At 54.7% G+C, this 57671-nt stretch carries 52 protein-coding genes (2 of these 52 running past the window's edge); 35 read left to right on the top strand and 17 right to left on the bottom strand.

The features are described from left to right. Positions 1-960, top strand: partial view of a xylose ABC transporter permease XylH gene (gene xylH / locus HV127_RS05800; protein ID WP_182235275.1) — the 3' portion only. 222 nt of this gene lie to the left of the window's left edge; the window shows 960 of its 1182 coding nt (coding positions 223-1182); the start codon falls outside the window, past its left edge; the stop codon is at positions 958-960. Between the two features lie 124 nt (positions 961-1084). Beyond that, the gene (gene xylR, locus HV127_RS05805; protein ID WP_182235276.1) at positions 1085-2263 is read left to right on the top strand and encodes a D-xylose utilization transcriptional activator XylR; all 1179 of its coding nucleotides are present in this window, start codon (positions 1085-1087) and stop codon (positions 2261-2263) included. Positions 2264-2321: 58 nt separating this feature from the next. On the opposite strand, the gene HV127_RS05810 is transcribed toward xylR, so the two are convergent. After that, complete coding sequence (locus HV127_RS05810; protein WP_181484483.1) at positions 2322-3149, bottom strand: protein bax; 828 nt, start codon at positions 3147-3149, stop codon at positions 2322-2324. A gap of 315 nt (positions 3150-3464) precedes the next feature. On the opposite strand from HV127_RS05810, the gene HV127_RS05815 reads away from it, so the two are divergent. Then, positions 3465-5498, top strand: coding sequence for an alpha-amylase (locus HV127_RS05815; protein WP_182235277.1), 2034 nt, complete (start codon positions 3465-3467; stop codon positions 5496-5498). A 174-nt stretch (positions 5499-5672) separates the two neighbouring features. After that, positions 5673-6929: a valine--pyruvate transaminase gene (gene avtA / locus HV127_RS05820; protein WP_182235278.1), complete on the top strand. Its 1257-nt coding sequence runs from the start codon at positions 5673-5675 to the stop codon at positions 6927-6929. A 147-nt stretch (positions 6930-7076) separates the two neighbouring features. Here avtA and HV127_RS05825 read toward each other — a convergent pair whose 3' ends face one another. Both HV127_RS05825 and yiaJ read right to left on the bottom strand, forming a co-directional pair. After that, entirely contained in the window at positions 7077-7565 is a 489-nt protein-coding gene (locus tag HV127_RS05825) for a 4Fe-4S binding protein (RefSeq protein ID WP_181484480.1), read from the bottom strand. A gap of 118 nt (positions 7566-7683) precedes the next feature. Continuing rightward, on the bottom strand, positions 7684-8502 hold the full coding sequence (yiaJ, locus tag HV127_RS05830; RefSeq protein ID WP_182235279.1) for an IclR family transcriptional regulator YiaJ: 819 nt from the start codon (positions 8500-8502) through the stop codon (positions 7684-7686). A gap of 218 nt (positions 8503-8720) precedes the next feature. Here yiaJ and yiaK point away from each other — a divergent pair, with 218 nt between their 5' ends. The 8 genes from yiaK to araD all read left to right on the top strand — a co-directional run bounded on the left by yiaK (position 8721) and on the right by araD (position 16289). Next, the gene (gene yiaK / locus HV127_RS05835) at positions 8721-9719 is read left to right on the top strand and encodes a 3-dehydro-L-gulonate 2-dehydrogenase (protein ID WP_142981715.1); all 999 of its coding nucleotides are present in this window, start codon (positions 8721-8723) and stop codon (positions 9717-9719) included. 11 nt (positions 9720-9730) lie between these two features. After that, on the top strand, positions 9731-10195 hold the full coding sequence (locus HV127_RS05840) for a YhcH/YjgK/YiaL family protein (RefSeq protein ID WP_182235280.1): 465 nt from the start codon (positions 9731-9733) through the stop codon (positions 10193-10195). Between the two features lie 11 nt (positions 10196-10206). Further along, positions 10207-11136, top strand: a complete 930-nt coding sequence (locus HV127_RS05845; protein ID WP_182235281.1) for a DUF4862 family protein — start codon at positions 10207-10209, stop codon at positions 11134-11136. Between the two features lie 38 nt (positions 11137-11174). Next, positions 11175-12494 (top strand): MFS transporter, encoded by a 1320-nt coding sequence (locus tag HV127_RS05850; RefSeq protein ID WP_142981710.1) that lies wholly within the window; start codon positions 11175-11177, stop codon positions 12492-12494. Positions 12495-12579: 85 nt separating this feature from the next. After that, positions 12580-14085 (top strand): FGGY-family carbohydrate kinase, encoded by a 1506-nt coding sequence (locus HV127_RS05855; RefSeq protein WP_182235282.1) that lies wholly within the window; start codon positions 12580-12582, stop codon positions 14083-14085. Further along, on the top strand, positions 14082-14744 hold the full coding sequence (gene ulaD / locus HV127_RS05860; protein WP_182235283.1) for a 3-keto-L-gulonate-6-phosphate decarboxylase UlaD: 663 nt from the start codon (positions 14082-14084) through the stop codon (positions 14742-14744). The genes HV127_RS05855 and ulaD overlap by 4 nt, the downstream gene beginning before the upstream one ends. Continuing rightward, positions 14737-15597, top strand: a complete 861-nt coding sequence (locus HV127_RS05865) for an L-ribulose-5-phosphate 3-epimerase (protein WP_023138218.1) — start codon at positions 14737-14739, stop codon at positions 15595-15597. The genes ulaD and HV127_RS05865 overlap by 8 nt, the downstream gene beginning before the upstream one ends. Next, positions 15591-16289, top strand: a complete 699-nt coding sequence (araD, locus tag HV127_RS05870) for an L-ribulose-5-phosphate 4-epimerase (protein WP_182235284.1) — start codon at positions 15591-15593, stop codon at positions 16287-16289. The genes HV127_RS05865 and araD overlap by 7 nt, the downstream gene beginning before the upstream one ends. Positions 16290-16726: 437 nt before the next feature. Here araD and envZ read toward each other — a convergent pair whose 3' ends face one another. Together envZ and ompR are read right to left on the bottom strand one after the other, a co-directional pair. After that, positions 16727-18088, bottom strand: coding sequence for a two-component system sensor histidine kinase EnvZ (envZ, locus tag HV127_RS05875; protein WP_182235285.1), 1362 nt, complete (start codon positions 18086-18088; stop codon positions 16727-16729). Then, positions 18085-18804 (bottom strand): two-component system response regulator OmpR, encoded by a 720-nt coding sequence (gene ompR / locus HV127_RS05880; RefSeq protein ID WP_006177890.1) that lies wholly within the window; start codon positions 18802-18804, stop codon positions 18085-18087. The genes envZ and ompR overlap by 4 nt, the downstream gene beginning before the upstream one ends. A 236-nt stretch (positions 18805-19040) precedes the next feature. Between ompR and greB the strand changes: the two genes are divergently transcribed. The 5 genes from greB (at position 19041) to feoC (ending at position 25182) form a co-directional block, all read left to right on the top strand. Next, positions 19041-19514: a transcription elongation factor GreB gene (gene greB / locus HV127_RS05885; protein ID WP_110276279.1), complete on the top strand. Its 474-nt coding sequence runs from the start codon at positions 19041-19043 to the stop codon at positions 19512-19514. Positions 19515-19615: 101 nt separating this feature from the next. Further along, positions 19616-21952, top strand: a complete 2337-nt coding sequence (locus HV127_RS05890; protein WP_182235286.1) for a Tex family protein — start codon at positions 19616-19618, stop codon at positions 21950-21952. A gap of 410 nt (positions 21953-22362) precedes the next feature. Further along, positions 22363-22590 carry a ferrous iron transporter A gene (feoA, locus tag HV127_RS05895; protein WP_004126281.1) on the top strand — a complete coding sequence of 76 codons (228 nt, stop codon included), beginning with the start codon at positions 22363-22365 and terminating at the stop codon, positions 22588-22590. 27 nt (positions 22591-22617) lie between these two features. After that, positions 22618-24936, top strand: a complete 2319-nt coding sequence (gene feoB, locus HV127_RS05900; protein ID WP_182235287.1) for a Fe(2+) transporter permease subunit FeoB — start codon at positions 22618-22620, stop codon at positions 24934-24936. Positions 24937-24945: 9 nt separating this feature from the next. After that, on the top strand, positions 24946-25182 hold the full coding sequence (feoC, locus tag HV127_RS05905; protein WP_110276282.1) for a [Fe-S]-dependent transcriptional repressor FeoC: 237 nt from the start codon (positions 24946-24948) through the stop codon (positions 25180-25182). A 282-nt stretch (positions 25183-25464) separates the two neighbouring features. Here feoC and HV127_RS05910 read toward each other — a convergent pair whose 3' ends face one another. Then, a complete protein-coding gene (locus HV127_RS05910) occupies positions 25465-26280 on the bottom strand; it encodes a helix-turn-helix domain-containing protein (RefSeq protein ID WP_182235288.1) in 816 nt (271 codons plus the stop codon). Between the two features lie 253 nt (positions 26281-26533). Here HV127_RS05910 and HV127_RS05915 point away from each other — a divergent pair, with 253 nt between their 5' ends. From HV127_RS05915 to trmL, 6 genes are all read left to right on the top strand, one after another. Then, positions 26534-27934, top strand: a complete 1401-nt coding sequence (locus HV127_RS05915) for an MFS transporter (RefSeq protein ID WP_182235289.1) — start codon at positions 26534-26536, stop codon at positions 27932-27934. 10 nt (positions 27935-27944) lie between these two features. Next, positions 27945-29906: a glycoside hydrolase family 127 protein gene (locus HV127_RS05920; protein ID WP_182235290.1), complete on the top strand. Its 1962-nt coding sequence runs from the start codon at positions 27945-27947 to the stop codon at positions 29904-29906. Positions 29907-30226: 320 nt separating this feature from the next. Next, positions 30227-31882 (top strand): L-lactate permease, encoded by a 1656-nt coding sequence (gene lldP, locus HV127_RS05925; RefSeq protein WP_110276991.1) that lies wholly within the window; start codon positions 30227-30229, stop codon positions 31880-31882. Continuing rightward, positions 31879-32652, top strand: coding sequence for a transcriptional regulator LldR (gene lldR, locus HV127_RS05930; RefSeq protein ID WP_110276990.1), 774 nt, complete (start codon positions 31879-31881; stop codon positions 32650-32652). The genes lldP and lldR overlap by 4 nt, the downstream gene beginning before the upstream one ends. Beyond that, positions 32652-33836 (top strand): FMN-dependent L-lactate dehydrogenase LldD, encoded by a 1185-nt coding sequence (gene lldD, locus HV127_RS05935; protein ID WP_112215940.1) that lies wholly within the window; start codon positions 32652-32654, stop codon positions 33834-33836. The genes lldR and lldD overlap by 1 nt, the downstream gene beginning before the upstream one ends. Before the next feature lie 163 nt (positions 33837-33999). Next, complete coding sequence (trmL, locus tag HV127_RS05940; protein WP_182235291.1) at positions 34000-34473, top strand: tRNA (uridine(34)/cytosine(34)/5-carboxymethylaminomethyluridine(34)-2'-O)-methyltransferase TrmL; 474 nt, start codon at positions 34000-34002, stop codon at positions 34471-34473. A gap of 104 nt (positions 34474-34577) precedes the next feature. Here trmL and cysE read toward each other — a convergent pair whose 3' ends face one another. From cysE to HV127_RS05965, 5 genes are all read right to left on the bottom strand, one after another. Further along, a complete protein-coding gene (gene cysE, locus HV127_RS05945) occupies positions 34578-35399 on the bottom strand; it encodes a serine O-acetyltransferase (RefSeq protein WP_110276987.1) in 822 nt (273 codons plus the stop codon). Positions 35400-35479: 80 nt separating this feature from the next. Then, a complete protein-coding gene (gene gpsA, locus HV127_RS05950) occupies positions 35480-36496 on the bottom strand; it encodes an NAD(P)H-dependent glycerol-3-phosphate dehydrogenase (protein ID WP_181484459.1) in 1017 nt (338 codons plus the stop codon). After that, positions 36496-36963: a protein-export chaperone SecB gene (secB, locus tag HV127_RS05955; protein ID WP_110276985.1), complete on the bottom strand. Its 468-nt coding sequence runs from the start codon at positions 36961-36963 to the stop codon at positions 36496-36498. The genes gpsA and secB overlap by 1 nt, the downstream gene beginning before the upstream one ends. A gap of 59 nt (positions 36964-37022) precedes the next feature. Further along, entirely contained in the window at positions 37023-37274 is a 252-nt protein-coding gene (gene grxC, locus HV127_RS05960) for a glutaredoxin 3 (protein WP_110276984.1), read from the bottom strand. A gap of 94 nt (positions 37275-37368) precedes the next feature. Then, entirely contained in the window at positions 37369-37800 is a 432-nt protein-coding gene (locus tag HV127_RS05965) for a rhodanese-like domain-containing protein (RefSeq protein ID WP_110276983.1), read from the bottom strand. A gap of 246 nt (positions 37801-38046) precedes the next feature. Here HV127_RS05965 and gpmM point away from each other — a divergent pair, with 246 nt between their 5' ends. From gpmM to HV127_RS05980, 3 genes are read left to right on the top strand one after another with little or no spacing between them, the layout of a single operon-like run. Further along, the gene (gene gpmM, locus HV127_RS05970) at positions 38047-39591 is read left to right on the top strand and encodes a 2,3-bisphosphoglycerate-independent phosphoglycerate mutase (RefSeq protein ID WP_182235292.1); all 1545 of its coding nucleotides are present in this window, start codon (positions 38047-38049) and stop codon (positions 39589-39591) included. A gap of 9 nt (positions 39592-39600) precedes the next feature. Continuing rightward, positions 39601-40872 (top strand): murein hydrolase activator EnvC, encoded by a 1272-nt coding sequence (gene envC, locus HV127_RS05975; protein ID WP_110276982.1) that lies wholly within the window; start codon positions 39601-39603, stop codon positions 40870-40872. Between the two features lie 3 nt (positions 40873-40875). Then, the gene (locus tag HV127_RS05980) at positions 40876-41811 is read left to right on the top strand and encodes a divergent polysaccharide deacetylase family protein (RefSeq protein WP_182235293.1); all 936 of its coding nucleotides are present in this window, start codon (positions 40876-40878) and stop codon (positions 41809-41811) included. Here HV127_RS05980 and HV127_RS05985 read toward each other — a convergent pair. The 3 genes from HV127_RS05985 to kbl form a co-directional block, all read right to left on the bottom strand. Continuing rightward, the gene (locus HV127_RS05985) at positions 41808-42605 is read right to left on the bottom strand and encodes a glycosyltransferase family 2 protein (RefSeq protein WP_182235294.1); all 798 of its coding nucleotides are present in this window, start codon (positions 42603-42605) and stop codon (positions 41808-41810) included. The genes HV127_RS05980 and HV127_RS05985 overlap by 4 nt on opposite strands. Before the next feature lie 160 nt (positions 42606-42765). After that, a complete protein-coding gene (gene tdh, locus HV127_RS05990; RefSeq protein ID WP_004855475.1) occupies positions 42766-43791 on the bottom strand; it encodes an L-threonine 3-dehydrogenase in 1026 nt (341 codons plus the stop codon). A gap of 9 nt (positions 43792-43800) precedes the next feature. Next, positions 43801-44994 (bottom strand): glycine C-acetyltransferase, encoded by a 1194-nt coding sequence (gene kbl / locus HV127_RS05995; RefSeq protein WP_182235295.1) that lies wholly within the window; start codon positions 44992-44994, stop codon positions 43801-43803. Between the two features lie 214 nt (positions 44995-45208). Between kbl and rfaD the strand changes: the two genes are divergently transcribed. From rfaD to HV127_RS06015, 4 genes are all read left to right on the top strand, one after another. After that, positions 45209-46153: an ADP-glyceromanno-heptose 6-epimerase gene (gene rfaD, locus HV127_RS06000; RefSeq protein ID WP_182235296.1), complete on the top strand. Its 945-nt coding sequence runs from the start codon at positions 45209-45211 to the stop codon at positions 46151-46153. Positions 46154-46269: 116 nt separating this feature from the next. Beyond that, positions 46270-47328, top strand: a complete 1059-nt coding sequence (rfaF, locus tag HV127_RS06005; RefSeq protein WP_182235297.1) for an ADP-heptose--LPS heptosyltransferase RfaF — start codon at positions 46270-46272, stop codon at positions 47326-47328. 3 nt (positions 47329-47331) lie between these two features. After that, on the top strand, positions 47332-48336 hold the full coding sequence (gene rfaC, locus HV127_RS06010) for a lipopolysaccharide heptosyltransferase RfaC (protein WP_182235298.1): 1005 nt from the start codon (positions 47332-47334) through the stop codon (positions 48334-48336). After that, complete coding sequence (locus tag HV127_RS06015) at positions 48336-49412, top strand: glycosyltransferase family 9 protein (protein ID WP_142463767.1); 1077 nt, start codon at positions 48336-48338, stop codon at positions 49410-49412. The genes rfaC and HV127_RS06015 overlap by 1 nt, the downstream gene beginning before the upstream one ends. Positions 49413-49440: 28 nt before the next feature. Here the strand turns inward: HV127_RS06015 and HV127_RS06020 are convergent, their stop codons facing one another. The 3 genes from HV127_RS06020 to HV127_RS06030 form a co-directional block, all read right to left on the bottom strand. After that, positions 49441-50706 (bottom strand): O-antigen ligase family protein, encoded by a 1266-nt coding sequence (locus tag HV127_RS06020; RefSeq protein WP_182235299.1) that lies wholly within the window; start codon positions 50704-50706, stop codon positions 49441-49443. 3 nt (positions 50707-50709) lie between these two features. Beyond that, a complete protein-coding gene (locus tag HV127_RS06025; protein WP_182235300.1) occupies positions 50710-51780 on the bottom strand; it encodes a glycosyltransferase in 1071 nt (356 codons plus the stop codon). Positions 51781-51951: 171 nt separating this feature from the next. After that, positions 51952-52908 (bottom strand): polysaccharide deacetylase family protein, encoded by a 957-nt coding sequence (locus HV127_RS06030; protein WP_182235301.1) that lies wholly within the window; start codon positions 52906-52908, stop codon positions 51952-51954. A gap of 111 nt (positions 52909-53019) precedes the next feature. On the opposite strand from HV127_RS06030, the gene rfaQ reads away from it, so the two are divergent. The 5 genes from rfaQ to waaA form a co-directional block, all read left to right on the top strand. After that, positions 53020-54096: a putative lipopolysaccharide heptosyltransferase III gene (gene rfaQ, locus HV127_RS06035; RefSeq protein WP_182235302.1), complete on the top strand. Its 1077-nt coding sequence runs from the start codon at positions 53020-53022 to the stop codon at positions 54094-54096. Further along, positions 54093-55220, top strand: coding sequence for a glycosyltransferase family 4 protein (locus HV127_RS06040; protein WP_182235303.1), 1128 nt, complete (start codon positions 54093-54095; stop codon positions 55218-55220). Before rfaQ ends, HV127_RS06040 begins: the two co-directional genes overlap by 4 nt. A gap of 2 nt (positions 55221-55222) precedes the next feature. Continuing rightward, the gene (locus HV127_RS06045; RefSeq protein WP_182235304.1) at positions 55223-56317 is read left to right on the top strand and encodes a glycosyltransferase; all 1095 of its coding nucleotides are present in this window, start codon (positions 55223-55225) and stop codon (positions 56315-56317) included. Positions 56318-56347: 30 nt separating this feature from the next. Then, positions 56348-57337, top strand: coding sequence for a glycosyltransferase (locus tag HV127_RS06050; RefSeq protein ID WP_182235305.1), 990 nt, complete (start codon positions 56348-56350; stop codon positions 57335-57337). A gap of 92 nt (positions 57338-57429) precedes the next feature. Then, positions 57430-57671: the beginning of a lipid IV(A) 3-deoxy-D-manno-octulosonic acid transferase gene (gene waaA, locus HV127_RS06055; RefSeq protein ID WP_182235306.1), read on the top strand. It continues 1033 nt past the right edge of the window; the window shows 242 of its 1275 coding nt (coding positions 1-242); the start codon lies at positions 57430-57432; its stop codon lies beyond the right edge, outside the window.

The following is a 57671-nucleotide window of genomic DNA, read 5'->3' on the forward strand; positions in this document are numbered from 1 at the left end:
GTGTTTGTGATTATTTCCGCCGAGATCGATCTCTCTGTCGGTTCAATGATGGGCCTGCTCGGAGGCGCGGCGGCGATTTTCGATGTCTGGCTCGGCTGGCCCCTACCGCTGACGATAGTGGTCACGCTGGCGCTGGGCCTGATACTAGGGGCCTGGAACGGTTGGTGGGTCGCCTATCGCAAAGTCCCCTCGTTTATCGTGACCCTTGCCGGAATGCTGGCGTTTCGCGGCATTCTGATCGGCATCACCAACGGCACCACCGTCTCCCCCACCAGCCCGGCAATGTCGCAAATCGGCCAGAGCTATCTCCCTGATGGCATTGGCTTCGCTATTGGCGTCGTGGGAATGGCGGCGTTTATTATCTGGCAATGGCGTGGGCGGATGCGGCGCCAGGCATTAGGCCTGACGACGCCGGCATCAACCGCAACCGTGGGTCGTCAGACTATTACCGCCGTTATCGTTTTGGGTGCAATCTGGCTGCTAAACGACTACCGCGGCGTACCGACGCCGGTACTTATCCTGGCTGCTCTGCTGCTGGTAGGCATGTTTATGGCCACGCGTACCGCTTTTGGGCGGCGCATCTACGCCATCGGCGGCAATTTGGAAGCCGCGCGCTTGTCGGGCATCAGCGTTGAACGCACCAAGCTGGCGGTATTTGCCATTAATGGCCTGATGGTAGCTATCGCCGGGCTGATCCTCAGCTCACGACTCGGAGCCGGGTCACCTTCTGCCGGTAATATTGCCGAACTGGATGCCATCGCCGCCTGCGTGATCGGCGGTACCAGCCTTGCGGGTGGCGTTGGCAGCGTCGCAGGGGCTGTTATGGGGGCATTTATCATGTCCGCGCTGGATAACGGCATGAGCATGATGGACGTCGCCACCTTCTGGCAGTACATCGTCAAAGGCGTCATTCTATTACTGGCGGTGTGGATGGATTCAGCCACTAAACGTCGAAGCTGATCGCATTACAAATAAATATGCCCGAATTATTTGCGCTACCGCCAAACTTAGGCACAAGTAGCTTGAAATAATTCGGGCATTGGTCGGTATTGTACGACCAGCGAAAGAGACCAGGAACAACACTATGTTTGAAAAGCGTCACCGTATTACGCTGTTATTCAACGCCAACAAAGCCTACGACCGCCAGGTTGTTGAAGGCGTTGGCGAATATTTGCAAGCATCGCAATTGGAATGGGACATCTTCATTGAAGAAGATTTCCGGGCGCGAATTGAAAACATTAAGGAGTGGTTAGGCGACGGCGTCATTGCCGATTACGACGACCCGGAAATTGAAAATCTGCTGATCGGCGTCGATGTTCCTATCGTCGGCGTCGGTGGCTCTTTCCATCGTCCGGAATGCTATCCGCCGGTTCACTACATCGCTACCGATAACGCCGCGCTAGTCGAAAGCGCGTTTCTCCATCTGAAAGAAAAAGGCATCAACCGCTTCGCCTTTTACGGTCTGCCCACTTCCAGCTGTAAAGGCTGGGCCGCTGAGCGCGAGCACGCGTTTTGCCAGCTGGTCGCCAGAGAAAAATATCGCGGCGTGGTGTATCAGGGTCTCGAGACAGCGCCGGAAAACTGGCAGCATGCGCAAAATCGGCTTGCCGACTGGCTACAAACATTGCCGCCGCAAACCGGAATTATCGCTGTCACCGATGCCCGCGCACGCCACGTGTTACAGGCCTGCGAGCGGCTGCATATTCCGGTCCCGGAAAAGCTGTGCGTGATTGGCATTGATAACGAAGAGCTTACCCGCTACCTGTCGCGCGTCGCTCTGTCATCCGTCGCCCAGGGCACCCGCCAGATGGGCTATCAGGCCGCGAAGCTGCTGCATCGTCTGCTGGAAAACGAAGACTTACCGTTGCAGCGGCAATTGATTCCGCCGATGCGCGTAATAGAGCGTCGTTCCACCGACTATCGTTCGCTGTCCGATCCGTCAGTTATTCAGGCAATGCACTATATCCGTAACAACGCCTGTAAAGGGATTAAGGTCGAGCAGGTGCTGGATGCCGTCGGTATCTCCCGCTCGAACCTTGAAAAGCGCTTCAAGGAGGAGGTGGGCGAGACGATTCATACGATGATCCACAGCGAAAAGTTAGAAAAAGCGCGCAGCCTGCTGGTATCGACTACGCTGTCGATTAACGAAATTTCGCAGATGTGCGGCTACCCATCGCTGCAATATTTCTATTCAGTGTTTAAGAAAGAGTACGACGTGACGCCGAAGGAGTACCGCGACCGGCACAGTGAAGTGATGATGTAGAACGCAAAGAAAAATGCCCGGGCTTGCGCACCGGGCATTAGACGACATGTATGAGCAATTACATGTGTGCGGCAATTAACCGCTGGTTATCCTGATACATCGCGAAGAGATAGTTGTTATAGCTCGACCCTTTGGTCGAATAGCCCTTCAGCTTGTGAATCATCGTGCTGGCGGTCAGCTCCTGATCGGCCTGGCGCATTTGCGCACGCGATTTACGGAACGACGAATAGGCCGGATGCGTATTCAGATTTCTCACGTAGGCCTGAACGGACTCCTCTACAGAATCAAACTGAGAGTAGCCCTTCACCGCACCGCGACAGTTTCCACCGCCACACTTCATACCAAACAGATTGTTGTTCACCCGCGCCAGCTTTGACGTTCCCCAGCCGCTTTCCGCAGCCGCCATGGTTGCTACCATGCTATTCGGAATAATGTCGACGCGCTCAAGCAGCGAATTCCATGGAATATGGCGAGTATTGCCAGACCATTTCACTTTATAGCGTGAAGCGATCTCTTTCAGGCGCGCACGCTCGCTCGGTGACCAGCGTGCATCGTACTGCTTGGTTACAAGCCAGTTACGATCGGCGGTAATCACCTGATTCTGTTTCGTAATATAAGGCATTACCGTCCGGAGAAACGCTTTTTTCCTTGGTGTCCCGGAAGGGTATTTTCGCAAATCAGGAAGTGAACTGCTCTTTACACTATTGCGAGAATACTCTTGTTTACTGCTTACCTTGCTTACTTTAACCGTACTTTTCTTCTTAACTTCTGAGGCTTTATGACTCGTTGTTGCTGTGTGTGTTGTTGCCAGCACACTACCTGAAAATAAACAGGTAAGTAACATGAGTATCGCAGCCCCATATCGTCGCATGGGAATCGATATCATTAGGTCTCCTGGTCGGATTTAATCATTCCAACACCTTGTTTTTCGCAAAAAATCGATGGTTGAATCGCGAATAGTATCAAAAATACCCAGATGACGCACCCACAGAAATAGTCCAATTCCGAAAAGCTGTCACCTGAAATCGGTTTCTGCGGCATTACATCCGCTCAAAAATGCGACAACCATCTCATTTTGCGCTCATTTTTTGAGCGCGATCACTCACCCTTATTCATCCTCCCAGGAAAAGCAGAGACGGGATGAGTTCATTGGATAAGCAAACGCGCAAACTGAACAAAACACCGCACACAGGACTCCGGAATGAAACTCGCTGCGCTTGCGTCGCTGCTGTTGCCTGGGATGGCCTTCGCCGCCTGGACCACCGCAGATTTCCCCGCCTTTACCGAAGAAGGCACCGGCAGATTTATCAGTCAAAATGAGGTAGCAAAGGGTACGCGCCCTCTGCGAATTAATTTTGACCAACAGTGCTGGCAGCCCGCTGGCATCATCAAACTCAACCAGATGCTTTCCATGGAGCCCTGTCGCGATCCAGCACCGCAGTGGCGCGTATTCCGCGATGGCCGCTATACCCTGGAAGTCGATACCCGTTCGGGCACGCCAACCCTGATGGTTTCCCTGGAGGAGAAACAGACTGCCGCCGCCACCGCGCCGCAGCTGAAGCAGTGTCCGAAATGGGATGGCAAACCGTTGACCATCGACGTTAGCAAATCCTTCGCCGAAGGCGGTAAAGTTCGCGACTTCTATAGCGGCAATGTCGCCACCGTCAGCGGCGGTAAAATTACCCTCCAGCCCGCGTTTAACAGCAATGGCCTGCTGTTGCTTGAACGTGCAGAGACTCAAGCTGCCGCACCATTTAACTGGCACAACGCCACCGTCTATTTCGTCCTCACCGACCGCTTTGTTAACGGCAACCCGGCCAATGACAATAGCTATGGCCGCCACAAAGACGGTATGCAAGAAATCGGCACCTTCCACGGCGGCGACCTGCAAGGCTTGACCAGTAAACTTGATTATCTCCAGCAACTCGGCGTCAACGCGCTGTGGATCAGCTCGCCGCTGGAGCAAATCCACGGCTGGGTTGGCGGCGGCACTAAGGGCGATTTCCCGCATTACGCCTATCACGGTTATTACACCCAGGACTGGACGAAGCTCGATGCCAATATGGGGACGGAAGACGATCTGCGCCACCTGATTGATGAGGCCCATAAGCGTGGGATCCGCATTCTGTTCGACGTGGTGATGAACCATACCGGCTACGCGACTCTGGCCGATATGCAGGAGTTCCAGTTCGGTTCTTTGTACATCCAGGGCGACGAACTGAAAAAGACTTTAGGCGAGCGCTGGACCGACTGGAAGCCGCGCGCGGGTCAAAGCTGGCACAGCTTTAACGACTACATCAACTTCAGCGATAAAGCAGGATGGGAGAAATGGTGGGGTAAAAAATGGATCCGCACCGATATCGGCGACTACGACAACCCCGGATTTGACGATCTAACCATGTCGCTGGCTTTCCTGCCGGACCTGAAAACCGAATCCACGGAGCCTTCCGGCCTGCCAAACTTCTATCACCATAAACCGGATACCGCGGCCAAAGAGATCCCCGGCTACACGCCGCGTGATTACCTGACCCACTGGCTGAGCCAATGGGTACGTGATTACGGTATTGATGGTTTCCGCGTCGATACCGCCAAACACGTTGAACAAGCCGCCTGGCAGCAGCTAAAAACTCAGGCCACGCAAGCGCTGGCAGAATGGAAGAAAGCGAACCCGGAAAAAGCGCTGGATAACGCGCCGTTCTGGATGACCGGCGAGGCGTGGGGCCACGGCGTAATGCAGAGCGATTACTATCGCCACGGTTTTGACGCGATGCTGAACTTCGATTATCAGGATCAGGCGTCGAAAGCGGCAAGCTGCATGTCCACTATGGATCTGACCTGGCAACAAATGGCAGAGAAACTTCAGGACTTCAACGTATTAAGCTATCTCTCCTCGCACGACACCAGCCTGTTCCGTGAAGGCGGCAGCACGGCGGCGGAACTGCTGCTGCTCGCGCCAGGCGCCGTGCAAATCTTCTACGGTGATGAATCCTCACGGCCGTTTGGCCCAACCGGGTCAGACCCATTGCAAGGCACGCGTTCGGATATGAACTGGCAGGATGTGAGCGGTAAAGCCGCACGCAGCGTCACCCACTGGGAGAAACTGGGCCAGTTCCGCGCCCGCCATCCGGCGATTGGCATGGGCAAACAAACCACGCTATCGATGCCAAAAGGCTACGCTTTTATCCGCGAGAGCGGCGACGATAAGGTGATGGTGGTGTGGGCGGGCCAGCAGTAATCACATAACAGCACGCTCCTCTGATTATCAGGGGAGCATTTTCAGGATAAATATCCAAAAAACACTTCTCTGGCAGCACAAAACCGAAATATCCTTCCAGTCCCTCGATTTGCACCCTGTCTGTGCTGGCGTTATGGTTACCCACTTTCCTGGGATACCGACAGATTAATCGCGATGACATTTTCACTTTTTGGCGACAAATTTACCCGTCATTCGGGCATCACCCGCTTGATGGAAGACCTTAATGACGGCCTGCGCACGCCGGGCGCCATCATGCTGGGCGGCGGTAATCCCGCACAGATTCCGGAAATGAATGATTACTTCCATAGCCTGCTAGCCGACATGCTGAATAGCGGCAAAGCCCTTGATGCGCTTTGTAATTATGACGGCCCGCAGGGTAAAAGCGAGCTGCTGGTCCTGCTGGCAAAAATGCTACGTGATGAACTGGGTTGGGAGATCGAGCCACAGAATATTGCACTAACAAATGGCAGTCAGAGCGCGTTTTTCTACTTGTTTAACCTCTTCGCAGGCCGTCGTGCGGATGGAACTACCCGTAATGTGCTGTTTCCGTTGACGCCTGAGTACATCGGCTATGCCGATTCCGGCCTCGAAGAAGACCTGTTTGTCGCCACACGTCCGAACATTGAGTTGCTGCCGGAAGGCCAGTTTAAATATCACGTGGATTTCGAGCATTTGCAGGTAACGGACGAGACGGGGATGATCTGCGTTTCTCGCCCCACCAACCCGACCGGCAACGTTATTACCGACGACGAGCTGATCAAGCTGGATGCGCTGGCCAATCAGCATGGCATCCCTCTGGTTATTGATAATGCCTACGGCGTTCCGTTCCCGGGGATTATTTTCAGTGACGCCAGGCCGCTGTGGAATCCGAATATCGTCCTGTGCATGAGCCTCTCCAAGCTCGGCCTGCCGGGCAGTCGCTGCGGGATTATCATCGCCAACGAGAAAATCATCACCGCCATCAGCAATATGAACGGCATTATCAGCCTCGCCCCCGGCGGGATGGGGCCAGCCATGATGTGCGAGATGATTAAGCGCAACGACCTGCTGCGCCTGTCAGAAACCGTGATTAAACCGTTCTATTTCCAGCGCGTACAGGAAACTATCGCCATTATTCGCCGCTATCTGCCGCAAGAACGCTGCCTGATCCACAAGCCGGAAGGGGCGATTTTCCTCTGGCTGTGGTTTAAGGACCTGCCGATTTCTACCGAGCTGCTGTATCAGCGCCTGAAGAAACGCGGCGTCCTGATGGTGCCGGGCGATTACTTCTTCCCGGGGCTGGATAAACCCTGGCCGCACACGCATCAATGCATGCGCATGAACTACGTGCCAGACCCGGAGAAGATTGAAACTGGCGTGAAGATTCTTGCCGAAGAAGTTGAACGCGCCTGGGGTGAGCAGGACGCGTAATGACGCGTCAGGCGACCCGACATTGAGGGATATTCCCCGGGGGCGGCGCTTGATGCGCCTTGCCCGGGCTACGAGTCCGGGCGGGACCGTGCGGCTTGTGGTTCGGTAGCCCGGACAGGTGCGCCAGCACCGCCTCCGGGGAGCACGCTACATCGCCAACGCCGTCCGTCGACGGCGCTCGGCGCTTATTCTTTCCAGCTCCACCGGCTCCATGCAATGCAGCGCCTGAGTCGGGCATGCCGCCACGCAGGCAGGGCCCTCTTCGCGATGGCTGCACAAATCGCACTTCAACGCCTGTACGCCATCATCCACCAGCATCACGGTCATTGCGCCGTAGGGACACGCTATCATGCAGCTTTTGCATCCGATGCAGCGCCGCTGATCCACACGCCAGACTGAGTTTTCACGGCGGATAGCGCCTTCAGGACAAACATTCGCGCAGGGTGCATCCTCGCACTGGCGGCACAGCGTTGCCGTCGAGATATCGTCATTTTTCACCACGCGGATCCGCGGCGCAAAGTGCGTGGCGGAGACACCAGAACAGTCCTGGTCCTGCTGATGGGACACCACGCAGGCGACTTCACAGGTACGGCAGCCAATGCATTTTTGCGCATCTGCGATAATAAACCGGTTCATCCTTGCTCCATTGGAGATAAAAATGCAGGTTGCCAGAAAAAGCCGGCCCCGCGCCTTGATCCTGAATGGAGTCAGCGGCTTTTTTTATCAGATATCCGCAACGATCTGGGCATTTGCCTTAATTTTCGCGCACGGAAAACCCCAGTTCACGGGAAATAGCCTCTGCCGTATCGCGCAGCGGCTTCAGCAAATTCTTTTCTCCCACCTGCTTAAGGCGCGATGTCGATAAGGAGATGGAGATGGCGTAAGGCACGCGCCGATGAATATCGAAAACGGGCACCGCCAGGCAGGAAACGCCTAACTCATTCTCTTCCCTGTCCATTGCCATATTACGCTCGCGGATCTGCGCCAGTTCATCATGCATCGCAGGCAGGCCGGTAATGGTATTACGGGTCAACGGCTGAATAATGTCCTGATGAGTATTCCAGTAGCTCTCAACATAATCAGGATGACCAAACGCCATGTAGATCTTGCCCATCGCCGAGCAGTACAACGGCATGTGCTGACCAATGTAGGCGCGAGTGCGCAGCATACCGGTCGTCGGTTCCAGCTTATAAATCAAAATCGCATGATCATCTTCACGGCTGGAAAAGTTCACCGTCTCACCGGTCGCCAGGTTGAGCGCCTCAAGGTGTGGTGCCGCGACGTGGATGATATTGAGCGATGACAAGGCCTTCTGACCGACAGCAATAAACTTCGTTGTCAGGCGATAGCTCCCGGCAGCCGGGGCCGGCGTCACGTATCCGCAAGATTGCAGCCCCTGCAATAAACGATGGACAGTACTTTTGTTCAACCCTGCCAACTCCGACAGGTGCGCCAACGGGCAACCGTTCGGGTAATTACTGAGGATCTCAATCAACATCAAACCGCGGAACAGACTCTGACTTCCCGCAGGCCTCTCTTTATCTTGCGTCATTTCGCACTCTTTTGTGACCATCGCTTCCGCTCCACTTTTTCGTCGCGCTCTGATGGTAGCGCAAAGTGTGTTTCAGTTCACGATCTGAACCAAAAAAACATAACTAATTGATTTTGATGATTTTAAAAAACAGACCACCCAGTTGATCTGTCAAAATTTGATCGCTATATTTGAAATCAGATTTCGCATAGTGAAATTTAAAGATAAAAAATCGATCAAAACTAACCAGGTAAACATGAATGAAAGTGACTTTTGAACAGTTAAAAGAGGCATTCAATCGAGTATTACTGGCGCGCGGTGTCGCCGCAGAAACCGCCGACGCCTGTGCTGAAATGTTCGCCCGCACTACCGAATCTGGCGTCTATTCGCACGGAGTGAACCGTTTTCCACGCTTCATCCAGCAACTGGATAATGGCGATATCATTCCTGAGGCGAAGCCACAGCGCATCACCAGCCTTGGCGCGATTGAGCAGTGGGATGCCCAGCGTTCAATCGGTAATCTGACGGCGAAAAAGATGATGGACCGGGCCATCGAACTGGCTTCCGATCACGGTATTGGCCTGGTAGCTTTGCGTAATGCCAACCACTGGATGCGCGGCGGCAGCTACGGCTGGCAGGCGGCGGAAAAAGGCTATATCGGTATTTGCTGGACCAACTCCATCGCCGTTATGCCGCCGTGGGGAGCGAAAGAGTGTCGCATCGGGACCAACCCGCTGATCGTCGCCATTCCGTCGACGCCGATCACCATGGTTGATATGTCGATGTCGATGTTCTCCTACGGCATGTTAGAAGTTAATCGTCTGGCGGGACGCGAACTGCCGGTGGATGGCGGTTTTGATGACGAAGGCAACCTGACCAAAGAACCAGGCGTGATCGAGAAAAATCGCCGCATTCTGCCAATGGGCTACTGGAAAGGTTCCGGTCTGTCGATTGTGCTGGACATGATTGCCACTCTGCTTTCAAACGGTTCTTCCGTCGCCGAAGTAACTCAGGAAAACAGCGACGAATATGGCGTTTCGCAGATTTTTATCGCCATTGAAGTTGATAAGCTGATCGACGGCGCAACCCGCGATGCCAAGCTGCAACGAATTATGGACTTCATCACCACCGCCGAACGTGCAGATGAAAACGTGGCTGTCCGTCTACCCGGACATGAGTTTACCCGGCTACTGGATGAAAACCGCCGCAACGGCATTACCGTTGATGACAGCGTATGGGCCAAAATTCAGGCGCTGTAAGGAGCTAACCCATGATTTTTGGACATATTGCTCAACCTAACCCGTGTCGTCTGCCAGACGCCATTGAGAGGGCGCTCAACTTTTTACGCACCACCGACTTTCTCGCACTGGAACCTGGCGTGGTGGAGATTGACGGCAAAAATATCTTCGCGCAGATTATCGATATGACCACCCGCGACGTCGCAGAGAACCGTCCGGAGGTGCATCGCCGCTACCTGGATATTCAGTTTCTGGCGTGGGGTGAAGAGAAGATTGGTCTCGCTATTGATACCGGCAATAACGAAATCAGCGAGTCATTATTAGAACAGCGCGATATTATTTTTTATCACGACAGTGAACATGAATCTTTCTTTGAAATGGTTCCGGGAAGCTACGCTATATTTTTCCCGCAGGATGTTCACCGCCCAGGATGTCATAAAACTGTCGCCACACCAATTCGCAAAATAGTCGTTAAGGTCGCTATTTCAGTTTTATAAAGGAGCACAAAATGAATTTAAATAATACCGGTTACATTATCGGTGCGTACCCCTGTGCACCCTCATTTCATCAAAAGAGTGAAGAGGAAGAGAAGGAATTCTGGCGACAACTCTCCGATACTCCAGATATTCGCGGCCTGGAGCAACCTTGCCTTGAACATCTTCATCCACTTGGTGATGAATGGTTATTGCGCCATACGCCGGGAAACTGGCAAATCGTGGTCACAGCAATTATGGAGACTATGCGTCGTCGCGGTGAAAACGGCGGCTTTGGGCTGGCATCCAGCGACGAAGCCCAGCGTAAACACTGCGTGGAATACTATCGCCACTTGCATCAGAAGATTAATAAAATCAATACAAATAGCGCCGGAAAGGTGATAGCGCTTGAGTTACATGCCGCTCCCCTGGCGGGTAATTCGAACGTAGCTCAGGCGACTGATGCATTTGCGCGTTCATTAAAAGAGATTACCAACTGGGACTGGTCCTGCGACCTGGTGCTGGAACATTGCGATGCGATGACCGGTCCCGCGCCACGCAAAGGATTCTTACCGTTAGAAAACGTGTTGGAAACTATTGCCGACTATAACATTAGCATCTGCATTAACTGGGCGAGATCGGCGATTGAAGCACGCAACACCACACTGCCTCTGACTCATGTGCAGCAAGCAAAGCAGGTGGGAAAATTGGGTGCGCTGATGTTCTCCGGTACCACGCTAAACGGCGAATATGGTGAATGGCAGGACCTACATGCGCCATTCGCCCCTTTCTGCCCACAGAGTCTTATGACAGCAGAGCATGCCCATGAATTAATGATCTGTGCAGAAACGGATACCCTGCAATTTACAGGCATTAAATTACTGGAAATAAATGCAGATGCCGATGTTGATCACCGTATCGCAATATTACGCGACGGTATCGCTACACTAAACAAAGCAAAATAATAATAAAAGTAGAATCTTAACTCTTCGAGAATACAAAGATGAATACACTCTCTAGCTCTACACAACAAGATATACCACGCCAACGTTGGCTAAGAATCATTCCGCCGATACTGATCACTTGTATTATTTCTTATATGGACCGTGTAAACATTGCTTTTGCAATGCCAGGAGGAATGGATGCCGATTTAGGTATTTCCGCTACGATGGCGGGGCTGGCGGGCGGTATTTTCTTTATCGGTTATCTGTTTTTACAGGTTCCCGGAGGGAAAATCGCCGTTCACGGTAGCGGCAAAAAATTTATCGGCTGGTCGCTGGTCGCCTGGGCGGTTATCTCCGTTCTGACCGGGTTAATCACTAATCAGTATCAACTGCTGGCTCTGCGCTTTTTACTGGGCGTGGCAGAAGGCGGTATGCTGCCCGTGGTGCTGACAATGATCAGTAACTGGTTCCCGGACGCGGAGCGCGGCCGTGCCAACGCAATAGTGATTATGTTTGTGCCGATTGCCGGGATTATCACCGCCCCGCTGTCGGGCTGGATCATCACCGTTCTCGACTGGCGCTGGCTATTTATTATTGAAGGGTTGCTCTCACTGGTTGTTCTGGTGCTATGGGCATACACCATCTATGACCGTCCGCAGGAAGCGCGCTGGATCTCTGAAGCTGAGAAGAGTTATCTGGTTGAAACGCTGGCTGCGGAACAAAAAGCTATTGCCGGAACCGAAGTCAAAAATGCCTCTCTCAGTGCGGTCCTTTCCGACAAAACCATGTGGCAACTTATCGCCCTGAACTTCTTCTATCAGACCGGGATTTACGGCTACACGCTATGGCTGCCAACCATTCTCAAAGAGTTAACTCACAGCAGCATGGGTCAAGTTGGGATGCTCGCCATTCTGCCGTACGTCGGTGCCATTGCTGGGATGTTCCTGTTCTCTTCTCTCTCCGACCGTACCGGTAAACGCAAGCTGTTTGTTTGCCTACCGCTGGCTGGCTTCGCCCTGTGCATGTTCCTCTCCGTAGCGCTGAAAAACCAAATCTGGCTCTCCTATGCCGCGCTGGTCGGCTGCGGATTCTTCCTGCAATCGGCGGCGGGTGTGTTCTGGACCATTCCGGCACGTCTGTTCAGCGCCGAAATGGCAGGCGGCGCGCGTGGGGTGATCAACGCGCTTGGTAACCTCGGCGGCTTCTGCGGGCCTTATGCGGTCGGCGTGTTAATCACGCTGTACAGCAAAGATGCTGGCGTTTATTGCCTGGCTATCTCGCTCACCCTGGCTGCGCTGATGGCACTGCTGCTGCCAGCGAAATGCGATGCGGGCGCCGCGCCGGTAAAGACCATGAATCCACGTAAACGTACGGCATAAAACGATACCCGGTGGCGCTTCGCCAAACTGACCGACAAAGTCGATCAGGCAAGCCTAGCGCCATCCAGTAAACAGAGAAATGAAGATGAATAAACATGAAACCTTCTGGCTGGGTATCGACTGCGGCGGTACTTATTTGAAAGCCGGTTTATATGACGCCAAAGGTCATGAACACGGAATTCATCGGCAATCGTTGCAGACGAAATCGCCACTGCCGGGTTATGCCGAACGTGACATGCTTAAGCTCTGGCAGCATTGCGCAGCGACCATTGCCGGACTGCTGCAACGCACAGGCGTATCCGGCAAACAAATCAAAGGCGTAGGAATCTCCGCTCAGGGTAAAGGACTATTTCTTCTTGATAAACAGGATCGACCGCTAGGTAACGCAATGCTCTCCTCTGACCGTCGGGCGCTGAAAATCGTCCAGAACTGGCAGCGGGACGGCATGCCCGAACACCTCTACCCCGTTACTCGTCAGACGCTATGGACCGGTCATCCGGCTTCTTTACTGCGCTGGGTCAAAGAGCATGAACCCCAGCGCTATGCACAGATTGGCTGCGTGATGATGGGACATGACTATCTGCGCTGGTGCTTAACCGGCGTGAAGGGCTGCGAAGAGAGCAATATCTCCGAGTCTAATCTCTACAACATGGCGACGGGTCAGTACGACTCGCGCCTGACCGAATGGCTGGGCATCAGCGAAATCAACGGCGCACTGCCACCCATCGTCGGCTCAGCAGAAATATGCGGGGAAATCACCGCTCAGGCAGCCGCCATCACTGGTCTGGCGGCGGGCACCCCCGTCGTCGGCGGCCTGTTTGACGTGGTTTCCACCGCACTCTGCGCCGGTATTGAAGATGAATACACCCTCAATGCAGTAATGGGTACCTGGGCCGTCACCAGCGGAATAGCTCACGGCCTGCGCGAGCATGAGGCCCATCCTTACGTCTATGGCCGCTACGTCAATGACGGGCAGTACATCGTTCACGAAGCCAGCCCGACCTCTTCCGGCAACCTGGAGTGGTTCACCGCCCAGTGGGGGGAGATCTCTTTCGATGAAATTAATCAGGCCGTTGCCAGCCTGCCAAAAGCGAGCAGTGAGCTCTTTTTTCTGCCGTTTTTGTACGGCAGCAACGCCGGGCTGGAGATGACCTGCGGTTTTTACGGCATGCAGGCGCTGCACACCCGTGCTCATCTGCTGCAGGCGGTTTATGAAGGCGTGGTGTTCAGCCACATGACCCACCTCAACCGCATGCGTGAACGCTTTACCGAGGTTCACACCCTGCGCGTCACCGGCGGCCCGGCGCACTCCGACGTCTGGATGCAGATGCTGGCGGACGTCAGCGGCCTGCGCATCGAACTGCCGCAGGTGGAGGAGACTGGCTGCTTTGGCGCGGCCCTCGCCGCCCGCGTCGGCACCGGCGTATATCGCGATTTCAGCGATGCCCAACGCGACCTGCAGCACCCGGTGCGCACGCTGCTGCCGGACATGACCGCGCACGCCCTCTATCAGCGTAAATACCGCCAATACCAGGATTTGATTACCGCACTACAGGGCTATCACGCCCGTATTAAGGAGCACGCATTATGAGCCGACCATTACTGCAACTGGCGCTCGACCACACCAGCCTGGAAGCAGCCCAGCGCGATGTCGCCCTGCTACAGGATCATGTCGATATCGTTGAGGCCGGGACCATTCTCTGTTTAACCGAAGGCCTTCGCGCGGTGAACGCCCTGAGAGCGCAGTGCCCGGAAAAAATCATTGTCGCCGACTGGAAAGTGGCCGATGCCGGTGAAACCCTGGCGCAGCAGGCTTTTGGCGCTGGCGCCAACTGGATGACTATCATCTGCGCCGCACCGCTCGCCACGATCGAGAAAGGCCACGCCGTCGCCCAGGACTGCGGCGGTGAAATTCAAATGGAACTGTTCGGCAACTGGACGCTGGACGATGCCCGAGACTGGTATCGCGTCGGGGTTCGCCAGGCGATTTACCACCGCGGACGCGATGCGCAGGCCAGCGGACAGCAGTGGGGCGAAGCGGATCTGGCACGTATGAAAGCATTGTCCGACATCGGCCTTGAACTATCGATTACCGGCGGCATTACCCCCGCCGATCTGTCACTGTTCCGCAACATTAACGTCAAGGCATTTATCGCCGGGCGCGCGCTGGCAGGTGCCGCCCATCCGGCGCAGGTCGCCGCCGAATTCCACGCCCAAATTGACGCTATCTGGGGAGAACAGCATGCGTAATCATCCATTAGGTATTTACGAGAAAGCACTAGCGAAAGACCTCAGTTGGCCGGAGCGGCTGGTGCTGGCAAAAAGCTGCGGCTTTGATTTTGTCGAGATGTCGGTGGACGAAACTGATGAACGCTTGTCTCGTCTGGAGTGGACGCCGGCCCAGCGCGCATCGCTGGTGAGCGCGATGCTGGAAAGCGGCGTCGCCATCCCATCCATGTGCCTGTCCGCCCATCGTCGCTTCCCTTTCGGCAGCCGCGATGAAGCGGTTCGCGAACGGGCGCGGGAGATCATGACCAAAGCCATTCGCCTGGCGCGCGATCTCGGTATCCGCACCATCCAGCTGGCAGGTTACGACGTCTATTACGAAGAGCACGACGAAGGCACCCAGCAACGTTTCGCCGAAGGGCTGGCCTGGGCGGTGGAACAAGCCGCAGCGGCTCAAGTGATGCTGGCGGTGGAGATCATGGATACCGCCTTTATGAACTCCATCAGCAAGTGGAAAAAGTGGGACGAGATGCTTTCGTCACCGTGGTTCACGGTCTATCCGGACGTCGGCAACCTCAGCGCCTGGGGGAACGATGTAACCGCCGAGCTAAAACTGGGCATCGACCGTATCGCCGCAATCCATCTGAAAGACACGCTGCCAGTGACCGGCGATAGCCCCGGACAGTTCCGCGACGTGCCGTTTGGCGAAGGATGTGTTGATTTTGTTGGCATTTTTAAAACGCTGCATGAGCTGAACTATCGTGGTTCATTTTTGATTGAAATGTGGACGGAGAAAGCCAGCGAGCCGGTGCTGGAAATTATCCAGGCCCGCCGCTGGATTGAATCACGGATGCAGGAAGGAGGTTTCACATGTTAGAGCAACTGAAAGCCGATGTGCTGGCGGCAAACCTGGCGCTTCCGGCGCACGGCCTGGTCACCTTTACCTGGGGCAACGTCAGCGCGGTGGACGAAACGCGCAAGCTGATGGTCATCAAGCCTTCCGGCGTTGAATATGAGGTGATGACCGCCGCCGATATGGTGGTGGTAGAGATCGCCAGCGGTAAGGTCGTCGAAGGCAACAAAAAACCGTCGTCCGATACCGCGACCCATCTGGCACTCTATCGCCGCTATCCGCAGATCTGTGGGATCGTACATACCCATTCCCGCCATGCGACGATCTGGTCGCAGGCCGGGCTCGATCTGCCCGCCTGGGGCACCACCCACGCCGACTATTTCTATGGCGCAATCCCCTGCACCCGGCTGATGACCGTTGAGGAAATTAACGGTGAGTATGAGTATCAAACCGGCGAGGTGATTATTAAAACCTTTGAAGAGCGCGGTCTGGATCCGGCGCAAATCCCGGCGGTGTTAGTTCATTCACACGGTCCGTTTGCCTGGGGTAAAGATGCCGCTGACGCCGTGCACAACGCCGTGGTCCTTGAGGAGTGCGCCTATATGGGGCTGTTCTCGCGTCAGTTGGCCCCGCAGTTGCCGGATATGCAGTCTGAACTGCTCGATAAACACTATCTGCGTAAACACGGCGCGAATGCCTATTATGGGCAAAACTAACGCCCGGCAATCCGGGGATGTCTATGACTAAAATTTCGCGCGGATTTTCCCGGGGGCGGCGCTTAACGCGCCTTGCCCGGGCTACGGGTTCGTGCGGTTTTGTAGCCCGTACAGGTGCGCAGCACCGCCTCCGGGAAACCACAAGCCTTCGCGATATGGTGGCCCGGATAAGGCGTCAGCCGCAATCCGGGGATGTCTCTTACTGAAATATTGCGTGGACTTTCCCGGGGGCAGCGCTTAACGCGCCTTGCCCGGGCTACGGGTTCGTGCGGTTTTGTAGCCCGTACAGGTGCGCAGCACCGCCTCCGGGAAACCACAAGCCTCCGCGATCTGGTAGCCCGGATAAGGCGTCAGCCGCAATCCGGGGATGTCTATGACTGAAATATCGCCCGGACTTGCCCGGGCGACAAAACCGGGCGCGCCGGGTTGTTGCAGACTTAACTCTCTTTAGTCGGTTTTATTGGCGGCAGGGCGCGATTCACCGGAACCGGAAGCCAGGCACGAATCAATAACCCACCGCGCTCGCTGGAGCCCAGCTCCAGCTTGCCGTTATGGTTATCGACAATACGCTGGACGATAGCTAACCCCAGGCCCGTTCCGCTGATGGTGCGGGCGCTGTCACCACGAACGAACGGCTGGAACAGATGCTCACGTTGCTCTGGTTTAATGCCCGGACCGTCATCCTCAACCTGAAACCATGCCCGACCACCTTCGCTCCCGCTGCTGACTTTAATCCAGCCGTTACCATAGCGGGCGGCGTTCACGACCATATTGGCCAGCGCGCGCTTGATAGACAGCGGATGTATCCGCAGCGGAATTTCACCAGCCTGCAGGTTGGTGTCGATTTCACGCTCGTAGCCGCTTTCGGCCGCAATCACTTCACCCAACACCGAGTTTAGGTCCGCCAGCTCCATCGGCATCTCCTGGCCAGTGCGCAGGTAGTCGATAAACTGCTCGATGATGGCGTTGCACTCTTCAATATCTTTATTAATCGACTCGGCGAGGTAACCGTCCTCTTCGCCCATCATCTCCGTCGCCAGACGGATGCGCGTCAGCGGCGTACGCAGATCGTGACTCACCCCGGCCATCAGCAGCGTACGGTCATCCGCTAGCTGTTTGACGCCCGCCGCCATATGGTTAAAGGCGCGGGTTACCGAACGCACTTCCGATGCGCCGTATTCGCGCAACGGTGGAGGAATAATGCCTCGCCCGACCTGAAGCGCAGCGTGCTCCAGGTCGACAAGAGGTCGGTTCTGAATTCGAATAAAGAGCCAGGCGCCGCCAATCGCCAACAGCATAATCGCCAGGGTATAGCGGAACAGCGGCGAGAAGTCGCCCTGATGGATTTCGGTCAGCGGGACGCGCACCCAGATATTGGGCGAGAGCCAGGTTTTCAGCCAGACCACAGGGGAGCTTTTATTCACCTCAACCCGCACTTCGGTCGGCCCGCCCAGCTGATGCGCCATCTGCTGACTTAAGAATTCGTAATGCTGCGCCCAGCGCAGGCCTGCGTCTTCCGCCGCTTCATTGGAATAAAGCGAAATGCCCAGCTCGCGGTAAATCTCGCGCCGAAACGCCGGCGGCACCACCAGTTGGGTGCCATCTTCCAGTTGTAGCTTATCGGTCATCAGCATACGGACTTCGTAGGCCAGAACCTTATTAAACTGTTGAAGACTCGGCAGGATCGCGAAATTCAGCACCACTAAATAGGTCGTCACCAGGCTGACGAACAGCAAGGTGACAATCAGTAGCAGAGTGCGGGCAAATGAGCTTCGCGGCGAAAAGCGCACGCGTTTCATGCCTTAGCGCCGTCCGGTACGAAGACGTAGCCCAGGCCCCAAACGGTCTGGATATAGCGTGGATGTGCTGGATCTTCTTCCACCATGCGGCGCAGGCGGGAGATTTGTACGTCGATGGAACGCTCCATTGCTGAGTACTCACGACCACGGGCGAGGTTCATCAGCTTATCGCGGGACAGCGGCTCGCGCGGGTGGCTAACCAGCGCTTTCAGCACCGCGAATTCACCGCTGGTCAGCGGCATTGGCTCATCTTCACGGAACATCTCGCGAGTGCCGAGGTTCAGTTTGAACTTACCGAAGGCGATAACCGCTTCTTCTTGTGACGGCGCACCCGGCAATTCGTTGGCCTGGCGGCGCAGCACGGCGCGGATACGGGCCAGCAGTTCACGTGGGTTAAACGGTTTTGGAATGTAGTCGTCAGCGCCGATTTCCAGGCCAACGATACGATCAACTTCTTCCCCTTTTGCCGTCACCATAATGATCGGCATCGGGTTGCTTTGGCTACGCAGGCGACGGCAAATGGACAGGCCATCTTCGCCAGGCAGCATGAGATCCAGCACCATCAGGTGGAAGGATTCACGGGTCAGCAGGCGATCCATCTGTTCAGCGTTCGCCACGCTACGAACCTGGAAGCCCTGCTCGGTCAGATAACGTTCGAGTAGCGCACGCAGGCGCATGTCGTCATCGACAACCAGAATCTTATAATTCTCTTGCATTGTTTATACTCCCAAAGGTTCACTGCATTTGTCAGTGCGTATTCTCAAAAAAGCCCGGGTCGCTCACCAGCAAAATCTGGTATATATTCCAGGCTAAATTGTTACAAAGCATATTTAACAGCAGCTTAAGTATACATTTAAGCATAAGACACATTATTTATCCTGTCGGTATTATTACGTGCGACGAATTGTGCGCACCATCGCACAAAGATGTGTAACAGGAACCAGGACTCTCGATGAAAACGCCGCTGATCACCCGTGAAGGGTATGAAAAACTTAAAAAAGAGATGGATTATCTGTGGCGCGAAGAGCGCCCGGAAGTCACAAAAAAAGTGACCTGGGCGGCTAGCCTCGGCGACCGCAGCGAGAACGCCGACTACCAGTACAACAAAAAACGCCTGCGCGAAATCGACCGCCGGGTGCGCTACCTGACCAAATGCCTTGAGCATCTGAAAATCGTTGATTACTCCCCGCAGCAGGAAGGCAAGGTGTTCTTCGGCGCGTGGGTGGAGATTGAAAACGATGATGGCGATACCAAGCGCTTTCGCATCGTCGGCTACGATGAAATCTTCGGGCGCAACGACTACATCTCAATTGATTCGCCAATGGCGCGCGCGCTGCTGAAAAAAGAGGTCGGCGACCTGGCTATCGTTAACACACCTGCGGGAGAAGCCGCCTGGTATGTGAATGAGATTGAATACGTGAAATAAGCCTGGAACATTCCGAGAGGCTTTGGTCGTGGCTGGCATTTTGCCGTGTCAGTCCGTATAACTATCCCCCTGATTTTTGATCCTAAAGATGAATTAAACCCATGATGAATGATTCGCTCTGCCGCATTATTGCGGGTGAACTTCAGGCCAGGGCTGAACAGGTAGAAGCTGCCGTTCGCCTGCTTGATGAAGGGAACACCGTGCCGTTTATCGCACGCTATCGTAAAGAAGTCACCGGCGGTCTGGATGACACGCAGCTGCGTAATCTGGAAACCCGCCTGGGTTATCTGCGTGAACTCGAAGACCGCCGCCAGACGATCCTCAAGTCCATCGGCGAACAAGGCAAACTGACCGAGGCGCTGGAAAAAGCCATCAACGGTACATTGAGTAAAACTGAGCTTGAAGACCTCTATCTGCCGTACAAACAAAAACGTCGCACGCGTGGACAAATCGCCATTGAAGCCGGGCTGGAGCCGCTGGCTGAACTGCTGTGGAACGAACCGTCCCACGACCCGGAAACCGAAGCCGCCAAATATATCGACGCCGATAAAGGCGTAGCGGATAGCAAAGCCGCCCTCGACGGCGCGCGCTATATCCTGATGGAACGTTTCGCTGAAGACGCCGGACTGCTGGCTAAAGTGCGTGATTATCTGTGGAAGAACGCCCACCTGGTGGCGAGCGTCGTCAGCGGCAAAGAAGAGGAAGGGGCGAAATTCCGCGACTACTTCGATCACCACGAACCGATTTCTACCGTGCCGTCGCACCGTGCTCTGGCCATGTTCCGCGGTCGCAACGAAGGTGTGCTGCAACTCTCTCTGAATGCCGATCCGCAGTTTGACGAACCACCGAAAGAGAGCCATGGCGAGCAAATTATTATCGACCATCTCGGCCTGCGCTTGAATAACGCTCCAGCGGATAGCTGGCGTAAAGGCGTGGTGAGCTGGACGTGGCGTATCAAGGTGCTGATGCACCTCGAAACCGAGCTGATGGGCACCGTGCGCGAACGTGCGGAAGACGAAGCGATCAACGTTTTCGCCCGCAACCTGCATGACCTGCTGATGGCGGCCCCGGCCGGGCTACGCGCTACTATGGGTCTCGATCCGGGCCTGCGTACCGGCGTGAAGGTGGCGGTTGTCGACGGCACCGGCAAAGTGGTGGCGACCGACACGATCTATCCGCATACCGGGCAGGCCGCCAAAGCGGCGGTGGCGGTAGCTGCGTTGTGTGAAAAACACAACGTTGAGCTGGTGGCGATCGGTAACGGTACCGCCTCGCGTGAAACCGAACGCTTCTTCCTCGACGTGCAGCAACAGTTCCCGAAAGTGACCGCTCAGAAGGTGATCGTCAGCGAAGCGGGCGCTTCCGTCTATTCCGCTTCAGAACTGGCGGCGCTGGAGTTCCCGGACCTCGACGTTTCCCTGCGCGGCGCGGTTTCTATCGCCCGCCGTCTTCAGGATCCGCTGGCCGAACTGGTGAAAATCGACCCGAAATCCATCGGGGTTGGCCAGTATCAGCATGATGTCAGCCAGTCGCAACTGGCGCGTAAGCTGGACGCGGTGGTTGAAGACTGCGTGAACGCCGTTGGCGTGGACCTCAACACGGCATCGGTACCTCTACTCACCCGCGTTGCCGGTCTGACCCGCATGATGGCGCAAAATGTTGTCGCCTGGCGTGATGAAAACGGTCAGTTCCAGAACCGCCAGCAACTGCTTAAAGTCAGCCGTCTGGGGCCAAAAGCGTTTGAACAGTGCGCGGGTTTCCTGCGTATCAACCACGGCGACAACCCGCTGGACGCCTCAACCGTGCACCCGGAAGCTTATCCGGTGGTTGAGCGAATTCTGGCGGCGACGCAGCAGGCGCTGCAAGATCTGATGGGTAACAGCAGCGAATTACGCAACCTGCGAGCCGTTGATTTCACCGATGACAAATTCGGCGTGCCGACGGTTTCCGACATCATCAAAGAGCTGGAAAAACCGGGCCGCGACCCGCGTCCTGAGTTTAAAACCGCCCAGTTCGCCGATGGCGTCGAAACGATGAACGACCTGCTGCCGGGGATGATCCTCGAAGGCGCGGTCACCAACGTCACCAACTTCGGTGCGTTTGTTGATATTGGCGTCCATCAGGACGGTCTGGTGCACATCTCTTCGCTGTCGAATAAGTTCGTTGAAGACCCGCACACCGTGGTCAAAGCGGGCGATATCGTGAAGGTCAAAGTGATGGAAGTTGACCTGCAGCGTAAACGTATCGCCCTGACGATGCGCCTGGACGAACAGCCTGGCGAAACCAATGCCCGCCGCGGCGGCGGGAATAACGATCGCCCTCAGGGCAATCGCCCGGCGGCAAAAGCAGCTAAGCCACCACGCGGTCGTGACGCGCAGCCTGCGGGCAACAGCGCGATGATGGACGCGCTGGCCGCAGCAATGGGTAAAAAACGCTAACCCCCTTTTCGGCCCCTCTTGCTGAGGGGCCGCTTCTCCTCCGCCATTCGCCATATTGCGCAAACAAGCATTAGTATTTTCTTATAACTTCTTAATAAGCGCGAATTGAACTTCTGAGATTAATATTTTCATTTTGTTAACTAACGAAACCTTAATTAAACATTAAGTAATAAGAATAATTATTATCTCAGTGGCGATTACAAAATCGACTTTGCTCAATATCAACAAAAGCTCAATTTTCCGGCTAAACATAGAATCTATCGCATTATATGTATTGATGATAAAAACTATTCTCATTATCATTATTCTCAGTGAGTATTTATTATTCTTCGTTGGCTACGGTCCCAGGCGCTGCACCTCCGGCGCATACGGAAAACTCTCTTTCAGTTAGCGATATACAAGTAGGTCCTATGCAATTCACACCTGATAGTGCGTGGAAAATCACTGGTTTCTCCCGCGATATTAGCCCGGCTTATCGGCAGAAACTTCTGTCCCTCGGAATGCTGCCCGGCTCCTCTTTTAATGTGGTTCGCGTGGCGCCGCTTGGCGATCCTATTCACATTGAAACCCGACGCGTGAGCCTGGTATTACGCAAAAAGGATTTAGCGTTAATTGAACTGGAAGCGGTTGCACAATAAAGCCTGACCGGCACTAAGAGTCTGAATATGAAAAAATTAACCATTGGTTTAATTGGTAACCCTAACTCCGGTAAGACGACGCTATTCAACCAGCTCACCGGCGCGCGTCAGCGTGTGGGCAACTGGGCCGGAGTCACCGTTGAGCGTAAAGAAGGCGGTTTCAATACCACCGACCATCAGGTCACGCTGGTCGACCTTCCTGGCACCTATTCTCTGACCACCATCTCTTCGCAAACCTCGCTGGATGAGCAGATTGCCTGCCACTACATCCTCAGCGGTGATGCCGACATGCTGATTAACGTGGTTGATGCATCCAATCTGGAACGTAACCTCTACCTGACCCTGCAACTGCTGGAACTAGGGATTCCCTGCGTAGTCGCGTTGAACATGCTTGATATCGCGGAAAAACAAAAAATCCGTATTGATGTCGATGCGCTGGCAGCGCGCCTCGGTTGCCCGGTTATTCCGCTGGTTTCCACCCGTGGACGCGGTATCGAAGCCTTAAAAATGGCTATCGACCGTCATCAGGAAAACCAATCCATTGAGCTGGTGCACTACCCGCAGCCGCTGCTGCGCGAAGCGGACAAGCTGGCGCAAGCGATGGCGCAGAACATCCCGCCACGTCAGCGTAGCTGGCTGGGTTTGCAGATGCTGGAAGGCGATATTTACAGCCGCGCTTATGCTGGTGACGCCGCCCACAAGCTGGACAGTGCGCTGGCGCATCTGAGCGAAGAGCTGGACGACCCGGCGCTGCATATCGCCGATGCGCGTTACCAAAGCATTGCCGCCATTTGTGATGCGGTCAGCAACACATTGACCGCCGAGCCAAGTCGTTTCACTGCGGCGATGGATAAAATTATCCTCAACCGTTTCCTTGGGCTGCCGGTCTTTCTGTTCGTCATGTACCTGATGTTCTTACTGGCGATCAACATCGGCGGTGCGCTGCAGCCAATCTTTGATGGCGGTTCTGTGGCTCTCTTTATCCACGGCATTCAGTGGATCGGCTATACCCTGCATTTCCCGGACTGGCTGACCATTTTCCTCGCCCAGGGGATTGGCGGCGGTATTAATACCGTGCTGCCGCTGGTGCCGCAAATCGGCATGATGTACCTGTTCCTCTCCTTCCTTGAAGACTCCGGCTACATGGCGCGAGCAGCGTTTGTGATGGACCGCCTGATGCAGGCGCTGGGGCTGCCAGGAAAATCCTTCGTGCCGCTGATTGTTGGTTTTGGCTGTAACGTGCCGTCGGTGATGGGCGCGCGTACCCTTGATGCGCCGCGCGAGCGCCTGATGACCATCATGATGGCGCCGTTTATGTCCTGCGGCGCGCGGCTGGCAATCTTTGCTGTTTTTGCCGCCGCCTTTTTCGGCCAGAACGGCGCGCTGGCGGTCTTCTCGCTATACCTGTTAGGTATCGTCATGGCGATCCTCACCGGCCTGATGCTCAAGCACACAATTATGCGCGGCGAAGCTTCGCCGTTCGTGATGGAGCTGCCGGTGTACCACGTCCCGCATATTAAGAGTCTGATTATCCAGACCTGGCAGCGCCTGAAAGGCTTCGTGCTGCGTGCCGGTAAAGTGATCGTCATCGTCAGTATTTTCCTCAGCGCGCTGAACAGCTTCTCGCTGAGCGGAAAGATCGTCGATAACATCAATGATTCGGCGCTGGCATCGGTCAGTCGCGTAATTACCCCAGTGTTTAAGCCGATTGGCGTGCATGAGGATAACTGGCAGGCGACCGTCGGCCTGTTTACCGGCGCGATGGCGAAAGAGGTGGTGGTTGGTACGTTGAACACGCTCTACACCGCTGAAGATATCCAGAATGAAGCATTTAATCCGCAGGAGTTCCACCTTGGCGACGAACTGCTGGCCGCAGTGGATGAGACCTGGCAAAGCCTGAAAGACACCTTCAGCCTGAGCGTACTGGCGAACCCCATTGAAGCCAGCAAAGGCGATGGCGAAATGGAAACCGGCGCGATGGGCGTAATGGGCAGCAAATTCGGCAGCGCCGCAGCGGCGTACAGCTACCTGATTTTCGTTCTGCTCTATATTCCCTGCATTTCGGTCATGGGGGCGATTGCCCGCGAGTCGAGCCGCGGTTGGATGTCCTTCTCTATCCTGTGGGGCCTGAATATCGCCTATTCACTCTCTACGCTGTATTACCAGACCGTCAGCTTCAGCCAGCATCCTCGCTATAGCCTGGTGTGCATTCTGGCGGTGGTGTTGTTCAATATTCTGGTCTTTGGTCTGCTGCGCAGAGCGCGTAGCCGGGTGGATGTCTCGCTGTTGGCGACGCGCAAAACGCCGTCGTCCTGCTGCCAGAGTCCGGCTGGCGATTGCCACTAAGGAGCGATGATGGCGTCGTTAATTGAGGTTCGCGATATGCTGGCCCTGCAAGGGCGGATGGAGGCAGCGCAGTTGAGCGCCCGCCTACGTACGCCGCAGCCGATGATCGACGCCATGCTGGGCCGCCTGGAGGCGATGGGTAAAGCAGTAAAAGTGACCGAAGATGCTGATGGCTGTCTTTCCGGAAGCTGCAAAAGCTGCCCGGAAGGTAAGGCCTGCCTGCGGGAGTGGTGGTCGCTGCGCTGAAGGGGGTCTGTTTATACAGATACTTTCCCCGGAGGCGATGCTGCGCATCTGTCCGGGCTACCAAACCCGCAGAACGCTCGAACCTGTAGCCCGGGCAACCAAACTCGCAAAACTCACGAACCTGTAGCCCGGGCAACCAAACTCGCAAAACTCACGAACCTGTAGCCCGGGCAACCAAACTCGCAAAACTCACGAACCTGTAGCCCGGGCAAGGCGCGTCAAGCGCCGCCCCCGGGATGAAGCCACGCCGATACATCAGGTCCGGCACACACTAGCTAAACCCTACGCCGAATTAATATGCTCTTTGCAGTAACGACGCTTCCACGCCGCCGGGGTCAGGCTGGTGTGCTTGCGGAATATCTTGCGAAAGTAGCCCACGTCGTTAAATCCACATTTCATCGCCACTTCAGTCAGCGATAGCGAATCGCTAATGAGCAGCTTTTCCGCCGCCCTTACCCGCTGGCGATGCAGCGCTTCGGTTAACGTCAGTCGGAAAGCATGGCGATAAACACGCCCCAGATAATCAGCGTTGCAGTGCAGTTCATGCGCCAGCGTTGAAGCGGAAATGGGCAGATGAAACTGAGTATGAATAATTTGCTGCGCTCTCCACGCCAGCGCATTGCCGGGGCTATCGGCGGGCTGCTCGCTGGCCGCCGCCGAAATTTGCTGCAAAATCAACAACAGGATCAATTCCAGCGCCACGCTGCGATGAATATTTTCCTGTTCGCGTAAGAATTGCCGGAACAGCGAAATAATATACTGCGGTTCGCTGACTCGCGTGTGCTGCGGGATAGAAAGAAACGGTTCAGGTAGAGAATCGCTTTCACCAGAGTTCACTTCAAAATGCAGCCAATAAAACTTTAGGTCCGCCGGAAATTGCCCCACGCCAACATGTAAACGCTGCGGCCAGAGCAGTAAACTTTCCCCAGCATTGACGCTAAAAACTTCGCTCCCTTCGCGAATCGCTAATGTCCCTTTTTCAACAAATATTATTTCCCAGGAGTGAAGTTGGCGTGCCGGATGACTACCAATGCCGCGGGAAATAAACAGCCCGCCGTTCTGCACCTTAATCGGAAGAGACATGGATAATTCAAGCATAGATATTCAATTTTCCGCTTTTAGCATCATAAACAACCGCTCATTGTTATTGATTATTCACGATAAAATAGCATTCTGCCGGATCGAAATCACACTTTTACCATCAAGTCGGAATCGTCACCTTTTTATACTTTTCCCTTCCCTTGTTGCTCTTAATATTTAGTGCAGAATAAATAACGTACTTTGCAAATTACACAATAAAAACCCGCAACCAGGCGGGATATTCTCCGAACATCATCTCCGGGAGTTATTTATGACTTCGGCTCCGATTACGACAAGTGATTTGGCACAGCGTGCCCAGGACGACAAATTATCCCTCCGTGAAAAAATAGGTTACGGGTTGGGCGATGCGGGCGGAACGGTCATTACCTGCCTGATCATGAACTTTTTAACTTTTTTCTATACCGATGTCTTCGGCCTGACGCCCGCGCTGGTCGGAACCATGTTCCTCGCCCTGCGCGTTTTTGACGCTATTTCCGACCCGATCATGGGGGTGCTGGCCGACCGAACCCAAAGCCGCTGGGGACGCTTTCGCCCCTGGCAGCTGTGGATCGCCGTACCTATCGGCGTGATTGGCGTCCTGACCTTCACCGTCCCTGACGCCAGCATGGGAGTAAAAATCGCCTGGGCATTTGGTACCTATCTGCTGCTGTCGGTGAGCTACACCGCGATTAACGTACCGTACTGCGCGCTGATCAACACCATGACCACGCGCCACAGCGAGGTGATCTCGTGCCAGGCCTGGCGCTTCGTTCTATGCGGCGTGGCGGGTTTTTTGGTCTCCGTTGGGCTACCGTGGCTGGTTACCGCGCTCGGCCAGGGCAACACCGCTCAAGGCTATCAGTACGGCGTCGGCGTGCTGTGCGCTATTGCGGTGGTGATGTTCCTGTGCTGCTTCTTCTGGGTTCGCGAGCGCGTCTCGCTGGACATGATGGGTAAATTTACCCTGCGCGAGCATATCGCCGGGCTGCGTAAAAACGACCAGTTGCTGCTGATGCTGGTGATGTCATTCCTGCTGATCAACGTCTTTAATATCCGCGGCGGCGGCTACATGTACTTCATCACCTACGTCCTTGAGGGGTCCACCGGCTACACCTCACTATTTTTCACCATGGTGACCTTCGCGTCGATTGGCGGTTCCGTCATGATCAACCTGCTGTCGCGCCGCTTTGATACCCTCAAACTCTACTACTACACCAACCTGGTGCTGGCCGCGCTGGCCGTCGCAATGTGGTTTTTACCAACCGGCCCGGCATATCAGACCCTGTGGCTGATGGTGATCCTCGGCAACGGCATTATTCTTGGCTTCACCCTGCCGCTGCACTTCTCGCTGATGGCTTTCTCCGATGATTACGGCGAGTGGAAAACCGGCGTGCGCTCTTCCGGCATGAACTTCGCCTTTAACCTGTTCTTCATCAAGCTGGCATGGGCCTCCAGCGCCGGTATTATCAGCCTGATTTTTATCTACGTGGCCTATCAGCCGGGGGCTGGCAATCAGACCGCTCTGTCGCTGGCCGGGATCTCCTCAATGGAAACCCTGCTGCCCGCCCTGTTCCATCTGCTGCTGGCCTTCTCGATCCGCGCCTGCAAACTCAATAATCCGATGATGGCGCGCATTGCCACTGATCTGCGCACGCGTCACGTTCAGTCTTAAGGAGTCCGTCATGTCTGTTATGGAAGTCAATCTGCACAAACTGAAAATTAACGACCCGTTCCTCGGCCAGTACCAGCAACTAGTGCGCGATGTCGTCATCCCCTACCAGTGGGATGCGCTTAATGACCGCATCGAGGAGGCGGATCCAAGCCATGCAATAGAAAACTTCCGCATCGCCGCCGGACAACAGGCGGGCGAATTCTACGGCATGGTCTTTCAGGATAGCGACGTGGCGAAATGGCTGGAAGCCGTGGCCTGGTCGCTGTGCCAGAAACCGGACGCCGAGCTGGAAAAGACCGCAGATGAGGTCATTGAACTGGTGGCCGCCGCCCAGTGCGAAGACGGGTACCTGAATACCTACTTCACGGTTAAAGCACCAGAAGAACGCTGGACCAACCTCGCCGAATGCCACGAACTGTACTGCGCCGGGCATATGATTGAAGCGGGCGTCGCCTTCTTCCAGGCCACCGGCAAGCGCCGCCTGCTGGAGGTGGTGTGCCGCCTGGCTGACCATATCGATAGCGTATTTGGCCCCGGAGAGAAGCAGCTGCACGGCTACCCTGGCCACCCAGAAATCGAGCTGGCGTTAATGCGCCTGTACGACGTGACCCAGGAGCCGCGCTACATGTCGCTGGTGAACTACTTCGTTGAGGAGCGCGGAACCCAGCCGCATTTTTACGATATCGAATATGAAAAACGCGGCCAAACCTCCTACTGGAACACCTACGGCCCGGCGTGGATGGTTAAAGACAAACCCTACAGCCAGGCGCATCAGCCGATTTCCGAGCAGCCGGTCGCCATCGGCCACGCGGTGCGCTTTGTCTATCTGATGACCGGCGTCGCTCATCTCGCCCGCTTAAGCCAGGACGAAGGCAAGCGTCAGGACTGCCTGCGTTTGTGGAACAATATGGCTCAGCGCCAGCTGTATATTACCGGCGGCATCGGTTCGCAGAGCAGCGGGGAGGCCTTCAGCAGCGACTACGACCTGCCAAACGACACGGTATACGCCGAAAGCTGCGCCTCCATCGGCCTGATGATGTTTGCCCGCCGAATGCTGGAAATGGAAGCCGACAGCCAGTACGCCGACGTAATGGAGCGCGCGCTGTATAACACCGTGCTGGGCGGAATGGCGCTGGACGGCAAACACTTCTTCTACGTTAACCCGCTGGAAGTGCATCCAAAGTCATTAAAATTCAACCATATTTACGACCACGTGAAGCCCGTTCGCCAGCGCTGGTTCGGCTGTGCCTGCTGCCCGCCGAACATCGCCCGCGTGCTGACCTCGCTGGGCCACTACATCTACACGCCGCATGACGACGCGCTGTACATCAACCTGTATGTCGGCAACAGCGCCGAGATCCCGGTTGGCAATGAGACGCTGCGTCTGCGCATTAGTGGCAACTATCCGTGGCAGGAGCAGGTGAAAATTGCCATCGATTCATCCACCCCGATCAATCACACCCTGGCACTGCGTCTGCCGGACTGGTGCGATAAGCCGCAGGTGACGCTTAACGGCGTGGCGGTAGCGCAGGATGTACGTAAAGGCTATCTGCACATTAGCCATCGCTGGCAGGAAGGCGACACGCTGGTGTTAACGCTGCCGATGCCGGTAAGGCGTATTTACGGTAATCCGCTGGTGCGCCATCAGGCAGGCCAGGTCGCCGTCCAGCGCGGCCCGCTGGTTTATTGCCTGGAACAGGCAGATAACGGCGAGCAGTTGCATAACCTGCAACTGCCGCGCGATGCGCAGTTCAGCGCATTTGAAGGCAAAGGGATTTTTGCTCACAAGACGCTCCTCCAGGCTCCGGGGTATAAGCAAACGGCGGAAAATGCCGAAAACCAGGCGCTGTGGAATTACGACCGCGCCCCGTCCACCCGTCAGCAACAGACCCTGACCTTTATCCCGTGGTTTAGCTGGGCCAACCGTGGCGAAGGCGAAATGCGCATCTGGGTGAAAGAAGCGGACGAATAAGCGCTACGCTGACCGGGCTGCCGCCTGCAAGCGGGTAGTCCGGCCAATGCGCGCCAAGCACCGTCTCCGGGCCAGGCTATGTTTCAAATGCCCTCTCTCTCCAACAGATTGGTCCTACCAATTATTTGCTAAATCCCTCAGCGGTTCACATATCCATCATTTTTAGTCACATTAATATTGCTCACAAATAACATTTGATTAACCATTCGTTGTCGTTAATCCTACAATCGCAATTTGGCTGGGCCAATTTTACAAATGATGTGACCTTGCAAAGAGCATAAGACTCAGCATGACATCATGGCGGCCCGATGGAGACCTGCATGAACCTCTGGCAACAAAATTACGATCCGGCCGGTAACATCTGGCTATCGAGTCTTATCGCATCGCTACCAATTCTGTTTTTCTTTTTTGCCCTGATTAAGCTCAAGCTGAAGGGGTACGTCGCCGCCACCTGGACCGTGCTGATTGCGCTATCCGTCGCCCTGCTGTTCTACAAAATGCCGGTTGACCATGCGCTGGCTTCCGTCATTTACGGCTTCTTCTACGGCCTTTGGCCCATCGCGTGGATTATCATCGCCGCGGTGTTCGTCTATAAAATCTCGGTGAAAACCGGGCAGTTCGACATTATCCGTTCATCGATTTTGTCGATTACCCCGGACCAGCGCCTGCAAATGCTCATCGTCGGCTTCTCCTTCGGCGCGTTTCTTGAGGGAGCCGCTGGTTTTGGCGCACCGGTCGCCATTACCGCTGCATTGCTGGTAGGGCTTGGCTTTAACCCGCTGTATGCCGCTGGCCTGTGCCTGATCGTCAACACCGCGCCGGTGGCGTTTGGTGCGATGGGCATTCCGATTCTGGTCGCCGGGCAGGTTACGGGGCTGGACAGCTTTGAAATCGGCCAGATGGTTGGCCGCCAGCTGCCGTTCCTGACCATCATCGTGCTGTTCTGGATCATGGCGATTATGGACGGCTGGCGCGGGATTAAAGAGACCTGGCCTGCGGTTATGGTCGCCGGTGGCTCCTTTGCTATCGCTCAGTACCTCAGCTCTAACTTCCTCGGCCCGGAACTGCCGGATATCATCTCTTCTCTGGTATCACTGGTCTGCCTGACGTTGTTCCTCAAACGCTGGCAGCCGGTGCGCATCTTCCGCTTCGGCGATATGGGCGCGTCGCAGGTCGATATGACTCTGGCGCGCACTCGCTACACGCCGGGACAGGTTGTCCGCGCATGGTCACCGTTCCTGTTCCTGACCGCCACCGTGACCCTGTGGAGCGTGCCGCCGTTCAAAGCGCTGTTCGCTCCGGGTGGCGCAATGTACGACTTTGTCATTAATATTTCCGTGCCGTTCCTCGACAAGATGGTGGCCCGTATGCCGCCAGTGGTCAGCGAAGCCACGCCGTATGCCGCGGTCTATAAGTTCGACTGGCTCTCCGCCACGGGTACCGCCATTCTGTTCGCCGCGCTGCTTTCCATCGTCTGGCTGCGCATGAAGCCGAAAGACGCGATCTCGACCTTCGGCAGCACGCTGAAGGAACTGGCGCTGCCGATATACTCCATCGGCATGGTGCTGGCGTTCGCCTTTATTTCCAACTATTCCGGGCTATCCTCAACTCTGGCCCTCGCGCTGGCGCACACTGGCCACGCGTTTACTTTCTTCTCGCCGTTCCTCGGCTGGCTGGGGGTATTCCTGACCGGTTCGGATACATCGTCTAACGCGCTGTTTGCCGCGCTACAGGCCACCGCAGCTCAACAGATTGGCGTCTCCGATATCCTGCTGGTCGCCGCGAACACCACCGGCGGCGTGACCGGCAAAATGATTTCGCCACAATCCATCGCCATCGCCTGTGCGGCGGTCGGCCTGGTGGGTAAAGAGTCTGACCTGTTCCGCTTTACCGTGAAACATAGCCTGATTTTCACCTGTATGGTCGGCGTGATTACCACGCTGCAGGCGTATGTCTTAACCTGGATGATTCCGTGATAGTGATGCCAAAACGCCTTGCCGATGACGTCGTTCGTCGCGTGCGGGCGCTGATTGAAGAACAAAACCTGGAGGCGGGCATGCGATTGCCCGCCGAACGCCAGCTCGCCGCTCAGCTTGGCGTCTCGCGCAATTCACTGCGTGAAGCGCTGGCGATGCTGGTGAATGAAGGGGTGCTGCTCAGCCGTCGCGGCGGCGGCACTTTTGTCCGCTGGCAGCACGAACCATGGTCGGAGCAAAATATCGTTCAGCCGCTGAAAACGCTGCTCGCCGACGACCCCGATTACAGTTTCGATATCCTCGAAGCCCGCCACGCCATCGAGGCCAGCACTGCCTGGCATGCGGCGATGCGGGCGACTGAGGCCGAGAAAGAGAAAATCCGCCTCTGTTTTGAAGCGACCCAGAGTGAAGACCCGGATCTGGCCTCGCAGGCCGACGTGCGCTTCCATCTGGCGATTGCCGAAGCCTCGCACAACGTGGTGCTGCTGCAAACCATGCGCGGCTTTTTCGACCTCTTACAATCCTCGGTCAAGGAGAGCCGCCAACGGATGTACCTCGTCCCGCCGGTCTTCGCTCGCCTGACCGAACAGCACCAGGCGGTGATGGAGGCAATTATCGCCGGCGATCCTGAAGGTGCCAGACAGGCGATGATGGCCCATTTGGGCTTTGTCCACGCCACGATCAAACGTTTTGATGAAGACCAGGCCCGCCAGGCGCGAATTACCCGCCTGCCCGGTGACCATAACGACAATTCCAGGGAGAACTTGTGATGATTATTTCCGCCGCCAGCGACTATCGCGCCGCCGCACAGCGTATCCTGCCACCGTTTCTTTTCCACTACATCGACGGCGGCGCTTACGCCGAGCACACCCTGCGCCGCAACGTTGAAGACTTGTCCGATGTGGCCCTGCGCCAGCGGATACTGAAGAACATGTCGGATCTGAGTCTGGAAACCACGCTGTTTAACGAAAAGCTTTCAATGCCAACGGCGCTGGCCCCTGTCGGCCTGTGCGGAATGTACGCACGCCGCGGTGAAGTGCAGGCAGCGGGCGCGGCGGATGAGAAAGGTATTCCCTTTACGCTCTCCACCGTTTCCGTTTGCCCGATTGAGGAAGTCGCCCCGACCATCAAGCGCCCAATGTGGTTCCAGCTCTACGTCCTGCGCGATCGCGGTTTTATGCGCAACGCGCTGGAGCGCGCCAAAGCGGCGGGCTGTTCAACGCTGGTTTTTACCGTCGATATGCCGACACCCGGCGCGCGCTATCGCGATGCACACTCCGGAATGAGCGGCCCGAACGCGGCGATGCGTCGCTACTGGCAGGCGATGACCCATCCGCAGTGGGCGTGGGACGTTGGTTTAAACGGCCGCCCGCACGATTTAGGCAATATCTCCGCCTACCTCGGCAAACCAACTGGCCTTGAAGATTACATTGGCTGGCTGGCGAATAACTTCGATCCGTCGATTTCCTGGAAAGACCTCGAGTGGATCCGCGAATTCTGGGACGGCCCGATGGTGATCAAAGGGATCCTAGATCCAGAAGATGCGCGCGACGCAGTGCGCTTTGGCGCTGATGGGATTGTGGTCTCGAACCACGGTGGCCGCCAGCTTGATGGCGTGCTCTCCTCCGCCCGCGCCCTGCCCGCGATCGCTGACGCGGTGAAGGGCGATATCACCATTCTCGCCGACAGCGGTATTCGCAACGGCCTCGATGTCGTGCGCATGATTGCGCTAGGTGCGGATAGCGTGCTGCTGGGACGTGCCTATCTGTATGCGCTGGCGACCCACGGTAAGCAAGGGGTGGCAAATCTGCTGAACCTGATTGAGAAAGAGATGAAGGTGGCGATGACCCTGACCGGCGCGAAAACTATCGGTGAGATCAGCCGCGATTCTCTGGTGCAAAACGCCGATGCGCTGCGGACATTTGACGTTATCAAGGCGGGGAATGCGGCGTAATCTGCGGCTTTCTCCCCTCACCCTGGCCCTCTCCCCAAAGGGGCGAGGGAAGCAATCCTCTGCGCTGAGCAGGCAGGTTTTCTCCCTCTCCCATTCAGAAAGAGAGCGGAGTGAGGGTTCGCCAAATATCTGCTATTCTGCCCCCCGCAATTAAGGGGGCAGCATGCTTAACATCGTCTTATTCGAACCAGAAATCCCGCCGAACACCGGGAATATTATCCGCCTGTGCGCTAACACTGGCTTCAATCTACACATCATCGAACCGATGGGCTTTGCCTGGGACGATAAGCGCCTACGCCGCGCCGGGCTGGATTACCACGAGTTCGCCGCCGTTCAGCGTCATGCTAATTATGCGGCATTTGTGGAAAGCGCAAAGCCGCAGCGTCTGTTTGCCCTGACCACCAAAGGTACGCCAGCGCACAGCGCGGTGAGCTATCAGGACGGTGATTTTCTGATGTTTGGCCCGGAAACTCGCGGCCTGCCTGCCAGCATTCTTGACGCCCTGCCCGCAGCGCAAAAAATCCGTATTCCGATGATGCCGGACAGCCGCAGCATGAATCTGTCAAATGCGGTGTCGGTGGTGGTGTATGAAGCCTGGCGCCAGCTGGGGTATCCGGGCGCAGTATTACGCAGCTGAGCTAGCTTTCTCCCGGGGGCGGCGCGTAGCGCCTGTCCGGGCGACCAGACAGCGCTCAGTGTTGTAGCCCGGACAGATGCGCAGCATCGCCTCCGGGTAATCAATCAAATCCCGTCGCCATACTCAAAAGTATGATGTATCCCATTAAAGTGCTGATCCATATCCATCGCGGGCTTATCGCTCTCCGGCTTGCCCACAATGCGGGCAGGAACGCCTGCGGCGGTGGTATGCGGCGGTACCGGCTGTAGCACTACCGAACCAGCGCCTATTTTTGCCCCGCGCCCGACTTCAATATTGCCAAGGATCTTCGCCCCGGCGCCAATCATCACGCCCTCGCGAATTTTCGGGTGACGATCGCCGCTGGTTTTACCGGTACCGCCAAGGGTCACCGATTGCAGAATCGACACATCATCTTCAATGATCGCCGTTTCACCGACGACAATGCCGGTGGCGTGGTCAAGCATGATCCCGCGGCCAATTTTCGCTGCCGGGTGGATATCCACCTGGAACGAGACGGAAACTTGATTTTGCAGGAAAATCGCCAGCGCCCGACGCCCCTGGTTCCACAGCCAGTGGCCGATACGATAAGCCTGTAGCGCGTGGAATCCTTTGAGGTATAGCAGCGGCGTCGAGTATTTATCCACCGCCGGGTCGCGGGTGCGCACGGCCTGAATATCGCAGGCAGCGGAGGCAATCATTTCCGGGTCGGCGGCGTACGCCTCTTCCACCACTTCACGAATCGCGATGGCGGGCATAATCGGGGAAGCCAGTTTGTTCGCCAGCATATAGCTCAGGGCGCTGCCGAGGTTTTCGTGCTTGAGCAGCGTAGCGTGGTAGAAACTGGCGAGCATCGGCTCACAGTCAGCTAAAGCCCGGGCTTCGGCTTTAATATTATTCCAGACGATATCCAGTTCTTCACACGGCATTGCTGACTCCAGGCGATATAATAATGACCGGCCAGTTCTTTGCTGGCCGGGTCATTCAGGTGATCCAGGTTCCATCGCAGTTAGTTGCTACGCTCGTCCTTGCGTGCACGACCTAATAAGGTCAATGCTGCCTCGCGCGCAATTTTTCCGCAATACAATACCTGATAAATTTCCTCGGTTATTGGCATTTCAACGCCTAAACGCTGTGCCAGAACGCGAACTTCTTTGGTATTGCGGTAGCCTTCAACCACCTGACCAATCTTATCCTGCGCGCCTTGCACATCCATGCCCTGACCGAGCATCATGCCGAAGCGGCGGTTACGTGATTGGTTATCGGTACAGGTCAGCACCAGATCGCCAAGGCCCGCCATTCCCATAAAGGTTTCCGGATCGGCGCCAAGCGCTTCTCCGAGGCGAGACATCTCAACTAATCCGCGCGTAATAAGCGCGGTACGGGCATTGGCGCCAAAGCCTATGCCGTCAGACATCCCGGCGCCGATGGCGATAACGTTTTTCACCGCGCCGCCAAGCTGAACGCCGATGAAATCCGGGTTGATGTAGACGCGGAAGCTCTTGCCGCAGTGCAACAGACTCTGCAGATCGTCAGCAAACTGCGGGTCCGTAGACGCCAGCGAGATAGCTGTCGGAAGGCCTGCGGCCAGCTCTTTGGCAAAAGTCGGGCCGGAAATCACCGCCAACGGGATATCATCGCCCAGCGCTTCACGCGCTACGTCCTGCAACAGGCGTCCGGTTTCTGCTTCGAGGCCTTTTGTCGCCCAAACCAGGCGTGCATCAGCGCGCATCAGCGGTTTAATCTGCCGCAGCACTTCGCCAAAAACATGGCTCGGCACAACGACCAGGATATCGCGGCTGGCAGCCAGCGCGATCGCCAGATCGCTTTCCAGATGCAGCGTATCAGGGAAAGGGACGTCAGGGAGGAATGCAGCGTTGCAGCGATCGTGCTGCAGCGTCGCAATATGTTTCGGGTCATGGCCCCACAGGACAACATGGTGACCATTTCTTGCCAGGGTGATGGCAAGAGCGGTGCCGTAAGAGCCGGCACCGATCACAGTCATTGCAGCGTTAAGCGCGTTCATCAGGCATCCTGATGTTGTTCAGCACCTTCGCCAGACTGCTGCTGCAGATAGTTCATAAACAGCGCATCGAAGTTCACTGGCGCAAGGTTCAGTTGCGGGAAGGTACCGCGAGAAACCAGGCTGGTGATGCATTCGCGAGCATACGGGAACAGAATGTTCGGGCAGTATGCACCGAGGCAATGCGCCATCTGGGTACCGTCGATGCCTTCGATGGAGAAAATACCGCCCTGTTGTACTTCACACAGGAATGCAGTTTCTTCGCCAAGGGAAGCAGTTACGGTGACACGCAGCACCACTTCATACACGCCTTCAGCCAGCTGGCTGGAAGCCGTATCCAGATCAAGTTTAACTTCCGGCTGCCAATCTTTCTGGAAAACTTGCGGAGCGTTTGGCGCTTCGAAAGAAATATCTTTGGTGTAAATACGCTGGATCTGGAAAGTCATTTCGGTGCTGTTTTGTTCTGACATAGTAAAACCCTTTCGTGTTGTCCTTAAGTACGCCTGTCCAATGGGGATGGGCGCAAAAATTAGCGCAAGAGGGGATCGAGTCCACCACGTGAATCAAGCGCGTACAAGTCGTCACAGCCGCCAATGTGCTGCGCATCAATAAAAATCTGCGGAACCGTCGTCCGACCGCTGCGCTGAATCATCTCTTCACGCTTCGCAGCATTGCCATCGATTGGCAACTCGTTGAACGTCACGCCCTTGCTCTTCAGCAGCGCTTTCGCACGCACGCAGAACGGGCAGGTCGCTTTGGTATAGATATCAATATTGGCCATGACTTCACTCCTGTTTTTACCCCCGAGGGTTTTACGCCGCAGCATCATTCTTCCCTTGGGGGGAAACGCGCTGCGTCATAAAGACGCGGGTAAATTATTTACCGCGTACCAGCGGAAGGTTCTCGCCGCTCCAGCCTGCGATGCCTTCTTTCAGTACGAAGACCTTTTCAAAACCGGCTTTGTTCAGCGCGCTGGCGGGTTCTTGTGCCTGCATACCGGAACCGTCTACCACTATAATGGGTTGCGATTTGTGCTTTTCCAACTCACCGACGTTATTTGCTTTGATATCGCTCGTCAGCAGGTTGATGGAGCCAGCAATATGGCCTTTACGGAAATCGTCACGCTGACGCAGGTCGACAACCACGGCGTCTTCTTTGTTGATCAGACGCGTCGCTTCACCACGGGTAATGACTTTAACTTTCGACATCAGCCCTTTAAAAGTGGTGAACAGCACCGCCACCAGCAGCGCGACCCACGCGATGCTCAGGACGGGGTGACGGCCGATGAATTGCATAATTTCTTGCATGGGGGGTTACAACTCCCGACTAAGTGATAAAAAAAACCAGGGAAGGAGTATACCTGTGCATTGCAGCAAATACAGCCAGTGAGCGCGATGTAATGTATTTTCTGCGGTCCGTCACGAAAAAAAACTGCTCCCTGTGGAGCAATGCGGCCTGACCGATCCCTTTCTTTGATCTTTTACGGTGATTTGATCGATTCAGCTGTAGTAAAATTACGCAAATTTTCTGTCTTTGAGCATGAGGTTGTCGCAATGTCGGTTTCTAAAAAACCTATGGTACTGGTGATTCTGGATGGCTACGGCTACCGCGAAGACCAGCAGGATAACGCTATTTACAGCGCTAAAACCCCCGTTATGGATGCATTGTGGGCGAAACGTCCGCATACCCTGATTGATGCTTCCGGCCTGGAAGTGGGTCTGCCGGATCGTCAAATGGGCAACTCCGAAGTGGGCCACGTCAACCTTGGCGCAGGCCGTATCGTGTACCAGGACCTGACCCGTCTGGACGTTGAAATTAAAGAACGCACCTTCTTCGCCAACCCGGTGCTGACCGCAGCGGTTGATAAAGCCGTTGCCGCAGGCAAAGCTGTGCATATCATGGGCCTGATGTCTCCGGGCGGCGTTCACAGCCACGAAGATCACATCCTGGCGATGGTTGAACTGGCCGCTGAGCGCGGTGCAGAAAAAATCTACCTGCACGCTTTCCTCGACGGTCGTGATACCCCGCCGCGCAGTGCTGAAAAGACGCTGGCTCGTTTCGAAGACAAATTTGCCGCTCTGGGCAAAGGCCGCATCGCCTCAATCATTGGCCGCTACTACGCCATGGACCGCGACAACCGCTGGGATCGCGTTGAACACGCTTACGATCTGATGACTCTGGCGAAGGGCGAGTTCAAGGCTGATACCGCCGTTGCAGGCCTGCAGGCTGCTTACGCGCGTGATGAAAATGACGAATTCGTTAAAGCGACCGTTATCCGCGCTGAAGGCCAGGCCGATGCGGCAATGGAAGACGGCGATGCGATGATTTTCATGAACTTCCGCGCCGACCGCGCCCGTGAAATCACCCGCGCCTTCGTCAACGCCGATTTCGACGGCTTTGCGCGTAAGAAAGTCGTTAACCTCGATTTCGTGATGCTGACCGAATACGCCGCCGATATCAAAGTTGCCTGTGCTTACCCACCGGCCTCGCTGGCGAACACCTTCGGCGAGTGGATGGCGAAAAACGACAAAACCCAGCTGCGTATCTCCGAAACAGAGAAATATGCGCACGTGACCTTCTTCTTTAACGGCGGCGTTGAAGAGCCGTTCAAAGGCGAAGAGCGCATTCTGATCAACTCGCCGAAAGTCGCGACCTACGATCTACAGCCGGAAATGAGCTCCGCTGAGCTGACCGAAAAACTGGTTGCTGCTATCACTGGCGGTCAGTACGACACCATCATCTGTAACTACCCGAATGGCGATATGGTTGGCCACACCGGCGTGATGGAAGCGGCAGTCAAAGCGGTTGAAACTCTGGATCACTGCATCGATCAGGTGACCAAAGCCGTTGAATCCGTCGGCGGTCAGTTGCTGATCACCGCAGACCACGGCAACGCCGAGCAGATGCGTGACCCGGCCACTGGCCAGGCGCACACCGCTCACACCAACCTGCCTGTTCCGCTGATTTACGTTGGCGATAAAAACGTGAAAGTCGCTAACGGCGGTAAACTTTCCGACATCGCGCCAACCATGCTGACGCTGATGGGAATGGAAATCCCGCAAGAGATGACTGGCAAGCCGCTGTTCATCGTGGAATAATCCTTCCCCATGAGGGGAAAGGCGACTTATTCAAATACATGGATCGCAACGGCAGTTCGGTCCGTCCTGTACGCCAGCGCGCTTAGCGCTGGCGTATTGCTGTGCGCCGCATCTGCCCATGCCGATGACCGCGACCAGCTGAAATCTATTCAGGCCGATATCGCCGCCAAACAGCGGGCGATTAAACAACAGCAGCAGCAGCGTTCTTCCCTGCTCGACCAGCTTAGAGCACAGGAAGAAGCCATCTCCGCCGCCGCGCGTCAACTGCGTGAAACCCAGAACACCCTGAACCAGCTGAATAAGCAGATCGACGAAATGAACGCCGCGCTCGCTAAGCTGGAACGTCAGCGTGCGTCGCAGGAACGCAATCTCTCTGCACAGCTTGATGCTGCATTTCGTCAAGGGCCACATACCGGCATCCAGATGATCCTTAGCGGTGAGGAGGGGCAGCGTAATCAGCGTCTCCAAGCCTATTTTGGCTATCTGAACCAGGCGCGTCAGGAAACCATCGCCCAGCTCAAGCAGACCCGCGAAGACGTGGCGGTGCAAAAAACCATGCTGGAAGAGAAACAAAGCCAGCAGCAAACTCTGGTTTACGAACAACGCGCCCAGCAAAACAAGCTGGAACAGGCGCGTAACGAGCGTAAAAAGACCCTCGCCAGCCTTGAATCCTCTATTCAGAAAGGCCAGCAGCAGTTAAGCGAATTACGGGCTAACGAATCGCGCCTGCGCGGTCGTATCGCCCAGGCGGAAGCGGCAGCTAAAGCGCGCGCGGAGCGTGAAGCCCGCGAGGCGCAAAGCGTTCGCGATCGCCAGCAGGAAGCCTCGCGCAAAGGTACCACCTACAAACCCACCGAGAGCGAACGCTCGCTGATCTCCCGAACCGGCGGTCTTGGCGCACCTCGCGGCCAGGCATTTTGGCCAGTACGCGGATCAATTCTCCATCGCTATGGCGAACAGCTGCAAGGTGAACTACGTTGGAAAGGGATGGTTATCGCTGCGTCTGAAGGCACCGAGGTCAAAGCCGTTGCCGATGGTCGGGTCATTCTCGCCGATTGGCTGCAGGGTTATGGCCTGGTGGTAGTCGTTGAACACGGCAAAGGCGACATGAGTCTTTACGGCTATAACCAAAGCGCGCTGGTCAGCGTCGGCACTCAGGTCCGGGCGGGCCAGCCGATTGCTCTCGTAGGCAGCAGCGGCGGTCAGGGCCGTCCGTCGCTCTATTTCGAAATTCGCCGCCAGGGTCAGGCGGTCAATCCACAGCCGTGGTTGGGAAGATAAGTTTTGCTTCAATTTCGCACAATTGCACTCGCGGTAACCACTACGCTGGTTATGGCGTCGCCGGCTTTTGCCGGCAAACTCTCCATTGTTATCGATGACTTTGGCTATCGTCCGCATACGGAAAACCAGGTGCTGGCGCTGCCCGCCAACATCTCCGTCGCTGTACTCCCTAATGCTCCTCATGCCCGCGAAATGGCGACCAAAGCGCATAACCTCGGTCATGAGGTACTGATCCACCTGCCGATGGCACCACTCAGTAAGCAACCGCTGGAAAAAGACACGCTCCGCCCGGATATGAACAGCAGCGAGATCGAGCGCATAATCCGCGAAGCCTATGGCAAGGTGCCGTATGCCGTGGGGCTGAATAACCATATGGGCAGCGCCATGACCTCCAGCCTGTTCGGTATGCAAAAGGTGATGCAGGCGCTGGAGCGCTACAATCTTTACTTCCTCGATAGCGTCACCATCGGCAACACTCAGGCCATGCGCGCGGCGCAGGGCACCGGCGTGAAGGTGATCAAGCGCAAGGTGTTCCTCGACGACACGCAGAACGAAGCGGATATCCGCTATCAGTTCAACCGCGCAATCGCTCTGGCACGGCGCAACGGTTCGGCTATCGCCATCGGCCACCCGCACCCAACTACGGTGCGCGTGCTGCAGCAGATGGTGTACAACCTGCCGCCGGATATAACCCTGGTACGCCCGAGCAGCCTGCTCAACGAACCGCAGGTCGATACCTCAACGCCGAATATCGCGCCGCCGCCTGCACAGCCGCCGCGCAACCCGTTCCGCGGCGTGAAGTTGTGCAAACCGAAGCGTCCGCCTGAGCCGGTCAACGCCAGTCGCTTCTTTACCATCCTGAGCGAAAGCATCAGCCAGAGTGCTCTGGTGCAGTACTACCAGTTGAAGTGGCAGGGCTGGGATAACCCCACCAACTAAATTTGCCGGGAATCCGGGCGCTTTTCCGCCACGGGTTCCTGCTTATCCTGATGGGCGTACCAGGCCTTGAAGTATTTGAGAAAGCTGTAGAAGGTCGCGTACAGCCCGGTGACTACGCCAACTTTCCCCTTGCGCCACGCCCCGCTGAACAGATACCACTTAAAGAAAGCGCCAATCGCGCTGATCATCCCGCGCCCAATCGACGGCCTGACCTTCTGGTATTTAACCAGCCGCGTAGTATAGCTATTGAGCTTATTGAACACTTCATGCAGGGAGTAGAAGGTATCGTGGCGCACGAAGCCTGGCAGCTTGCTGGCATGCTTATAGCCGACAACCTGATCGTCGACCGGTCTATCGTTAAAGCGCGCAACGGTACGATTAAATAAACGCACGGGAAAATCCGGCGATGAGACCGGGTAAATGGTTCGCACCTCTTCACCCAAAACGAACCAGTAGCGCGGCAGACGCCATGCGCAGTCAGGTGCAGGTTCATCACCAGCTTTCAGCGCCAGAATAGCCGCCACGACATCATCATCGAGAATTTCATCGCTATCCATACACAGCACCCAGTCATGGGTGGCCAGGGATGTCGCGTAATTCATCTGTGCGCCGTGAGCGGTATAAGGATGGTGGTGAACAGTAAGACCGAATTGTTGGCAAATCTGCAGCGTGGCGTCCGTGCTGCCTGAGTCGATGACGATCACTTCATCGGCCACCTTGCTCAAAGGTGGTAAAACCTCCCGCAATAAGCGAGATGAATTACAGGTCAATAAGCATACAGAAAGTTTAAGCATAGTGTTTGTGTGGTTAAACGACGATTAAACTGACTGTATAAACGAATAGGCAAGAAAGCGATTTAGAAAAAGTGCGGAGTGGGTTAAGAATCAGAAAAGTGCAGGGCAACTCTCAAAAAAGCGCCCGCAGGCGCTTTTTTTATATACAACTCGAGTGGAATTAATCCCAGCTAAGAATTACTTTACCGGACTGGCCGGAGCGCATGGCGTCGAAGCCCTGCTGGAAGTCATCAATGCCAAAGCGATGTGTGATGATCGGCGAGAGATCCAATCCAGACTGAATAAGCGCAGCCATTTTGTACCAGGTTTCAAACATTTCGCGACCGTAAATCCCTTTGATAAACAGCCCTTTGAAAATCACCTTGGTCCAGTCGATAGACATATCTGACGGCGGGATGCCAAGCATGGCAATACGCCCGCCGTGGTTCATGGTATCCAGCATGGTACGAAACGCCGGCGGTGCGCCGGACATCTCCAGGCCCACATCAAAACCTTCAGTCATGCCCAGCTCGGCCATCACATCGTTAAGGTTCTCTTTTGCCACGTTTACCGCGCGGGTGACGCCCATTTTGCGCGCCAGTTCCAGACGGTATTCGTTCACATCGGTGATCACCACGTTACGTGCACCGACGTGTTTCGCCACTGCCGCCGCCATCACGCCAATCGGGCCTGCGCCGGAGACCAGCACGTCTTCACCGACGAGGTCGAAAGAGAGCGCGGTATGAACGGCATTACCAAACGGGTCGAAAATCGACGCCAGATCGTCAGAGATATTGTCCGGGATCTTGAACGCGTTAAACGCCGGGATCACCAGATATTCAGCAAAGCAGCCCGGACGGTTTACGCCGACGCCCGTCGTGTTGCGGCACAAATGCGTGCGCCCGGCGCGGCAGTTACGGCAGTGGCCGCAGGTAATATGCCCTTCGCCGGAAACGCGATCGCCAAGCTTAAAGCCGCGCACTTCCTGACCGATACCCACCACTTCGCCCACGTATTCATGACCCACAACCATCGGGACCGGAATGGTTTTTTGCGACCACTCATCCCAGTTGTAGATATGCACGTCGGTACCGCAAATTGCGGTCTTGCGGATTTTAATCAGCAAATCGTTGTGGCCGACTTCCGGTTCCGGTACGTCGGTCATCCAGATGCCTTCTTCCGCCTTCAGTTTGGATAACGCTTTCATCTCACACCCTTAGGCAATCACGCCCAGTTGTTTACCGATGCGGGTAAAGGCTTCCACCGCACGTTCAATTTGTTCAGGGGTATGCGCCGCAGACATCTGGGTGCGAATACGCGCCTGGCCTTTTGGTACCACCGGATAGAAGAATCCAGTGACGTAAATACCTTCTTTTTGCAACTCGCGCGCGAACGCCTGCGCCACGGAGGCTTCACCGAGCATCACCGGGATAATGGCGTGATCGGCGCCCGCCAGGGTAAAGCCTGCGGCGCTCATTTTTTCACGGAACAGACGCGCGTTGGACCACAGACGGTCGCGCAGCTCGCTGCCCGATTCCACCATCTCCAGCACTTTAATCGAAGCGGCAACAATCGCCGGAGCCAGCGAGTTAGAGAACAGATACGGGCGAGAACGCTGGCGCAGCCACTCAACAACCTCTTTACGCGCTGCGGTATAGCCGCCGGACGCGCCGCCCAGCGCTTTGCCTAAGGTACCGGTGATGATATCGACCCGGCCCATCACATCGCAGTACTCATGAGAGCCGCGACCGTTTTCACCGACAAAGCCAACGGCGTGAGAGTCATCGACCATGACCAGCGCATCGTATTTATCCGCCAGATCGCAAACGCCTTTCAGGTTGGCAATGACGCCATCCATTGAGAATACGCCGTCGGTGGCGATCAGCACATGACGAGCGCCCGCTTCGCGAGCCTCTTTCAGGCGAGCTTCCAGCTCCTGCATGTCGTTGTTGGCGTAGCGAAAGCGCTTCGCTTTGCACAGGCGCACGCCGTCGATGATTGACGCATGGTTCAGGGCATCGGAGATAATCGCGTCTTCTGCGCCGAGCAGGGTTTCAAACAGGCCGCCGTTAGCGTCAAAGCAGGAAGAGTACAGAATCGCGTCTTCCATACCGAGAAAATCCGCCAGCTTCTTCTCAAGCACTTTATGGCTGTCCTGAGTACCGCAGATAAAGCGCACGGAGGCCATGCCGAAACCGTGGCTGTCCATTCCACTTTTCGCGGCGGCAATCAGCTCCGGGTGGTTCGCGAGACCCAGATAGTTATTGGCGCAGAAGTTAATCACCTGGCTCCCGCCGACGGTGATATCCGCCTGCTGCGCCGAAGTGATAATCCGTTCTTCTTTAAACAACCCTTCCGCGCGCGCGGTATCCAGGTCATTGGTTAACTGTTTGTAGAAATCACCACGCATTGCAACTCTCCAGATTCGGCAAAATTTGGCACATATTACCTAAAGCTATACGCTGATACGAGATGATGCATTCCTGAATGAATTATTTGCAGCATAAATCACGAGACCCTCTACACCTTTTCGGCGAATGGCTGAAGCCTTTCCGATGTGGTGATATGATATGAGTATTCATGTCCGGATTGTCTCTGGGCACCCTACTTCAAAGGTTACAGTTATGATCATCGTTACCGGCGGCGCAGGCTTTATCGGCAGCAACATCGTTAAAGCACTGAATGACCAAGGCATTACCGATATTCTGGTTGTCGATAATCTGAAAGACGGCACCAAATTCATTAACCTGGTGGATTTGAACATTGCCGATTACATGGATAAAGAAGACTTCCTGATCCAGATTATGGCAGGCGAAGAGTTCGACGATATCGACGCAATTTTCCACGAAGGTGCCTGTTCTTCCACCACTGAGTGGGACGGCAAGTACATGATGGATAACAACTATCAGTACTCGAAAGAGCTGCTGCACTACTGCCTGGAGCGTGAAATCCCGTTCCTGTACGCCTCTTCCGCGGCGACCTACGGTGGCCGCACCAGCGACTTTATTGAGTCCCGTGAATATGAGCAGCCGCTCAACGTCTACGGCTATTCTAAGTTTCTGTTCGATGAATACGTGCGCCAGATCCTGCCGGAAGCGAACTCGCAAGTTGTCGGCTTCCGTTATTTCAACGTCTACGGGCCGCGCGAAGGGCACAAAGGCAGCATGGCCAGCGTCGCGTTCCATCTCAATACTCAGTTGAATAATGGCGAAAGTCCGAAACTGTTCGAAGGCAGCGACGGCTTTAAGCGCGACTTCGTCTACGTCGGCGATGTCGCTGCGGTAAACCTGTGGTTCTGGGAAAACGGCGTCTCCGGCATCTTCAACCTTGGCACCGGCCGCGCGGAATCCTTCCAGGCGGTAGCGGACGCCACGCTGGCTTATCATCAGAAAGGCAGCATCGAATACATTCCGTTCCCGGATAAACTGAAAGGTCGCTACCAGGCGTTTACCCAGGCAGATCTGACTAACCTGCGCGCAGCGGGCTTTGACAAACCGTTTAAGACCGTGGCCGAAGGCGTAACGGAATATATGGCCTGGCTCAACCGCGACAGTCATGCGAATTCATAAAATCATTCGGGCGGTATCAAGGCGGCAACTGAGTGAATCTTCAGGAGCATAGGATAACTATGTGACTGAAGTGAACGAAGGCAGCCAACGCAGAGACAGCTTGAAGGATGAAATGAATGAAGATATTGGTGATCGGCCCGTCATGGGTGGGCGACATGATGATGTCGCAAAGTCTCTATCGTACGCTCAGGGCGCGCTATCCCCAGGCAATCATCGACGTGATGGCACCCGCGTGGTGCCGTCCGCTGCTGTCGCGTATGCCAGAAGTCAATGAAGCGATCCCGATGCCGCTCGGCCACGGCAAGCTGGAAATCGGCGAGCGCCGCAAGCTTGGGCACAGCCTGCGCGAGCGTCGTTACGATCGCGCTTACGTGCTACCGAATTCGTTTAAGTCGGCCCTGGTGCCGTTCTTCGCGGGTATCCCGCTTCGTACCGGCTGGCTTGGCGAGATGCGCTACGGCCTGCTGAACGATGCCCGCAAACTGGATAAAGAAGCCTGGCCGCTGATGGTTGAACGTTATGTCGGTCTGGCCTACGACAAAGGCGTGATGCGCTGCGCGAAAGACCTGCCGCAGCCGCTGCTGTGGCCGCAGTTGCAGGTGAATGAAGGTGAGAAATCGCAGACTTGTAACGCGTTCAACCTCTCCTCTGACCGCCCGATTATCGGTTTCTGCCCCGGCGCGGAATTTGGCCCGGCCAAACGCTGGCCACACTACCACTACGCTGAGCTGGCGAAACAGCTGATCGACGACGGTTATCAAATCGCCCTGTTCGGTTCTGCTAAAGATAACGAAGCGGGCAAAGAGATCATCGCCACGCTGAGCACAGAGCAGCAGGCATGGTGTCGCAACCTGGCCGGGGAGACCCAGCTTGAGCAGGCCGTCATTCTGATCGCCGCCTGTAAAGCGGTGGTCAGCAACGACTCCGGCCTGATGCACGTCGCCGCCGCGCTGGACCGTCCGCTGGTCGCACTCTATGGTCCGAGCAGCCCGGATTTCACCCCGCCGTTGTCGCATAAAGCGCGGGTTATCCGCCTGATTAGCGGCTACCACAAAGTGCGCAAAGGCGATGCTGCCGAAGGTTATCACCAAAGCTTGATCGACATTACCCCACAGCGCGTACTGGAAGAACTAAACGCACTGTTGACGGAAAAACTGGAAACAGAGGGAGCGTAGCGGATGCGGGTATTGATCGTAAAAACCTCGTCCATGGGCGACGTACTGCACACGCTGCCCGCGCTGACCGACGCCGCGCTGGCCTTTCCCGGTATTCGTTTCGACTGGGTCGTTGAGGAAGGCTTCGCGCAGGTCCCTTCATGGCATGAAAACGTCGATCGGGTGATCCCGGTGGCGATTCGTCGCTGGCGCAAAGCGTGGTTTTCCGCGCCAATAAAAGCCGAGCGCAAGGTATTTCGCGAAGCAGTGCAGGCGGAAAAATACGACGCAATTATTGACGCTCAGGGGCTGCTGAAAAGCGCTGCGCTGGTAACCCGCCTGGCCCGTGGCGTTAAGCACGGCATGGACTGGAAGACCGCCCGCGAACCGCTGGCGAGCCTGTTCTATAACCGTCGCCACCATATCGCTAAACAGCAACACGCCGTTGAGCGCACCCGCGAACTTTTTGCCAAAAGCCTCGGCTACGCAAAGCCAAAAACTCAGGGCGACTACGCCATCGCCTGCCATTTTTTGCGCCAGGATAATGCCTCCGCCGCGCCGTATCTGGTGTTCCTGCACGCCACCACTCGCGATGATAAACACTGGCCGGAAGAGAACTGGCGGGCGCTGATCGCCCTGCTGGCCGACAGCGGCCTGAGAGTAAAGCTGCCGTGGGGCGCACCGCATGAAGAAGCGCGGGCCAAACGTCTGGCGGAAGGGCATGATTTTGTCGACGTGTTGCCGCGTATGAGCCTTGAGCAGGTAGCCCAGGTGCTGGCAGGCGCGCGCGGGGTGGTTTCCGTCGACACCGGCCTGAGCCATTTAACCGCCGCGCTCGATAAACCGAACTTCACACTATACGGCCCGACCGATCCGGGGCTGATTGGCGGCTACGGTAAGAATCAGTACGTTGTACGTCCCGAAAACGGCAACAGCACGGGGGATATTGCAGCTATGCATGTATTCGAATTGCTGAAAGCATCCCGCATTATCGAACTGAATTCTTTGCACGAGAGCCCAGAAACATAATGAAATCTCATCGTCAGAAGAAATTTGCAACATTACGGGCCTGGAACAGAAAACGGAATTACTTTTTTAAAGCAATCCGTATGGAGCTTGCTCGCTGGATATGGGACCGTCGAATCAAAAAAGAATTTATTTTAGCAAAAGGCGCAAAAGTTCTTCTTTTGCGCGATGATGGAAAAATTGGGGATATGATCGTCTCCACCTCACTTATACGTGAACTGTATAAAAATGGCTATACGGTTGATATATTAGCGACGGTGAACAATATAATCGCGATCGAGCACAATCCTTACATCCGTAAAATACATATTTATGATCAGCAAGGTAATGCACCAGGGTTAGCCAACGAGAGTTACGATCTTGTTATCGACATGGGAGATAAAATATCGCCTACAAGCCTTCGTTTTTTACTGAAAATTAATACCAGGAACGTTATTGGTTTTAACAAAGAAAAGTATAATGTCTATAACAAATCAATAAAATTTTCAGGTTTTCAGGAGCATATCACTACTCGCTATGCACTTTTAATGTCTGAGTTGGGACTTTCTCACGTAAATACCTCATACGATCTTTTCTATCCTGAAGAGACCGATATCGATGTTTCATATTTTTTAAAAAAATTACCGCACTCTAAAAATATCATCATCAATCCCTTCGCAGCCGATAGTAAACGTGAATTATCGCTTAACCAGCTACAACAACTCTTCCATGAAATAAAATATCATATCCCCGGCTATAATATTATCTATCTAGATCCAAATAATAAGATCAGCACTGACCTTCCTGAAGGGATATATAAGAATCCATTTCCATCCTTATTTAGTGCGATGTCATTGATCAAACATGCCGAACTGGTCATATCACCAGATACTTCTATTGTGCATATTGCAGCAGCGTATCGTAAGCCATTAATTGCTCTTTATGGCAATGATATGCATGGTAAATACCAGAATAATAAAACCTGGGGGCCAGGCTACCCGGAAGCCGTGCAAATATTGACGCAGGATAAATACCATCCGATCTCAACGATAGACGTGAAGGAAATTATCGAATCGGCCCAATATCTTATGACAAGATAAATGAAAGGGGAGCCTGGCTCCCCTTTCATCACTTCTCAGGCGTTGGTAATAAAGCTGAAATAACGATCGATATTAAAAATAGCATCACCGTTTGCGAATTGATTAATACCGAGTCAGTGAGCCCACAGACAAAAAGCACAAACAGTGGCAATAATGCTGATGTCAGCATGCGTTGACGAATTGCCACAATGGCAAAAGTAATATAAATGAAAGCTAAAGACAGTGCACCAATGATGCCTTGCAACGTTAATGTCTCAAGAAAATCATTATGCATATTATATTTTACGTTATTATAGCCCTCAGTATTTCCCGGATGATTCTCTTTAATAAACGCCTGCGCATACGTTGTTCTTTCCAGCGGTGTGCTAAAGAAATAATGCTGCTCAGAATACGTCAATCCGCTATCCCAAATCGCCACTCGGGCCCCTATAGAAGTAGAGCTATCTGTTTTATAATTCTGGATATTATGAATCCCCTCCATCCAGCGGGCTCCAGTCAAAGAGACGACGATAACAATTAACCCAACAAAACTGGTAATAAAAAACTTATTCCTGGTATATGTCCGTATACTTTTATTATATAAACAATATAAAATCGTTACGCCAATAAAAGCCAGAATTGATACTCTGGTATCACACAGCATCAAAAGCACGAATGTGATTGCTGCTGCCAAAATATCGATAAAAAACCATTTACTGCGCACTGTACTCTTTGAGAGAGTAAGATACGTGGTGTACATAAATAAAACCATATAAGAAGAACTACTTGCAGCATCTGCAGTCAATTTTATTCTCTCATGCGTTACGTAGTAAAACTCATGCAAACCAAAAAATAAAGCAATAACTAAACCGAAGAAAATAATAGCTCTTCCCAGCACAACTATTTCTTTTGTCATATATTTCGAAAGAATTATTGCTGCGCTTACAATAAATGCTGATAATATAAATCGCTTACCTCCGAGGTCGTAATTCCTTAAGTTATTAAGGTCGAACTCACTAAACTGCGAAGTATCTGTTTTAGCATATAAGAACCAAATATATCTAACCAACCCGACAATAAACAAGGCCATCACAAAGGGTAACGCAGGTGCGAGTTGGCTTAGCTGCTGCTGATTTTTAACCAGCCCATACAGAATAAAGAGAACGGAAATATAGCCAGCAAAATAAAATATTTTCTGCGCAATACCATTCGTAAATAGCTCGATCGACAAAGAGATAAGAAGAGAAAGAAAAAATACTCCAACGCAATTCTCTGGCGTCGCATACCGAAATATAGTATTTTTTATTTTAGTCATGTTTTATTTTTCCAAAACCTGCTTAAATCTTGACATATATGCATCTTCATAAAAATCGCAGATACTATTCTTTATCACATCATGTGCCGGAAGATGTGCGCCTGAGCCAATAGCGGTGAGTTTTCCAACAAGCTCAGCGACGTTTCCTGGCTCATACAAACACCCGTTGACACCGCTCACAATAATATCCGACGGACCACTGACGCAATTTGAAGAAATACAGTAGATACCGCGAGAAATCGCTTCCAATAAAACTAAAGGTAGCCCTTCCTGTGTGGAGGTCAGCACTAAACAGGAAACTTCCTGGAGGTTATTTTCAATATACTGCCATGCATTTTCCTGCCAACCGTGCCAGGTAATATTGTGCTGCAAACCTAAAGTGTCTACATAGCGCTGACATTGAGCTAAATCTTCACCATCGCCAACGATGTCAAGTGACCAGGGGATATTAAGCTGGCTAACTGCGTCAAAAAGCTCCTTGAGGTTTTTCTGATCAGAAAAGTGAACTCGTCCAACATAGAGCAACTTCAATGTTTGCGGACGCGTGATAATCGCTGAGCTTCTTTTTACAGGATTAAAAACGACATCGATTGACTCAGGCGCAGCCCCCAGCTCTATGAACTGCCTGGCAATATCGCGGCTAATAGCGAAATGGTGCTCAGCAAGTAAGAGGTATCGAGGTCGATACCGATCTCGCGGCGGCAAGTGCATCCAGGTTGATAATTTTGCTCTCGTAGCTGACATTTTCATAGCGCGTCTGGCAATCAAGCAAGGGATCGTATTCAGCACAACGACTCGATCTGGACGGTTTTTCAGCATAAAAAAAGCTAGCTGTAAAACATGAAACAGCCTCGATATTTTATGATTACCAGTAATTCTCTGACTTTCTCCCCAGACAATCCCCTTACGCCATGCGCTTGAAGCATAACGGCCACCATCATTGAGAATAAAGAGCCCCGCTGAATACTGGGGATCAGAATTTAACTGTAAAATAAGCTGCCGGGTAACATTTTCCATGCCCCCTCGGCCACTCAGCAGATCAACAACGAACAGGATTTTTTTCTTTTTAGACATAGGTTTTTTCTGATTGTTGTGATTCTGTGTAATTGAATATCAATAATACGTTCAAGCCTAACATAATCTCCTGTTGCCAGGCGTGAGATAATAGGTATAAATTTTATTACTCACGTAAGCATTTTAATGTTGATTACGCCAGAGCACAAAGTTCATATAAAAACGAGCCTCTTATCTCTTTTTATTATTATAATACTCTGCCAACGTCATTCCCTTCACCTGCGGTGCCAGCCAGCTGAAAAAAACCTCCAGATCGGCGTATAAGCGCTCGATATCCTGCTCGTTTTTAAACGTTGGGCTGCCGCCAGGCATGTACTCAGAAGAGTGGAGCATATATTCGACGTAGTCATTACCCTGAGTCAACGTCTGTTCCACGACTTTTTTCATCGTTTCGACGTTGCCGCCCATCGGACGCAGCCAGTGAACAGACGGCGAGCGCACCTTACCTCGCAAACGATCGTAACCCTGCTTCAGGCTATTCATCCAGGCAGAATGCTTGTACTGAATGCTCATCGGCACTTCCAGCAGCGCCGACTGGCCTTCACGGCGAATATCGTTCTCATCGAGGAAGTAGGCGTGCTGCGGGAAGGTGCGATAATCGGTGCCGCCGTCGCCCTGCGGCGCGCCTTTGGCCGTTTTCCAGTTCACCCGAGGGGTGACCGAGCAATCGACCAGATAGCCGTACTCCACCAGCAGACGCGCATAGCGCTCATCAAACGCCCAGCGCCCGGCGCGATGGCTAACCATTTTGGTCTGGAAGGTATCTTCCAGCAGACGGGTCATATAGTCGACTTTTTCTCGCATCGCCGCATCGCTGTACTCAATCAGATACGGTTTATGCCGCCAATCGTCATCGGTAAGCGGGTCGGTCGGCGGGCTGTTCCACGCGTGCAGATGCATACCAATTTCCGCCGTTCCCCGGGCAATGACATCTTTGGCGAACTCGATATAAACGGGGTCAATGGCCATTTCATAGTTGGTCAAATAAACCGGTTTGAAGCCATACTTTTCGCAAAGCTGCTGAAAACGCGGTAAATAGCGCGCATTCTCGGTGGTGATGCTGTCATGTTTTTGCCAGAGGTTATCGCCCTCTGTATCAATCGTGATGAGAAATGCGGGTTTGTGCACGAAAACGTCCTCAGGCCATACGTATCGGGTCATGGTAGAGCAAGACAACGCTTCTCTCAATCTATCTGATCCCCTAGAATCGGAACCCTTATCCTGGATGAAGAACAGAGTATGACGCCTGAAACCCGCACTTCCAGCCGCGTAAACCCGGCGCGAATCCTGGTTATCAAGCTTCGCCATCATGGCGACATGTTATTGATAACCCCGCTTATTCACGCTCTAAAACAGCAATATCCCGCCGCCCACGTGGATGTTCTGCTTTATGAAGAGACCCGGGATATGCTCGCGGCGAACGCCGATATCAACCACATTTATGGTATTGATCGGCGCTGGAAAAAGCAGGGAACCGGCCACCAGCTTAAGATGGAGTGGCAGCTAATTCGCACCCTCCGCCAGCAGCGCTACGATATGGTACTCAATCTTGCCGATCAGTGGCCCAGCGCGATCATCACTAAGCTAACCGGCGCGGCAACCCGCATCGGCTTTGATTTCCCGAAACGCCGTCATCCGGCCTGGCGTTTCTGCCATACCGCCCTCGCTTCAACCGAGCTGCATAATCAGCTGCATACGGTGCAGCAAAATCTGTCGATTCTGGCGCCGCTTGGGCTGAATGTTGATGATGCACCAGCAAAAATGGGCTACAGCGAGCAGGACTGGGCCACCAGTCGCGCACTGCTACCGGAAGGGTTTCAGGACAACTATATTGTTATTCAGCCAACCTCCCGCTGGTTCTTTAAATGCTGGCGCGAAGAGCGAATGAGCGCCCTGATTAACACCCTCTCTGAGGCGGGCTACGCGGTGGTGTTGACCTCCGGCCCTGACGCCAAAGAGAAACAGATGGTCGAGACGATTATGGCAGGCAGCCCCGATACCCGTCTGCACTCCCTCGCCGGGCAGTTGACCCTTCGTCAGCTGGCGTCAGTCATCGACCATGCCCGTCTGTTTATCGGCGTAGACTCGGTGCCGATGCATATGGCCGCCGCGCTGAACACGCCGCTGGTCGCGCTGTTCGGCCCCTCCAAGCTCACCTTCTGGCGTCCGTGGCAGGCGCAAGGAGAGGTGATCTGGGCGGGGGATTTTGGCCCCATTCCCGATCCTGACGACATTGATACCAACACCGACGAACGCTATCTCGATTTAATCCCCACCGACGCGGTTATCGCGGCGGCGAAAAAGGTACTGGCATGAGTAAATTCAGGCTGGCTCTGGTACGCCAGAAGTATCGCCCGGACGGCGGCGCGGAGCGCTTTGTCTCCCGCGCGCTGGAAGCCCTCGACGACAGCGATCTTGAACTGAACGTCATCACCCGCGAGTGGCAGGGCCCGGTGAAGCCCGAGTGGAACATTCACATCTGCAACCCGCGCAAGTGGGGACGCATCAGCCGCGAGCGCGGGTTTGCAGAGGCCGCGCGCCAGCTGTGGCAGCGCGAGTCCTTCGACCTGGTGCAAAGTCATGAGCGCATCCCCGGTTGCGACCTGTATCGCGCCGGAGACGGCGTACATCGCCGTTGGCTTCAGCAACGTTCGCGTATTCTGCCCGGCTGGAAAAGCCGTCTGCTGTTCGCTGACCGCTACCATCGCTATGTGATGCAGGCCGAGCGCGAAATGTATCAGGACGCGCACCTGCGCGGCGTCATCTGCAATGCAGAGATGATTAAACAAGAGATTATTGAAGACTTCGGTCTGCCGGCGGAAAAAATCCACGTTATCTATAACGCCATCGATAACCAGCGTTTTCTACCGCCTACGGAAGAAGCCTTTGTTGCGCTACGCACCAAATGGGATTTGCCGCTGCAGGCGACCTGCCTGATCTACGTCGGTTCCGGCTTTGAGCGTAAAGGGTTGGATGCAGCGATTCGCGCCATCGCCCCGACCGATCGCTATCTGTTAGTGGTTGGCAAAGATAAAGAGCAGAGCCGCTATCAGCAGCTGGCGAAAACGCTGAACTGTGAAGATCGGGTTCGTTTCTTCGGCATGCAGTCAGAAACCCTGCCGTTCTATCAGATGGCCGACGGTCTGCTGCTACCAACGCTGTACGATCCATTCCCTAACGTTATCCTTGAAGCGATGGCCTGCGGCCTGCCGGTCATTACCACCACCGGCTGCGGCGGCGCGGAGTTTATCGTTCAGGGCAGCAACGGCTACGTTTGTGACGCGCTGGATATCCCAGCCCTGCAGGAGTCCGTTATCGCTCTGCCCGCCCGCGCCTTAGGTTCTACGCAAGGCGAACGTGCCCGCGAGCGCATTATGGCCTGCACCAGTGAACGACTATCGGCGCAGTTGCTCTCCCTCTATCAGGATCTGGTGAAATAACGATGCGCATACTGTTTGTTATCGACGGCCTGCCCGGCGGCGGCGCGGAAAAAGTGGTGCTGACGCTGGCGGAACAGTTTCTTAAAGAGGGAGAGCAGGTGTCGCTTTTTTCCCTGCGCGACGTCTGCGATTACCCGCTGCCGGAAGGGCTGAACTATCAGGTGATCGCCGACCGCTGCCGCAAACCGTGGCGCAAACTGACCGAGCTATCCCGGCGCGCGCGCCAGCTTGATGCGGCTATCGATAAAGCAGAACAGCAGGGCCATTTCGATCTGGTGCTCTCAAATCTGCATAAGACTGATCGCATTGTCTCCCGCAGCCGCCTGCTGAGCGGGCGTAACGTCTGGTTCTGCCTGCACGGCGTGTTCTCCACTTCCTATCTCGGCCATCGCACCGGTTTTGACCGCTGGATGAAACAGCAGAAGATCAAACGCGTTTACCAGGGGCGCAACGTCGTCACCGTTTCCGATGCGGTCGGCAAGGATCTGGTTGGACAGTTCGCCATTCGTCCGGCGCAGTTGAAAACGATTTATAACCCGTTTGATATCGCCGCCCTGCGCGCCGCGGCCCAGGAGCCGAGCGAACGGCCCGACGGCGACTATATTATTCACGTAGGTCGCTTCCACCCGGGTAAACGCCACGACCGCCTGATTGAAGCCTATGCGCAAAGCGGCATCGACGCGCCGCTGGTGCTGCTGGGGCAGGGAAAACCGGAGCAAGAACAGCGCCTGCGCCAGCTGGCACAGCAGCTACAGGTTGGCGATCGCGTCCTGTTTAAAGGCTTCCAGAAAAACCCACTGCCGTGGATTAAAGGCGCGCGGATGCTGGTCCTGAGCTCAGATAGCGAAGGTTTTGGCAACGTGGTGGTAGAAGCGCTGCTGCTCAACACGCCGGTTGCCAGCACCCGCTGTCCGGGCGGTGTCACCGAGATTTTAACCGGCGAACTGGCTCGTGGTCTGGCGGATTTGAACAGCCCGGCGCTAGCCCAGACGATGCAAAGCATTTACCATAGCCCGCCTGCCATCGACGCCCTAATGCTGGAAAAATTCAGCGTGGCGACAATTTGTCAGCAGTACCGTCAGCTGCGTAGCGCCTGACGCCGTTATTCAACCAGGATCGAATGATTTATGAGTCAAACGCCTTTACTGAGCATCGTGGCCGCCGTCTATAACGGCGAAAAATTCCTTGCGCAATTCTTTGAGTGCCTTGAGCAACAGCAGTTGGAAAGCTATGAACTGATCCTGGTGAACGACGGGTCGACGGACGCCAGCCTGGCGGTTATCGACCAGTGGAAGGACCGTCTGCAAAATGTGATCGTGCTGGAGCAGGAAAATCAGGGCGTTTCGGTGGCGCGTAACACCGGTCTTGCCGTCGCCACCGGTAAGTACCTGACCTTCCCAGATATCGACGATAAGATTTACCCAGGCATGTACAGCACGCTTCTGGAGATGGCGGAAAAGGGCAACCTTGACGTCGCCACCTGCAACGGCCGCTACGTCTACGAGACGAAAAAAGATATCCACCCTATATTCCCGCTGGATAAATTGCAGTCTACTGGCGTACTGCCCGGCCACGTGTGGTTAAAGCAGGCGCTGGATTCGCGTAAATTCCTGCATGTCACCTGGCTGAATATCTACCGTCGCGAATTTATCGCGAGCCACAACTTCCACTTTGAGCCGGGCCTGCGCCATCAGGATATCCCCTGGACCACGGAAGTGTTGCTGACAGCAGAACGCGTGCAGTACACCAGCGAGCAGTTCTACGACTACTATATTCACTCGGAATCGGTATCGCACAAGCCGGACAACGACGATACGCTGATGCGTTCAGCGCGCCACTACATGAAGATTCTGGAGATGCTGGACGCCATCAATCAGCGTTATCCGGACAAGGTTCGCGATATTTCCGCCTGCCGCTGGCAAATCGCCAAAGAGGGGCTGGGAATTATTCATACTTTCGATAGCATGAAAGATGAATCAAAAAAGCATATTATAATTAAAGAATTCTTCGACCGTGGGATCTGGAGTCTTATCTGGAAAAACGCCCGCACGTTCCGTCTACGCTGGCGTCTTGGACGCCGCTATCTGCGCATCAAGCGCTATCGCGATGTGGCTTAATATTGAATCCCATAGATTCCGCCAAAGAGATAGCTTTACGCGGGTTAAATGCTTAGAATTTGCCCGCAAAAACATGAAAACGGATAAATCGCTTGGAATTGCTTTATACCGCCCTGCTTTACCTTATTCAGCCACTGGTTTGGCTACGACTTCTCTTACGTAGCCGTAAGGCCCCTGCCTACCGCAAACGCTGGGCTGAACGTTATGGCTACTGTCAGAACAAGGTAGAACCGGACGGCATTCTGCTGCATTCCGTTTCCGTCGGCGAAACTCTAGCGGCGATCCCGTTGGTACGCGCGTTACGTCATCGTTATCCCTATCTGCCGATCACCGT

It is taken from the genome of Klebsiella sp. RHBSTW-00215 (genome assembly GCF_014103785.1).
Lineage (GTDB): Bacteria > Pseudomonadota > Gammaproteobacteria > Enterobacterales > Enterobacteriaceae > Klebsiella.

Excerpts from the sequence above, each read along its gene's own strand:
- HV127_RS05865 (WP_023138218.1), top strand. The coding sequence starts at position 14,737 with ATGCGTAATCATCCATTAGGTATTTACGAGAAAGCACTAGCGAAAGAC.
- HV127_RS05815 (WP_182235277.1), top strand. The coding sequence starts at position 3,465 with ATGAAACTCGCTGCGCTTGCGTCGCTGCTGTTGCCTGGGATGGCCTTC.
- gpsA (WP_181484459.1), bottom strand. The coding sequence starts at position 36,496 with ATGAACGCGCTTAACGCTGCAATGACTGTGATCGGTGCCGGCTCTTAC.
- HV127_RS06020 (WP_182235299.1), bottom strand. The coding sequence starts at position 50,706 with ATGACTAAAATAAAAAATACTATATTTCGGTATGCGACGCCAGAGAAT.
- HV127_RS06025 (WP_182235300.1), bottom strand. The coding sequence starts at position 51,780 with ATGTCTAAAAAGAAAAAAATCCTGTTCGTTGTTGATCTGCTGAGTGGC.
- envC (WP_110276982.1), top strand. The coding sequence starts at position 39,601 with ATGAGGGGAAAGGCGACTTATTCAAATACATGGATCGCAACGGCAGTT.
- avtA (WP_182235278.1), top strand. The coding sequence starts at position 5,673 with ATGACATTTTCACTTTTTGGCGACAAATTTACCCGTCATTCGGGCATC.
- ulaD (WP_182235283.1), top strand. The coding sequence starts at position 14,082 with ATGAGCCGACCATTACTGCAACTGGCGCTCGACCACACCAGCCTGGAA.
- HV127_RS05840 (WP_182235280.1), top strand. The coding sequence starts at position 9,731 with ATGATTTTTGGACATATTGCTCAACCTAACCCGTGTCGTCTGCCAGAC.
- kbl (WP_182235295.1), bottom strand. The coding sequence starts at position 44,994 with ATGCGTGGTGATTTCTACAAACAGTTAACCAATGACCTGGATACCGCG.
- HV127_RS05985 (WP_182235294.1), bottom strand. The coding sequence starts at position 42,605 with ATGCTTAAACTTTCTGTATGCTTATTGACCTGTAATTCATCTCGCTTA.
- feoA (WP_004126281.1), top strand. The coding sequence starts at position 22,363 with ATGCAATTCACACCTGATAGTGCGTGGAAAATCACTGGTTTCTCCCGC.
- feoB (WP_182235287.1), top strand. The coding sequence starts at position 22,618 with ATGAAAAAATTAACCATTGGTTTAATTGGTAACCCTAACTCCGGTAAG.
- HV127_RS06040 (WP_182235303.1), top strand. The coding sequence starts at position 54,093 with ATGAGTAAATTCAGGCTGGCTCTGGTACGCCAGAAGTATCGCCCGGAC.
- lldD (WP_112215940.1), top strand. The coding sequence starts at position 32,652 with ATGATTATTTCCGCCGCCAGCGACTATCGCGCCGCCGCACAGCGTATC.
- HV127_RS05825 (WP_181484480.1), bottom strand. The coding sequence starts at position 7,565 with ATGAACCGGTTTATTATCGCAGATGCGCAAAAATGCATTGGCTGCCGT.
- tdh (WP_004855475.1), bottom strand. The coding sequence starts at position 43,791 with ATGAAAGCGTTATCCAAACTGAAGGCGGAAGAAGGCATCTGGATGACC.
- araD (WP_182235284.1), top strand. The coding sequence starts at position 15,591 with ATGTTAGAGCAACTGAAAGCCGATGTGCTGGCGGCAAACCTGGCGCTT.
- envZ (WP_182235285.1), bottom strand. The coding sequence starts at position 18,088 with ATGAAACGCGTGCGCTTTTCGCCGCGAAGCTCATTTGCCCGCACTCTG.
- HV127_RS06050 (WP_182235305.1), top strand. The coding sequence starts at position 56,348 with ATGAGTCAAACGCCTTTACTGAGCATCGTGGCCGCCGTCTATAACGGC.
- grxC (WP_110276984.1), bottom strand. The coding sequence starts at position 37,274 with ATGGCCAATATTGATATCTATACCAAAGCGACCTGCCCGTTCTGCGTG.
- gpmM (WP_182235292.1), top strand. The coding sequence starts at position 38,047 with ATGTCGGTTTCTAAAAAACCTATGGTACTGGTGATTCTGGATGGCTAC.
- rfaQ (WP_182235302.1), top strand. The coding sequence starts at position 53,020 with ATGACGCCTGAAACCCGCACTTCCAGCCGCGTAAACCCGGCGCGAATC.
- HV127_RS05810 (WP_181484483.1), bottom strand. The coding sequence starts at position 3,149 with ATGATATCGATTCCCATGCGACGATATGGGGCTGCGATACTCATGTTA.
- xylR (WP_182235276.1), top strand. The coding sequence starts at position 1,085 with ATGTTTGAAAAGCGTCACCGTATTACGCTGTTATTCAACGCCAACAAA.
- secB (WP_110276985.1), bottom strand. The coding sequence starts at position 36,963 with ATGTCAGAACAAAACAGCACCGAAATGACTTTCCAGATCCAGCGTATT.
- trmL (WP_182235291.1), top strand. The coding sequence starts at position 34,000 with ATGCTTAACATCGTCTTATTCGAACCAGAAATCCCGCCGAACACCGGG.
- ompR (WP_006177890.1), bottom strand. The coding sequence starts at position 18,804 with ATGCAAGAGAATTATAAGATTCTGGTTGTCGATGACGACATGCGCCTG.
- yiaK (WP_142981715.1), top strand. The coding sequence starts at position 8,721 with ATGAAAGTGACTTTTGAACAGTTAAAAGAGGCATTCAATCGAGTATTA.
- rfaF (WP_182235297.1), top strand. The coding sequence starts at position 46,270 with ATGAAGATATTGGTGATCGGCCCGTCATGGGTGGGCGACATGATGATG.
- lldP (WP_110276991.1), top strand. The coding sequence starts at position 30,227 with ATGAACCTCTGGCAACAAAATTACGATCCGGCCGGTAACATCTGGCTA.
- HV127_RS05845 (WP_182235281.1), top strand. The coding sequence starts at position 10,207 with ATGAATTTAAATAATACCGGTTACATTATCGGTGCGTACCCCTGTGCA.
- HV127_RS05910 (WP_182235288.1), bottom strand. The coding sequence starts at position 26,280 with ATGCTTGAATTATCCATGTCTCTTCCGATTAAGGTGCAGAACGGCGGG.
- HV127_RS05920 (WP_182235290.1), top strand. The coding sequence starts at position 27,945 with ATGTCTGTTATGGAAGTCAATCTGCACAAACTGAAAATTAACGACCCG.
- HV127_RS05850 (WP_142981710.1), top strand. The coding sequence starts at position 11,175 with ATGAATACACTCTCTAGCTCTACACAACAAGATATACCACGCCAACGT.
- HV127_RS06015 (WP_142463767.1), top strand. The coding sequence starts at position 48,336 with ATGAAATCTCATCGTCAGAAGAAATTTGCAACATTACGGGCCTGGAAC.
- yiaJ (WP_182235279.1), bottom strand. The coding sequence starts at position 8,502 with ATGGTCACAAAAGAGTGCGAAATGACGCAAGATAAAGAGAGGCCTGCG.
- HV127_RS05855 (WP_182235282.1), top strand. The coding sequence starts at position 12,580 with ATGAATAAACATGAAACCTTCTGGCTGGGTATCGACTGCGGCGGTACT.
- HV127_RS05915 (WP_182235289.1), top strand. The coding sequence starts at position 26,534 with ATGACTTCGGCTCCGATTACGACAAGTGATTTGGCACAGCGTGCCCAG.
- cysE (WP_110276987.1), bottom strand. The coding sequence starts at position 35,399 with ATGCCGTGTGAAGAACTGGATATCGTCTGGAATAATATTAAAGCCGAA.
- rfaD (WP_182235296.1), top strand. The coding sequence starts at position 45,209 with ATGATCATCGTTACCGGCGGCGCAGGCTTTATCGGCAGCAACATCGTT.
- HV127_RS06045 (WP_182235304.1), top strand. The coding sequence starts at position 55,223 with ATGCGCATACTGTTTGTTATCGACGGCCTGCCCGGCGGCGGCGCGGAA.
- rfaC (WP_182235298.1), top strand. The coding sequence starts at position 47,332 with ATGCGGGTATTGATCGTAAAAACCTCGTCCATGGGCGACGTACTGCAC.
- feoC (WP_110276282.1), top strand. The coding sequence starts at position 24,946 with ATGGCGTCGTTAATTGAGGTTCGCGATATGCTGGCCCTGCAAGGGCGG.
- HV127_RS05965 (WP_110276983.1), bottom strand. The coding sequence starts at position 37,800 with ATGCAAGAAATTATGCAATTCATCGGCCGTCACCCCGTCCTGAGCATC.
- greB (WP_110276279.1), top strand. The coding sequence starts at position 19,041 with ATGAAAACGCCGCTGATCACCCGTGAAGGGTATGAAAAACTTAAAAAA.
- HV127_RS05890 (WP_182235286.1), top strand. The coding sequence starts at position 19,616 with ATGATGAATGATTCGCTCTGCCGCATTATTGCGGGTGAACTTCAGGCC.